51 protein-coding genes, 1 tRNA gene and 1 other RNA gene (1 of these 53 only partly in view) are annotated in these 56712 nt (G+C 59.3%); 32 read left to right on the forward strand and 21 right to left on the reverse strand.

What is annotated here, in order from left to right; translation table 11 throughout:
- The first annotated feature begins 237 nt into the window (after positions 1-237).
- The 15 genes from AC07RZ_RS21745 to AC07RZ_RS21815 all read left to right on the forward strand — a co-directional run bounded on the left by AC07RZ_RS21745 (position 238) and on the right by AC07RZ_RS21815 (position 16542).
- On the forward strand, positions 238-1956 hold the full coding sequence (locus AC07RZ_RS21745; protein WP_494669550.1) for a ShlB/FhaC/HecB family hemolysin secretion/activation protein: 1719 nt from the start codon (positions 238-240) through the stop codon (positions 1954-1956).
- A gap of 553 nt (positions 1957-2509) precedes the next feature.
- On the forward strand, positions 2510-2683 hold the full coding sequence (locus AC07RZ_RS21750) for a Flp family type IVb pilin (protein WP_342831428.1): 174 nt from the start codon (positions 2510-2512) through the stop codon (positions 2681-2683).
- Between the two features lie 67 nt (positions 2684-2750).
- Positions 2751-3287 (forward strand): A24 family peptidase, encoded by a 537-nt coding sequence (locus AC07RZ_RS21755; RefSeq protein ID WP_494669551.1) that lies wholly within the window; start codon positions 2751-2753, stop codon positions 3285-3287.
- A gap of 82 nt (positions 3288-3369) precedes the next feature.
- Complete coding sequence (locus tag AC07RZ_RS21760) at positions 3370-3855, forward strand: TadE/TadG family type IV pilus assembly protein (protein WP_494669552.1); 486 nt, start codon at positions 3370-3372, stop codon at positions 3853-3855.
- 155 nt (positions 3856-4010) lie between these two features.
- Positions 4011-4997, forward strand: a complete 987-nt coding sequence (gene cpaB, locus AC07RZ_RS21765; protein ID WP_494669553.1) for a Flp pilus assembly protein CpaB — start codon at positions 4011-4013, stop codon at positions 4995-4997.
- A gap of 55 nt (positions 4998-5052) precedes the next feature.
- Positions 5053-6360, forward strand: coding sequence for a type II and III secretion system protein family protein (locus tag AC07RZ_RS21770; RefSeq protein ID WP_494669554.1), 1308 nt, complete (start codon positions 5053-5055; stop codon positions 6358-6360).
- Positions 6361-6381: 21 nt separating this feature from the next.
- On the forward strand, positions 6382-7686 hold the full coding sequence (locus AC07RZ_RS21775) for a CpaE/TadZ family protein (protein WP_494669555.1): 1305 nt from the start codon (positions 6382-6384) through the stop codon (positions 7684-7686).
- Positions 7687-7783: 97 nt separating this feature from the next.
- Positions 7784-9142, forward strand: a complete 1359-nt coding sequence (locus tag AC07RZ_RS21780; protein ID WP_144742391.1) for a TadA family conjugal transfer-associated ATPase — start codon at positions 7784-7786, stop codon at positions 9140-9142.
- 2 nt (positions 9143-9144) lie between these two features.
- Positions 9145-10074, forward strand: a complete 930-nt coding sequence (locus tag AC07RZ_RS21785; protein ID WP_494669556.1) for a type II secretion system F family protein — start codon at positions 9145-9147, stop codon at positions 10072-10074.
- Between the two features lie 39 nt (positions 10075-10113).
- Positions 10114-11070: a type II secretion system F family protein gene (locus tag AC07RZ_RS21790; protein ID WP_494669557.1), complete on the forward strand. Its 957-nt coding sequence runs from the start codon at positions 10114-10116 to the stop codon at positions 11068-11070.
- Positions 11067-11972 carry a tetratricopeptide repeat protein gene (locus AC07RZ_RS21795; RefSeq protein WP_494669558.1) on the forward strand — a complete coding sequence of 302 codons (906 nt, stop codon included), beginning with the start codon at positions 11067-11069 and terminating at the stop codon, positions 11970-11972. The genes AC07RZ_RS21790 and AC07RZ_RS21795 overlap by 4 nt, the downstream gene beginning before the upstream one ends.
- 38 nt (positions 11973-12010) lie before the next feature.
- Positions 12011-12457 carry a DUF3613 domain-containing protein gene (locus AC07RZ_RS21800; protein ID WP_494669559.1) on the forward strand — a complete coding sequence of 149 codons (447 nt, stop codon included), beginning with the start codon at positions 12011-12013 and terminating at the stop codon, positions 12455-12457.
- A gap of 43 nt (positions 12458-12500) precedes the next feature.
- Complete coding sequence (locus AC07RZ_RS21805) at positions 12501-14198, forward strand: TadG family pilus assembly protein (RefSeq protein ID WP_494669560.1); 1698 nt, start codon at positions 12501-12503, stop codon at positions 14196-14198.
- Between the two features lie 141 nt (positions 14199-14339).
- Positions 14340-15707 carry a sigma 54-interacting transcriptional regulator gene (locus AC07RZ_RS21810; RefSeq protein WP_494669561.1) on the forward strand — a complete coding sequence of 456 codons (1368 nt, stop codon included), beginning with the start codon at positions 14340-14342 and terminating at the stop codon, positions 15705-15707.
- A 184-nt stretch (positions 15708-15891) separates the two neighbouring features.
- Positions 15892-16542 (forward strand): DUF2968 domain-containing protein, encoded by a 651-nt coding sequence (locus AC07RZ_RS21815; protein ID WP_494669562.1) that lies wholly within the window; start codon positions 15892-15894, stop codon positions 16540-16542.
- 216 nt (positions 16543-16758) lie between these two features.
- Here AC07RZ_RS21815 and AC07RZ_RS21820 read toward each other — a convergent pair.
- The 6 genes from AC07RZ_RS21820 to trxA all read right to left on the reverse strand — a co-directional run bounded on the left by AC07RZ_RS21820 (position 16759) and on the right by trxA (position 22552).
- A tRNA-Leu gene (locus AC07RZ_RS21820) sits at positions 16759-16845 on the reverse strand.
- An 84-nt stretch (positions 16846-16929) separates the two neighbouring features.
- Positions 16930-18648, reverse strand: coding sequence for an ArnT family glycosyltransferase (locus tag AC07RZ_RS21825; protein ID WP_494669563.1), 1719 nt, complete (start codon positions 18646-18648; stop codon positions 16930-16932).
- 210 nt (positions 18649-18858) lie between these two features.
- The gene (locus tag AC07RZ_RS21830; protein ID WP_144742400.1) at positions 18859-19128 is read right to left on the reverse strand and encodes a type B 50S ribosomal protein L31; all 270 of its coding nucleotides are present in this window, start codon (positions 19126-19128) and stop codon (positions 18859-18861) included.
- Between the two features lie 232 nt (positions 19129-19360).
- Positions 19361-20653 (reverse strand): MFS transporter, encoded by a 1293-nt coding sequence (locus AC07RZ_RS21835; RefSeq protein WP_494669564.1) that lies wholly within the window; start codon positions 20651-20653, stop codon positions 19361-19363.
- A gap of 205 nt (positions 20654-20858) precedes the next feature.
- A complete protein-coding gene (gene rho / locus AC07RZ_RS21840; protein WP_014004861.1) occupies positions 20859-22121 on the reverse strand; it encodes a transcription termination factor Rho in 1263 nt (420 codons plus the stop codon).
- A 104-nt stretch (positions 22122-22225) separates the two neighbouring features.
- Positions 22226-22552: a thioredoxin TrxA gene (gene trxA, locus AC07RZ_RS21845; protein ID WP_061532392.1), complete on the reverse strand. Its 327-nt coding sequence runs from the start codon at positions 22550-22552 to the stop codon at positions 22226-22228.
- Between the two features lie 313 nt (positions 22553-22865).
- Here trxA and AC07RZ_RS21850 point away from each other — a divergent pair, with 313 nt between their 5' ends.
- Positions 22866-25604 (forward strand): PD-(D/E)XK nuclease family protein, encoded by a 2739-nt coding sequence (locus AC07RZ_RS21850; RefSeq protein ID WP_494669565.1) that lies wholly within the window; start codon positions 22866-22868, stop codon positions 25602-25604.
- Positions 25601-28909, forward strand: coding sequence for a UvrD-helicase domain-containing protein (locus AC07RZ_RS21855; protein WP_494669566.1), 3309 nt, complete (start codon positions 25601-25603; stop codon positions 28907-28909). Before AC07RZ_RS21850 ends, AC07RZ_RS21855 begins: the two co-directional genes overlap by 4 nt.
- Positions 28910-28977: 68 nt before the next feature.
- Here AC07RZ_RS21855 and AC07RZ_RS21860 read toward each other — a convergent pair whose 3' ends face one another.
- The 4 genes from AC07RZ_RS21860 to AC07RZ_RS21875 form a co-directional block, all read right to left on the reverse strand.
- Complete coding sequence (locus tag AC07RZ_RS21860; RefSeq protein ID WP_092401992.1) at positions 28978-29721, reverse strand: amino acid ABC transporter permease; 744 nt, start codon at positions 29719-29721, stop codon at positions 28978-28980.
- 158 nt (positions 29722-29879) lie between these two features.
- Positions 29880-30677, reverse strand: coding sequence for a basic amino acid ABC transporter substrate-binding protein (locus AC07RZ_RS21865; RefSeq protein WP_494669567.1), 798 nt, complete (start codon positions 30675-30677; stop codon positions 29880-29882).
- Between the two features lie 26 nt (positions 30678-30703).
- On the reverse strand, positions 30704-31501 hold the full coding sequence (locus AC07RZ_RS21870) for a basic amino acid ABC transporter substrate-binding protein (RefSeq protein WP_144742404.1): 798 nt from the start codon (positions 31499-31501) through the stop codon (positions 30704-30706).
- Positions 31502-31516: 15 nt separating this feature from the next.
- Positions 31517-32296, reverse strand: a complete 780-nt coding sequence (locus tag AC07RZ_RS21875) for a basic amino acid ABC transporter substrate-binding protein (protein ID WP_186450656.1) — start codon at positions 32294-32296, stop codon at positions 31517-31519.
- 315 nt (positions 32297-32611) lie between these two features.
- On the opposite strand from AC07RZ_RS21875, the gene AC07RZ_RS21880 reads away from it, so the two are divergent.
- The gene (locus AC07RZ_RS21880; protein WP_494669568.1) at positions 32612-33640 is read left to right on the forward strand and encodes a MerR family transcriptional regulator; all 1029 of its coding nucleotides are present in this window, start codon (positions 32612-32614) and stop codon (positions 33638-33640) included.
- A gap of 48 nt (positions 33641-33688) precedes the next feature.
- Here the strand turns inward: AC07RZ_RS21880 and AC07RZ_RS21885 are convergent, their stop codons facing one another.
- Positions 33689-34765, reverse strand: a complete 1077-nt coding sequence (locus AC07RZ_RS21885; RefSeq protein WP_494669569.1) for a substrate-binding domain-containing protein — start codon at positions 34763-34765, stop codon at positions 33689-33691.
- 263 nt (positions 34766-35028) lie between these two features.
- On the opposite strand from AC07RZ_RS21885, the gene AC07RZ_RS21890 reads away from it, so the two are divergent.
- From AC07RZ_RS21890 to AC07RZ_RS21915, 6 genes are all read left to right on the forward strand, one after another.
- Complete coding sequence (locus AC07RZ_RS21890) at positions 35029-36570, forward strand: OFA family MFS transporter (protein WP_494669570.1); 1542 nt, start codon at positions 35029-35031, stop codon at positions 36568-36570.
- Between the two features lie 185 nt (positions 36571-36755).
- A complete protein-coding gene (locus AC07RZ_RS21895) occupies positions 36756-37262 on the forward strand; it encodes a formate dehydrogenase subunit gamma (RefSeq protein ID WP_092402016.1) in 507 nt (168 codons plus the stop codon).
- Entirely contained in the window at positions 37259-38821 is a 1563-nt protein-coding gene (locus tag AC07RZ_RS21900; protein WP_494669571.1) for a formate dehydrogenase beta subunit, read from the forward strand. The genes AC07RZ_RS21895 and AC07RZ_RS21900 overlap by 4 nt, the downstream gene beginning before the upstream one ends.
- A 51-nt stretch (positions 38822-38872) precedes the next feature.
- On the forward strand, positions 38873-41731 hold the full coding sequence (gene fdhF / locus AC07RZ_RS21905; RefSeq protein WP_494669572.1) for a formate dehydrogenase subunit alpha: 2859 nt from the start codon (positions 38873-38875) through the stop codon (positions 41729-41731).
- A 17-nt stretch (positions 41732-41748) separates the two neighbouring features.
- The gene (fdhD, locus tag AC07RZ_RS21910) at positions 41749-42564 is read left to right on the forward strand and encodes a formate dehydrogenase accessory sulfurtransferase FdhD (RefSeq protein WP_494669573.1); all 816 of its coding nucleotides are present in this window, start codon (positions 41749-41751) and stop codon (positions 42562-42564) included.
- Between the two features lie 52 nt (positions 42565-42616).
- A complete protein-coding gene (locus AC07RZ_RS21915) occupies positions 42617-42841 on the forward strand; it encodes a formate dehydrogenase subunit delta (RefSeq protein ID WP_092399014.1) in 225 nt (74 codons plus the stop codon).
- A gap of 26 nt (positions 42842-42867) precedes the next feature.
- Here AC07RZ_RS21915 and AC07RZ_RS21920 read toward each other — a convergent pair whose 3' ends face one another.
- A complete protein-coding gene (locus AC07RZ_RS21920) occupies positions 42868-44073 on the reverse strand; it encodes a lactonase family protein (RefSeq protein ID WP_494669574.1) in 1206 nt (401 codons plus the stop codon).
- A gap of 70 nt (positions 44074-44143) precedes the next feature.
- Positions 44144-44743, reverse strand: coding sequence for a glutathione S-transferase (locus AC07RZ_RS21925; RefSeq protein ID WP_494669575.1), 600 nt, complete (start codon positions 44741-44743; stop codon positions 44144-44146).
- A gap of 216 nt (positions 44744-44959) precedes the next feature.
- Here AC07RZ_RS21925 and AC07RZ_RS21930 point away from each other — a divergent pair, with 216 nt between their 5' ends.
- The 5 genes from AC07RZ_RS21930 to AC07RZ_RS21950 all read left to right on the forward strand — a co-directional run bounded on the left by AC07RZ_RS21930 (position 44960) and on the right by AC07RZ_RS21950 (position 46924).
- Positions 44960-45469, forward strand: a complete 510-nt coding sequence (locus AC07RZ_RS21930; RefSeq protein WP_342831004.1) for an FUSC family protein — start codon at positions 44960-44962, stop codon at positions 45467-45469.
- A gap of 68 nt (positions 45470-45537) precedes the next feature.
- Positions 45538-45774 (forward strand): DUF904 domain-containing protein, encoded by a 237-nt coding sequence (locus AC07RZ_RS21935; protein ID WP_144742332.1) that lies wholly within the window; start codon positions 45538-45540, stop codon positions 45772-45774.
- Entirely contained in the window at positions 45771-46082 is a 312-nt protein-coding gene (locus AC07RZ_RS21940; RefSeq protein ID WP_144742331.1) for a cell division protein ZapA, read from the forward strand. Before AC07RZ_RS21935 ends, AC07RZ_RS21940 begins: the two co-directional genes overlap by 4 nt.
- Positions 46083-46182: 100 nt before the next feature.
- Positions 46183-46363: non-coding RNA, 6S RNA (gene ssrS, locus AC07RZ_RS21945), on the forward strand.
- A 99-nt stretch (positions 46364-46462) separates the two neighbouring features.
- The gene (locus AC07RZ_RS21950) at positions 46463-46924 is read left to right on the forward strand and encodes an EVE domain-containing protein (RefSeq protein WP_144742330.1); all 462 of its coding nucleotides are present in this window, start codon (positions 46463-46465) and stop codon (positions 46922-46924) included.
- Here the strand turns inward: AC07RZ_RS21950 and AC07RZ_RS21955 are convergent.
- The 4 genes from AC07RZ_RS21955 to AC07RZ_RS21970 form a co-directional block, all read right to left on the reverse strand.
- Entirely contained in the window at positions 46911-48470 is a 1560-nt protein-coding gene (locus tag AC07RZ_RS21955; protein WP_494669576.1) for a malonate--CoA ligase, read from the reverse strand. The two genes, AC07RZ_RS21950 and AC07RZ_RS21955, sit on opposite strands and share 14 nt — an antisense overlap.
- Before the next feature lie 62 nt (positions 48471-48532).
- Positions 48533-49387, reverse strand: coding sequence for a prolipoprotein diacylglyceryl transferase (gene lgt / locus AC07RZ_RS21960; protein ID WP_144742328.1), 855 nt, complete (start codon positions 49385-49387; stop codon positions 48533-48535).
- A gap of 5 nt (positions 49388-49392) precedes the next feature.
- A complete protein-coding gene (locus tag AC07RZ_RS21965) occupies positions 49393-50286 on the reverse strand; it encodes a LysR family transcriptional regulator (RefSeq protein WP_144742327.1) in 894 nt (297 codons plus the stop codon).
- Positions 50287-50358: 72 nt separating this feature from the next.
- A complete protein-coding gene (locus AC07RZ_RS21970) occupies positions 50359-50589 on the reverse strand; it encodes a TIGR04438 family Trp-rich protein (protein ID WP_092398994.1) in 231 nt (76 codons plus the stop codon).
- Positions 50590-50752: 163 nt separating this feature from the next.
- Between AC07RZ_RS21970 and AC07RZ_RS21975 the strand changes: the two genes are divergently transcribed.
- A complete protein-coding gene (locus AC07RZ_RS21975) occupies positions 50753-51067 on the forward strand; it encodes a c-type cytochrome (protein ID WP_494669577.1) in 315 nt (104 codons plus the stop codon).
- A 67-nt stretch (positions 51068-51134) separates the two neighbouring features.
- Here AC07RZ_RS21975 and AC07RZ_RS21980 read toward each other — a convergent pair whose 3' ends face one another.
- Positions 51135-52262, reverse strand: coding sequence for a branched-chain amino acid ABC transporter substrate-binding protein (locus AC07RZ_RS21980; RefSeq protein ID WP_144742346.1), 1128 nt, complete (start codon positions 52260-52262; stop codon positions 51135-51137).
- Between the two features lie 39 nt (positions 52263-52301).
- Here AC07RZ_RS21980 and AC07RZ_RS21985 point away from each other — a divergent pair, with 39 nt between their 5' ends.
- Entirely contained in the window at positions 52302-52568 is a 267-nt protein-coding gene (locus tag AC07RZ_RS21985; protein ID WP_144742324.1) for a hypothetical protein, read from the forward strand.
- Here AC07RZ_RS21985 and AC07RZ_RS21990 read toward each other — a convergent pair.
- Together AC07RZ_RS21990 and AC07RZ_RS21995 are read right to left on the reverse strand one after the other, a co-directional pair.
- A complete protein-coding gene (locus AC07RZ_RS21990) occupies positions 52526-53671 on the reverse strand; it encodes a branched-chain amino acid ABC transporter substrate-binding protein (protein ID WP_494669578.1) in 1146 nt (381 codons plus the stop codon). The two genes, AC07RZ_RS21985 and AC07RZ_RS21990, sit on opposite strands and share 43 nt — an antisense overlap.
- A 245-nt stretch (positions 53672-53916) precedes the next feature.
- On the reverse strand, positions 53917-55065 hold the full coding sequence (locus AC07RZ_RS21995) for a branched-chain amino acid ABC transporter substrate-binding protein (RefSeq protein WP_144742322.1): 1149 nt from the start codon (positions 55063-55065) through the stop codon (positions 53917-53919).
- A gap of 176 nt (positions 55066-55241) precedes the next feature.
- Between AC07RZ_RS21995 and AC07RZ_RS22000 the strand changes: the two genes are divergently transcribed.
- Positions 55242-55751 (forward strand): Lrp/AsnC family transcriptional regulator, encoded by a 510-nt coding sequence (locus AC07RZ_RS22000; protein WP_144742321.1) that lies wholly within the window; start codon positions 55242-55244, stop codon positions 55749-55751.
- Between the two features lie 163 nt (positions 55752-55914).
- Here the strand turns inward: AC07RZ_RS22000 and AC07RZ_RS22005 are convergent, their stop codons facing one another.
- On the reverse strand, positions 55915-56712 hold the 3' portion of the coding sequence (locus AC07RZ_RS22005) for a D-amino acid dehydrogenase (protein WP_494669579.1). 519 nt of this gene lie beyond the right edge of the window; 798 of the gene's 1317 nt are visible here — the last part of the coding sequence; the start codon falls outside the window, past its right edge; it ends in the stop codon at positions 55915-55917.

The raw sequence follows: 56712 nt of genomic DNA on the forward strand, positions 1-56712 counted from the left end.
AAATACAAAACGCCCGATGCGGTGCATCGGGCGTCTCTGTTGCAATAAAACCTGTCAACCTATTTTAGGACTGGACATCATGCGGCAAAACAGCAAGGCTGTACAGAGGCGAAATGGCAACGTACGCAACAACAAAATAGTTGCACAGGATGAATTATTGCCGTAATTTAACAGTGACTTCAGGTCCCGATGAATAGACAGGTTTTGCCGTCGATAACGAACGAGAGCCGTAGCCGCATGCAATTATCCAAATCGAAGTGCTACCGCCGCGCCGCGGTAATCATGGCCAGCGGCGCTTGTTGGCTCACCACGTCGTATCCATTGCCGGCACACGCCGATGCGCGCAGCCCGGTGCAAGGCAACCCGATCGATACCTTGCCCAAGGCAGAGGCGCCGCCAACCGCGCCTGTGACCATCAATATCCAGACCCAGGCAGTCGATCCTGCGTTGCAAAATCTGCTGGCCAGCCATCTGACGCCGTCGCGTTTCCAGATTGCCGGCGTCAAGACGCTGCCGTTTGAACAGGTAGCCGCGCTGTTCGCGCCGCTGGCCAACCGTGACACCACCGTCGCCGAATTGCTGGCAGCCGCCAACAAAGTCACGCAGATGTACCAGGACCAGGGTTATCCGCTTTCCTTCGCCTTCATCCCGGCCCAGAGTTTCGAGGGCAACGTGGTGGTGGTCACGGTGGTCGAGGGCTACGTCAAGAATGTCAAGGTCGAAGGCAATCCCGGCGGCAGCGAAGAGCGCCTGAAGCGGGTTGCCGAACAGCTGCAGCAGGAACGGCCGCTGCGGCGCGCCACTTTTGAACGGGTGGCCGGCATTCTCAGTTTGCAGCCGGGCGTCAAGATTGTCGCCAGCGTGGCGCCGCCCACCACGACCGATGGCGCCGCCGATATGGTGCTGACGGTGACGCGGCGACCTGTTACCGTCGGCGTTGGGGCCGATTACCGGCAGCCTGGCATCCGCGGTTTGCTGACAGCCAGCGCCAACGGCTTGACGCCGCTGGGCGAGCAGGTGACCGTCAGTACATTGCAGCCGAGCGGGCCGCAGGATGAAAAATATTATGCGATCAATTATGTCCAGCCGATCGGCACCGATGGCTTGCTGGCCAGGCTGAACTGGTCCGACTATCGCGCCAAGCCGGAAAATTCGGCGCTGGAAAGCATCCAGTTCCAGGCCCGCTACCAAACCAAAACCGTACGCACCGGCGGCTCGCTCAGTTATCCGGTAATCCTCGATAACACGCATAACCTGACTGTCACCGGCGGTGCTTATGCCGCTGAAAATACCCAGGTGTATACCCGTTCGGTGCCGGTCACGCCGATGTCGATTCAGCTTAGTTCGCAGGTGCGGGTATTGAGCGCCGAGGTCGCCTGGACCGATGTCAAGACCAGTCCGGAAAAACTGCAGCAGACGCGCCAGTTGAATGTCGGCGTATATAAAGGCGTGGACGCGCTCGGCGCCAAGCGCGAGAACAGCAATGTCGACCTGGGCTTCACCAGGGTCACGGTGCAGGCAGCGCAATCGAACCAGCTGCCAGGGGGCTTCGGCGTCGCAGTGGCGGTCGGCACGCAATACAGCAGCAATATCCTGCCGACCTCCGAGCAGATCGGCTTCGGCGGCAAGCTGTTCGGCCTCGCGTATCCGGCCGGCGAACTGGCAGGCGACAAGGGCTGGGGCATATCAGCTGAAATCAATCGCCGGTTCCCCATGAGCTACACCTATCTGAAGTCGGTGCAGCCATATTTTCTGGTGGATCATTCCCGAATTTATTCGAATGCGGGTCCTTTGATCCACGACACGTTGGGTTCTGTTGCGCTGGGGGTACGCTTTTCGGACGGCCGTTATTACACCCTTGACCTGTCGCTGGCAAAGCCGGTGGCGGACGTTCCTGTCAATTCCAGCTCGAGATCGCCACGTGTGAATGCGAGCTATTCGTATCAGCTGGATTAAATTTCGCGACGCCTCGGCTGGATTGAATCTCGGGTCGCATACCACCGCCGCTTTTTTTTTCGGCTTGGACCGATTTACTGTCCATGTTCATAACGACTCCAACATCAAGGAAGTACCGCGCATCTGTCGCTAAAAGCCGTGGTTCTATGCACTGATCCATGGTGTGCGGTTGTGTGCAAAAGTGGTAAGACCAATCTGTATTTTTATGATGAACAAGATTGTAAAAAGTGCATGCTGACAATCGGAATTTTAGCTTGCTCAAAAGTAATTATTGGTTGCCTTGGTGTAACTATTATTTTCATAATGCAAAATGCTATTTCAAGCCAAAACCTTGTTTTCCCTATGAAGAACCGACTAGAGGAATTGCTCTAAGAATATGTTTCTTAAAGGAAAAATTTATCTTGAGGTAATTTTTAATCGGGGCTATGCTGATACCGCGTAGTCTGAATTCAGAGGGTTTGATTTGCGGCTGAATGTGGAGTCGTTCGACCGCGGATTGTTGCGCAAAAAGGCCGCAGATTTAATGAGGTATGTGCTTTTTCAGGAGATCACAATGAACGCCAAATTAATGAAATTTCTTCGGGATGAAGATGGGGTTACTGCAATCGAATATGGTCTGATTGCAGGGTTGGTCGCAGTAGCGATCATTGTCGCGGTTACTCTCCTGGGCACCGATTTATCGCGGTTGTTCAACAACATAGCCGGTAGATTACCAATTGGCACTTAATTCCAGCCTGACAGAACACCATGAGCTGTCCAATTAGCCGCCGCTGCTAATTGGACAAAGAAAACAAATGCCGGATTTAAGTTTGTTGCCACTATTTTTGCTGTTTTGCGCTGCAATTTTTTCATACGATTGTTTATTTCGCCGCGTTCCTAACAAATTCTTGTTGATCGCGATTGCGGTACAGCTAGGATTTTTTTTGTGGCTGGGTAAAGGCTTGAACGGTATCGGCTGGTTGAATGCTTTATCTGGTTTCGCGGTCGGATTGGCGTTTTTCTTGCCGTTGTATGCATTGCGGGCGATGGCGGCGGGTGATGTCAAATTTTTTGCCGTGCTTGGTTTCCTGCTTGGACCAGGAGCATTGTTGCCAGCCTTCCTGATTGCTTCTTTGATTGCAGGAGCCCACGCAGCGGTGATGTATGCCTCGCGTTCGGGAATGGTGCCTCGCATGCAGTTGATTGCGATGCGCGTGACGCGCTGGCCATTGTGCCAGCGACTACTGGAAAAACGCGGCAAACGTGTGGGAATTCCTTATGCAGCGTACTTGGCATTAGCCGGGGCTTGGATAGGGGTGCATGGCGCTGGGATAGTGCCAGGGTTTACCTGAGTTCTTGTTTGCATCATGCATGCCGGCATGACAGGTGTTGGCGATGCACTGATCGTATCAGCAGTAAAGATCGGGAGCAGGGATGTATTACAAATATAAAGATACGGCCCGTCCCGGGAGGGCATCGGGAGTAGGACACACCGATCAGTGCGGTGTTGCAGCCATAGAATTTGCTTTGGTTTTTCCAGTGCTTTTTGTGCTGCTGTACGGAATCATTACCTATGTACTGATTTTCCTGGCCCAGCAATCTTTGGCGCTGGCAGCGGAAGAAGGCGCGCGCGCTGCGCTGCGCTACACCACTGCGGATCGCGGCGCGATTGCCTGCAACACCGCGACTCAGCTTGTCAAATGGCTAGGTAGCAATGGCAATGGCGATCCGATTGCCACTTGCGTTCCGACCGGCCCCGTCGTGTGTGCATTCCCTGCGGGCACCAGCGCGCAATGCATCACGGTCAAAGTCTCATACCCATATAGCACTCAGCCCTTGGTGCCGCTGCTGCTAGGACCGCTCATGAATGTTGCGATACCCGCCACGTTAGCGAGTTCTGCCACGGTGCAAATTAATTGAGAAAGCCGTTGACGACGATTATTTATTTACTGTCCACAACATTACCGGTATCGCGTCAGTGAGTGGATAGCTTAGTGCTCTCGTTGACGAAAATGTGATGTGGCATGGAAGCATTTTGAACTTCTCTCTGTTCGAATAGGCATCGACGACACCCTATGAATAACCTTACAAAAATTGTTGCAGCAATATTGGTAGTGGCTGCTCTCGGTTTGGCGTTTGTAGCTTGGTGGCTAGGCAGCCGCCCGCCGCCGACGATTTCCGCGGCGCCTGCATCAATCGCCAAGAATGCCAGCCAGTATGAGGTTGTAGTGGCAGCACGGGCGTTGGTTGCGGGCAAAGCAATCGGTACCGACGATATCAGCCTGGTGGCCCTTCCGATCAATCCGGCCGGCGCGTACAGCCAGGCCAGTTCGGTGGTCGGCAAGGTTCCTTTGATTGACATCGGCGCCGGTACGCCGATTACCGAAAGCGGCCTGGCCAGCGGCCTGGCAGTGAAGCTGGCTGATGGCGAGCGGGCTGTGGCAATTCCAGTCGATGAGATTGTCGGCGCCGGCAACCGTGTTCAGGCGGGTGATTATGTCGATGTATTTTTCACGCTCAAGCAAGGCCAGGATAGCGAAAAGACGCAATCGCGCTTATTGATGTCGCGCCTGCATGTGCTGTCATACGGGGCTGCGGTGATCGGTACCGCTGGCGGCAGCGGCGGAGCGACGCCGCCTCAGCAGGCGCCGCAGACAAGCCAGCCGGCACAGGCGCAGGCTCAGCCAGTTGCCCGGACCGCAGTGTTGGCGACGCCGGTAGCGGATGTCAATCGCCTGCTGCTGGCAACCCAGAATGGCAAACTGATGCTGGCGCTGCGTAATCCTAGCGACGAAGCAATTCCGGATCTGGCGCTGTTTCCATCCCCAGCCACCGTGCTGGCAGGCAAACGAGAGCTCACACGCGATCAGCAAGACGCGTTGAAGCTACCGGACAACCAGGCATTTGCCGGTATCGAAATGAACGGACTGGCTGGCGATTCCAGATCGCCGGCGAGCTATAAGGCGGCCGTCGCGCCACGAACCGGGGGAACACGCGGCGCCAATATTCCCGGCACAGTTGAGGTCATCCGTGGCACCCAGCGGGAGTCGGTAGCTTTCTGACGCGAGAAGTTTTTCAATGACGGGCTTATATCAATAACAGGATTGACCGCAACTCATGAAAATTCACGAACTAGCCCTGCCATTGCTGTTAAGCGCGAGTGCAATCCCAGTCCTTTCCATGGCCGCTACTGCGGATATCACGCTCGCCATGCACGAACAGCAAAACCTGCCGGTTGCAGGTACGCTGGAACGCATTGCGATAGCTGATCCGGAAGTGGCGGATGTATTGATGGTGCGTGGTTCCGGCGGCAAAAATGGCAGCGTGATCCTGGTCGGGAAAAAAGCCGGCGTCACCACCGTGACGGCATGGGCCAAGGGCATGCCGGCCAATACATGGAGGGTGACGGTACAAGGCGACCTGCAGGCGGCTGTGGCCGGGCAAGGCGGAGCCGACGTGAAGGTGCGTGGCGCTGCCAGCGTGATCAGCGGACAGGCGCCGTCGCTTCTGGACCATATAAAAAGCAGCGCTGCCGCTGCGGACGCGGCAGGCAAGGGTAAGGTGCTGGATATCTCGACCATCGATAGCGGCAACGTGGTGCAGATCGATGTCAAGATCGTCGAATTCAGCAAATCGGTATTGAAGGAAGTCGGTTTCGATTTCGGGCTGCTGGTGAACCGCGGCAATTTCAGTTTTAACCTGGGCAGCAATCTCGCTTCCAACGGCGGGCTAACCTCGGCATCGTCAGCATTCGGTTTGTTGACCAAATTCAGCCGAGGCAGTTACAGCTTGAGCAGCAACTTGCGCCTGATTGAAGGCAACGGCATGGCGCGCGTGCTGGCGGAGCCATCGCTGACAGCGCTTTCCGGCCAAAGTGCGAGTTTCCTGGCCGGCGGCGAACTGCCTATTCCGCAGTCCGGCGGCCTTGGCACCACCACGATCGTCTACAAACCTTTCGGGATCGGCCTGACTGTTTCGCCGACCATATTGGCGAAAGGCCGGATCGCTCTCAAGGTCGCACCGGAAGCAAGCGATGTCGACTATACCAAGGTCGTCATCACAGACACCGTATCCGTGCCGTCGATTAATACCCGGCGTGCAGATACGACGGTCGAGTTGGGCGACGGCGAAAGCTTCATCATCGGCGGCCTGGTTTCACGCACTACGCTATCCAATGTCAAAAAAATTCCACTGCTGGGTGATTTACCTATCATCGGCAGTTTCTTCCGTAACCTGAGTTATACCCAGGACGAAAAGGAACTGGTGATCATCGTCACTCCACACATAGTCCAGCCAATAGCAAAAAATGTGCCGCTGCCATTGCCTGGCGAAGCCGAGGAACGCCGCAATACCGCTGGCACTGCGTGGGGAAGTTATCTGCTAGGAGGAGCGAGCCGCGACGAATTGCCGGGATTTTCAAAGTAAGCGCCCAATTTCTTGGATCACATGATGAATGCTCGTAACAAGGCTTTGAATGAACTGACGGCGCTTAGCCGTTTCGTCTTCTGTTCGCGCAACAGCACGCAAGCAGAATGGCTGGGTGCGGCCCTTGGCAAATGGGGCACGCTATTGCAGGAAAAAGCCGATGTAGCAGAATTGCTGTCGCGCATAGTGGAGCTCAATCCTTTGCTGGTGCTGCTGGATTTCTCGGGTATCGAGCAAGTAAGCGACCACGCCGGTGTCCTGTCGCTTGACTCTCTGGGCACAACCGCGCATGCAACCGAATTGGCGCGCGCCCTGAGTAAAACCCTCCCGACTTTGCCTTTGGTGGCGGTCGGTTCCATGGCGTTTCCCGAAGGGACGATTGCAGCCTTGCGTGCAGGCGTCAGCGATTTCATCGACGTCAGCGCTTCCGAGGATGAAGCGCGCGATGTGGTGCAGCGGGTGCTGGCCAAGGCTGCTGCGCGCGCCCCGGCGCCGGTCAAGCGCGGCCAGCTGGTGACCTTGCTCGGCGTACGTTCGGGTATCGGCACCAGCACATTGGCAGCGCACCTGGCGGACATGATCCAGCTGCGCAACACCAGCCACGGCGGCAAGCGGAATTCGACCGACAGCCGGGTCGCATTGCTGGACCTGGGCTTGCCGGCCGGGGACGGCAAGCTGTACCTGAGCGCTAACGGCAATTTCGATTTCGCCGAAGCGGTGCGCAACCTGCGCCGTCTTGACGAGACCCTGGTGCATACCGCGCTGCCGCGCAGCCCTGGCGGCGTTACCGTGATTTCCCTGCCGCACAGCCTGAGCGAAATGCGCACGGTGTCGCACCACGATGCACTGGCCTTGCTGGATCGGCTGCGCCTGTACTTTGACGTACTGATCGCCGACCTCGGCGGCTTCACCAATCATGAATTCATCGCCAACCTGACCGGCGCCGCCGACCAGGTATGGCTGGTGACCGACCAAAGCGTCGGCGCCCTGGTATCGCTGGCGGGCACTTTGCAGGAACTGAACGGCCGCCATCCCGACGACGGCAAGCGCCACCTGGTGGTGAACCGTTACGACGACCGTTTCGGCATGGCGGCGAGCCAGATTGCCGAGCGTTTCAAATTGCCCTTGCTGGCGACTTTGCCGGAACGTACGCTGAAGCTGACCTCCAGCGCCAACCGCGGCAAGCTGCTGCATGAAGTCGCTCCGCACGATACTTACGTCAAAGCTGTGGACGGCTTGATCGATGGCTTGCTCAGCCATGACGAGACGGCAGCGCACAAACATGGAGTGGGACGCTGGCTACCGAAAATTTTATTGCGAAAATAAACAAGCCGATTTAGCTACGATGCACGCCGCTGTCTGAGAGCCTGGCCAGGAAAAGACAGGAAAAGGCGGCCCCTGATGAAAGACGGGAGAAACGAACGTGAGTAACCAGATTGAATTTGCCGACGACGATCAAGCGTTTACAAACACCCAGGAATTCCAGGATATCAAGACGGCGGCCTACGATCATCTGCTGACGCGGATTGAAGAGCTGGGGGCGGAATTCGGCCGCTGGTCGCGCAGCGCGATCCAGCAATTCGTCAATCTGGACGTCGACGGTTTTGTCCGCCTGCAGCGCATTCCCTTGAATGAAGCCGAAGTACGGCAGATCGCCGACGCCCTGACCAAGGAACTGGCGGGCCTGGGGCCGCTGGAAGACCTGCTGGCCGACATGACAGTCGAAGATATCCTGATCAACGGTTACAACGACGTGTTTGTTTCGCGCCACGGCGTATTGCAGCGTGAGACGCTGCGCTTTACCGACAACGCCCATCTGCTGCGCATCGTCAGGCGCATCCTGGCGCCGCTGGGACGCCGGCTGGATGAGTCGAATCCGATGGTCGACGCCCGCTTGCCCGACGGCGGCCGGCTCAACGTGGTGATCGAACCGTTGTCGGTGGATGGGCCAATGGTGTCGATCCGGAAATTCCGCAAGGAGCCGCTGAAACCTACCGACCTGCTCAATCTCGGCACCATGAATGAGGAAATATATTCGCTGCTGGATAATGCGGTCAAAGCCCGTTGCAATATCCTGGTCTCGGGCGGCACCAGCTCCGGTAAAACTTCGTTGTTGAATGCGCTGGCATTTTTCATTCCGGAGAATGAACGCGTGGTGACGGTGGAAGACACTGCCGAACTGTCGCTCAACCATCCGCACGTGGTGCGCCTGGAATCGCGCCTGGGCGGCTTCGAAGGCAGCGGCGCTGTCAGTATCCGCGACCTGATCCGCAATAGCCTGCGGATGCGGCCGGACCGGATTATTGTCGGCGAGGTGCGCGGCGCCGAAGTATTGGAAATGCTGCAAGCCATGAATACCGGCCATGACGGCTCGATGGGAACAATCCACGCCAATACGCCGCGCGAATGCTTGTACCGGATCGAAATGCTGGCAGGGTTTGCCGGCTTCCAGGGAAGTGAAAGCAGCCTCAGGCGGCAAATTGCCGGCGCCCTTGATTTCATTGTGCAGATCGGCCGGCTCTCCAATGGCCGCCGCCGCATCGTCTCGATTACCGAAGTCACCGGCATGGGCGACAACATTATCACCCTGCAGGAACTGTATCGGCATGAAAGCTATATCGGACCGGATGGTGAAGAAGCGGATCGCTGGATATCGCTTGGTATTTTCCCGCACGCGCCAAAACTGCAGCGCCAACGCCAGCTTGGCCAGCAAAGCACCGGCAGTCCGAATACAGGTGGTCTCGGCCATGGTTCGACAGGTGGCCAGCCGGGGAGGCGCTAGTCATGCATATCGCTCTTTGGCTGCTTGCTGCTGCGCTGCTATTGACCGGTACCGGTCTTTGGCTGTGGCAGCGCGCGCAGCAACGCTCTCAGCAGGACGTCAGCGCTGCATTCGTGAACCGGCAGCTGCAAGGAATGCAGCTGGTCCAGAAGGAACCGCAGGATGCGAACCAGATCGCGCCGCAACTGCAAGTGTCGATAGAAGCCTTGCGCCATTTCTTCTTGCGCGCAGGGATCCAGCATCCAAGCGGCAAACTGTACGTCCAGCTGCTGGTCCCGGGAATCTGCCTGACGCTGCTGGCATTGATATTGGGCGGCGCATTGTCGGCAATCGGAACGCTGCTGTTATATACGATACTGGTCTATTTTTATTTCTGGCTGCGGACAGCCAAATTGCAGCGGACCATGGTGCGGCAATTGCCGGGGTTCCTCGATACCCTGGTGCGCCTGGTCACAATAGGCAACAGTATCGGCTCGGCCTTTCAGACCGGTATCTTGAGCACTGAGGGGGCGTTGCGGGTGATACTGGACCGTGCAAACCGACAGGTGCAGGCCGGCGTTGAGCTGGAACATGCGTTGCGTTTGCAAGCTGCGATTTACCGATTCAAGGAACTGGATCTGGTCGCTGCCGTGATTGGTGTGTCGACTCGCTTCGGCGGACGCTCGGACCTGGTCCTGGAACGCATGGCAGCTTTCATGCGCGACCTGGAGCATGCACAGAATGAATTGATTTCGCTTTCTGCCGAAATTCGTTTGTCGGCTTGGATCATGGGCATCTTGCCGATCGCTATCGGTATTTTCCTGATCATTTTTAACAATAATATGTTTGCAAGCATGTGGCAGGACCCGATCGGGAAAAAAATGCTGATTGGCGCCGTCGTGCTCGAGGTGGTCGGCGGCTACGGCCTGTATCGACTGGCAAAAACGGTGTAGCAGGTAATGCTGCTAAGCGTTACATGAAGCGGGGATAAAGTGAATTCGACACAATATACGTTGATCATCCTGGCGGTCCTGCTGCTGGCCGCAGCCTTGTTGTTGATGGGAGGAGCGCTGTTGGCGAGAGCGTGGCGGCTCAAACGCAATCTGGCCACAATTGATGAAAAGATCGCATCCCATGACCGTCCGGCTGCCAGCGCCAATATCGGTGCCAAGCCGGCATCCTGGCGCGACCGGCTGGTGGCGGTCAGCGCCGGCTGGCTTGATACGCCGGTAGGACGTCAGCTGGTGGCGGAAGAAGACCGCCATCTGTTGGATCAATGCAATGTCAATGACGTGCGTGGTAAATCCTTGTTTTTTCTGGCGCGAGCAGTGCTTGCAGTCAGCTTGCCTCTGCTTGGGTTTTTTCTGATTCCTCGCGGCGGATGGCTTTCGGTGCTGCTGATTCTTTTTTTTGGCGTTGCCCTGGGCCATATGCTGCCGAAATGGATCATGCGGAGCGTCGCGCTCAAGCGCCAGCGGCTGGCGGCCGAGGAATTGCCTTTGCTGATTGACTTGCTGCGCTTATTGCAAGGCGTGGGTTTGTCGGTCGACCAGAGCCTGCATGTGATTGAAAACGAATTCGGAAATGTGCTCACGGTGTTAGGTGAAGAATTGGCGATCGCCAGCCGCCAATACAGCACGGGACGGAGCAGGGAGCAATCGATGCGGCGCTTTTCGACGGTGTTCGACAATGAGGATTTGCACGCGGTTTCGCGCCTGCTGGTGCAGGTGGAACATCACGGCGGCGCGGTGCAGGAACCGCTCAAGCAGTTTAGCGAACGGATCCGCGAGCAGCGCAAGCTGGACATGAGAGAAAAGATCGGAAAGCTGACAGTGAAGATGACAGGAGTCATGGTGATGACCTTGCTGCCGGGATTGCTGGTGATTACCGGCGGCGTTGGGTTCCTGGCGGTGATCAGGGCTCTGTCGAGAATGGGAGCAAATACATGACGATTTTCGATATGCGCCCGGACACCGGTAGCCGCGGGGCACGGCGGCCGGCTTGCCCGGCCTGGTTTTCACCGTTCGCCATTGCATTGGTCGCGGTGTTGGCTGGCGGTTGCGCAAGCAATTCTGCCAAGTTGTATGCGCAACAGAATGAAGCGGCGCAGTTGCGGCAGCAGGCGGAAGAGAAGGCGCCCACACCCGATAACAAGGGCATGTACCTGGGTTTGATACGGCAGATGCAGGAGCAGGGCATGTATTTTGCCTCGCTGGCGCACATCGATGCCTACGAGCAGCAAAACGGCAGTACGCCGGAAGTCCAGCGCTTGCGTGCCGACGCATTGCGCGAAACCAGCCAGGCAGCTGCAGCGGAAGTGGCATATCGCAAGTTGCTGAATACGCCGGAGGCGGGGGCGGCCTGGCACGGATTGGGCCTGCTGGCGGCACAGAACAGCGATTACGGGAATGCGATCACATCGCTGCGGGAAGCGGTAAAGCGTGAGCCGACCAATCCCGTGATGCTGAGCGATCTTGGTTACGCAATGCTGCGCAGCGGAGATTTCGCCGCCGCCCGCGTGCCGTTGGCGCAAGCTGCAGAACTGGCGCCTGACAATCGCAAGATGATAGGTAATTTGGCGCTGTTGCTGCTGGTTTCAGGCGATGCAGAAAGAGCGCGTGCCGTAATGGACAAGGCCAACCTGTCCATGGATAGCCGCGCGGCCATATATCGCCTGGCCGCGGAAATCGGACAGCGGCAGCCGGCAGTCGTGGCGGTGCAGGATGCTGCCGGGGGCGCGAAAATCGTCGGGAGCGGTTCTGCAGCAACGGCCGGGAAAAAAACAAATCCGGTGCAGCTGCCGGCGACGCCGTTCCAATCGATGCTGGACCGGTTTGGCAACGGCGGCTGAAAGTCATGCAATTTAATTTTTGCTCAAGAGGTCGGCAAATGAAAGCACAGGGAACTATCGGTCAATACATGCTGTTTGTCGGTTCTGCACTGCTGCTAAGCGCGGGAGTGTCGAGTACATGGGCACAGAATATGTCGCCGCTTACAGGCAAATTGCTGCAAGATCCTGCCGCCAGGCCAGCCCCAGGAGTCTCTGCAGCCGCCAGCGCGCCTACAGCGATTCAGCCAGCGGCGGCTGCAACGCAGGCTGCTGCTCCTGTCCGGCAGCCAGAGACACCGGCATCGACAGAGCCGGAAGCCAGGATACGCGTCGGCGACGTCACGCATGCCCTGTTGCAGGCGCAAGCCGATGGACGCGTGGCAGGTCCGCGTTTACCTATGCTGGGCGCGACAGCCGATGCTAGTTGGGCGCGTTATATGGATAGTTTTAAACATCCACTGCCGGAGTTTTTTGAAAACAAAGTATCGAAGAACACGTCGAATTAATCATTCCAATACGGATAACCAACCCAAATCAACAGCGACCTGCATGAATGCATTTCTCGGCACCATGGTTGGCCATTCCGTTGGCGCGAACGCGCGGCAGCGTGGGAAACATCACCATAGCGGTTCCATCATAGTGATGGTGGCGATTTTTTTATCAATTGTATTTATTCTAGCGTCGTCGATTGACATCGGATATGTGTTTTATATGAAACGCGACTTGCAAAAAACCGCTGACCTGGCGGCATTGGCCGGCGCATTGCAACTGAGCACTACGCCTCCAGCCGGCAATCCCACGACATGCGCGGCAACCGACACGGCTGTGCTGGCTGCCATAGGGAATGCTCAGGCCAACGGTTTTGCGACTGCGGCCCCTAACGTGATGTCAGATTCCATTACCGTCACCTGTGGCCGCTGGGATCCGGTTGTCAATGTGGCGCAGGCGCCAAATTATTTTGCGGCCCCTATTGCAGGAGCCAAGCTGAATGCAGTGAAGGTGGTTGTGGTGCAGACCGTGCCAGCGTTTTTTGGTTTGGGCTCGCGCACTATCAGCGGGCAGGCGATTGCTTCGGGCGGTAGTCCCTATGCGACCTTCTCTCTTGGCACGGGGCTGCTTTCCGTGTGCAGCGGCGCCAGCCCGTTGCTCAATCCCTTGGTCAACGGTCTTTTGGGCAGTAACGTGTGTTTAAGTGCGGCGACTTACAACGGGCTGGTTGGATCGCAGGTTTCGTTGCTGCAAATCATAAACAATCTGGGTTTGAATGTAGGTACTCTCGATCAGGTATTGAATACCCAGGTAACCTTGGCGCAGCTGATAAATGCGACCGTCCAGGCTCTGTCGCCGGCGCAGATGGCGAACATAAATATTGCCGAGCTGGCAAATTTGACCACTGGGGCATTAGGCGGGACTCTGCTGAAACTCGGAGACATTCTGAACGTCAACGCTACAGACGGGATTGCGGCCTTAAGTGCGCAAATCAATGTGCTGGATCTGATAAATGTTGGGACCTTGCAAGTCGCTAACAAGAATAACCTGATAAATCTGGGCGCGAATATCGATCTCGGTGCGTTAGGACAAGTCGGGTTGCAATTAAAGCTGATCGAGCCGCCGCAGATGGGAGTCGGCGGGGTCGGCGCGACGGCTACGTCGGCGCAAGTGCGGCTGGCGCTCAATGTGAATGCTTTGTTAGGCCTGGTTAATCTTCCTCTTTTCATCGATGTCGCTCCGGGGCAGGCCCAACTCCAAAGCCTGCAATGTACTGCACCGAAAAACGCGACATTCAAGATAACGACAGGTGTGGCAGAAGTTTGCCTGGCAAATGGACAGACTGGCATGGGCGCGCCATTTTCATGTCCCGACGTGTCCAAGCCCGCGAACCAGGTCGCGGTTTTACCCTTGGTCAGTCTCGGCATCAATGCGTCGCTGACCAGCCCAGATACAAACGCAACCTTATATCCGCCGCCTCCTGCTGGTGTGCCTCCTGATGGCCCTAGCAGTAAGCTTGTCGGTTCTTCTTTGGGCGCGATCCTGGGAGGAATTCTCCAGCCGGGAACTTTTGTTTTCGGTGGGCTCCTGAGCCTGCTGAATCCGCTGCTTATTACCTTAGGTGCAGTGCTGAATCCGGTATTGGGAGCTGTCGGTGCTTTGCTCGATACGACTTTCTCGTTGCTGGGCCTGGGTGTTGGGCAGAGTACGCTCAACTTATCGTCAATCAGCTGCGGTGATGTGAAACTGGTTTATTAAAAACAAAATATCAATTGATGGAAACGATGTGATTAATACCCACGAACGACTGGTTGAAATCCGCGATTTATTAGCACGTCACGGCGCATCGACAGTAACGATCCAACCAGCCTTGCGCGAAGGTGACTGAAAGAGTTGACCATGCAAAACAAACCTTTGCAAGAAAGTCTCGACATCTACGTATGGGAAGGCAGTTCGGATATTGCCGACCGGATTTCGCAATGCCTGGCGAGTTTCGATATCGAGGTGATCCGGGCCGACGGCATGGCGGTGACGCGCGACCAGGTAGCGTCGCGGCCGTCGCTCGCGGTGATTTCGGTAACGGTGATCGAGCACGCCGAGTTTTCCGCCGACGCCTGGCAAAAATCGCATGGCATGCCGGTGATCTGGGTGGCCGAAGTAGGGCGCGCCGCCAATCCGCGTGTGTATCCGGTCGAGTACTCGCATATCCTGATGCTTGACTTCACCTGCGCCGAGCTGCGCAAGCTGGTGTTCCGCCTGGCGTCCGAGCTGCACGCCAGCGCCAACGCCGATCGCGCGCCGCAGCCGCTGATTGCGCAATCTGAAAGCATGCAGGCGCTGGTGGCGGAGGCGGAAGCTTTTGCCGATTGCGAATCCAGCGTGCTGATCGTCGGCGAGACCGGCGTCGGCAAGGAGCGCATCGCACAGCTTTTGCACCAGCGCCATGGGCGTTACCGCCACGGGCCGTTTGTCGCCGTCAATTGCGGCGCCATTCCGGACGGCTTGTTCGAGTCGCTGTTTTTCGGCCATGCCAAAGGCGCGTTCACCGGCGCGCTGCTGGCGCACAAAGGTTATTTTGAACAGGCCGACGGCGGCACCTTGTTCCTCGACGAGATCGGCGACTTGCCCTTGTACCAGCAGGTCAAGCTGCTGCGCGTGCTGGAACAGAGCACCGTCACCAGGCTCGGCTCGCAAACCGAGGTCAAGCTGGATTTCCGGCTGGTGGCGGCGACCAATCGCAACTTGCGCGAACAGGTGCAGCAAGACATGTTTCGCGCCGACCTGTATTACCGGCTGGCGGTGATCGAGCTGCGCGTGCCTAACCTGGAAGAGCGCGGCAGGATCGACAAGATTGCGATTTTCAATACCTTGCTGGCGCAGACCTACGAGCAAATCCCGCCGCCGCCGGACTGGCTGCTGGAGCTGGTGGCGGCGGCAAAATTTGCCGGCAACGTGCGCGAGCTGCGCAATGTGGCGGAGCGGGTCGGCATCATCTATCGCCAGCTGGGCGTCTGGGACCGGGTCCGCATCGACCGGGTGTTCGACAAGCTCGGCACCATGGAGCGGGTCAATGAAGGCAATGACCTGACCGCGGTGCGCAAGAAATGGGACCTGGCCGAGCGCAGCCGGATTCTTTCGGTGCTGGACGCCAACGGCTGGCGGCGCCAGGATACCGCGCATGCGCTTGGCATCAGCCGTAAAGTACTGTGGGAAAAAATGCGCAAATTCCAGATCGCCGATACGGAAGCGGTCGGCGAGGCCGAATAGTTTGTCAAGGACGAGTATTAAAACAACAACAATAATGCTTCGGGTAAAAACAATGCCCAGCAACAACAGGATTGCAGATAAAATTGCCCGCATGCTGTCTAATATCGACTAAATTAATGTTAGCGAAGGGAATCAGGGGATGAATGTAAATGTACGCAATGCAGTCCGCGGTTTAGGATTGGGGATGCTCATTGCCGGCTTGTCGGCCAACGTCTTGGCGCAACCGTCATCCGCCAGCCCCGCAGCCGCCACAGCTTCGCCAACTCCGGCCGCAGCCCCCCAGCCCGCAGCCGTCAGCGCTAACAGCACCATCAGCGAACTGCAGCAGTTGATGCAGAGCCAGGGCGTGAGCGAAATGCGTACTACCTATAACGGTAACTATGGCTCCAGCCTGCTGTTCAAGCCGGAGAGCCGCACTTATTATGTCGCCTTGTTCCAGCAAAAGAATTTCTGGCGCGTCGTGAAAACCACGTCCGACGTGCAAGCCGAACAAATCTACAAGAGTTTTGTCGGCCAGACCGAAAAGCTGGCCGAGGTAGATATCCGCCGCATTAAGCTGGAAGCGGACAAGTCCTACACCGAGCAGCTGATTGCAGCCCAGGAAACCCGCCTCAACGCCTTGCAGAACGATCTGGTAGTGCAGCAGCAGCAAGAGCAGAACGTCAGCGTCCAGCAGGATCAGGCGCGTCAGCAGGCACAGCTGCTGAGCAACAAGCAGCAAGCTGCACGCAACGAATTGCGCGGCTTGCAAACCCGCATCCGTACGCTGGAAGCCCAGCAGACCATGCTGGATAACAGTAATTTCGGCGACGCCAAGGCCACCAGCAAGAAGTAACTCCGCCGCGGTGCGGATCTATCTAGCGCCAGGGGGCTGACCTCGGCGCGTGGCGGGAAACATGTCGGGATGCGTATATTGCGTGTCCCGATTTTTTTTGCCTGGCGCCACGCGACTGACTTTATCAAGCTGCGCGGCAGCATGATGGCGGACTTGGCCGCCGATTCTGATGAGGCAAAACAAAAAGGCCTCCATTTCTGGAAGCCTTATGTCTGTTGGTGCCGAGAGCCGGAATCGAACCGGCACGCTGTTTCCAGCGCGGGATTTTGAGTCCCGTGCGTCTACCTATTCCGCCATCTCGGCAACGCGTCCGCTATTATGACTGGTTTCTGCTGCCCGATCAATAGCTGGGCCAATCAATTTTCCCGCAACCGGCCCGCTGCGGGGCTAGTTGCCGACCCGCTGGTACAGGCGGAAGCGTTCATCGCGGTCCGACGGCCGGCGGCCGGTCCACAGCAGTTTCCAGTTGCCTTTGAATTCACGCCAGATCGCGTCATCCGACTTGACCGAAATATTGTCCTGGTACAGCAGGAAATCGCAATGCGGCTGGCCGTATTCGCCGAATGGAATCTGGCCGAAATAAGCGAACGATGCGCGCTGCGCCGGACCGACATTGGTGTCCACGCACTGCTTGACGGCCGGCAGGTGCTCGTCGATCTGGGCGGCTACGCCAGCATAGCTCTTGCTGTAATTGATCCATGGCAGCCACAAGGTGGTGAGCAGCAGCCAGCACAGGATCACGCCGCCAGAGGACAGCACTACCGCGCGCCACAGGACCGCCGGCCGGCGCGACAGGCGCCAGTTCACCAGCAGGATCCAGAACACCGAGCCAAGCAGCGCGATCGCCAGCGCGATCAGGTTGAATTCCGGTTTGAAGCCGGGCGCCAGCTTGTAGACATTCCTGGCGATCTGCGCCGGCCAGCCGCTTTCCTTGGCGATCCAGGCCAGCCAGATGAATGCTGCGCAGGCGGTCAGGGTCATCACCGAGAACCAGTCCACGGCATTGATGGCGCCGCGTTTCATGGTCGGCAAACCGAATGCCGCCAGGATCACCAGCGGCGGCAGCAGCGGCAGCAGAATGCCTTCTTCCGGATGCGGGTTGAGCAGCAGCATGATCGTCAGGCTGATGAAAAACGCCAATGGCAATGCGATATGCAAGGTCGAGCGCTGCTGGCGCCAGGCGTACACCGCCCAGCCGGCAAACGGCCATGCCGGCCACGCGAACCAGATGCCGTATTTAAAGTAATACGATAAGGCAGTCCAGGTCGGCCAGCTCAGCTGGCGCAGGTTGATGGCCTCCCAAATGGCGAAGCGGGCCGGCGCGCCGGGCAGCAGGGCCCAGCTGACGATGAACCAGAGCGCGGCAACCAGCAGCGTGACCGGCACGGTCGCCAGCAGCATGTCGCGGGCGATGGCTTTTTCTCGCATCAGCGCCAGCGTCAGCAAACCGCACAGCATGGCTAGCGGCAGCAGCCAGCCGCGCGTCAGGACCAGCAGGCCGAAGTTGAGGCCGAGCAGGGCGGCGCTGCGCAGGCTGCGTGCCTCGAACAGGCGCACTGCGACGTAGATGGAAAAGGCGACCAGCGAGACTTGCAGGCTTTTGGCGGTAGGTTCGTGGCTCTGCAGCAGCAAGCCCAGGCTGCCGAGATAAATCAGGAAGGCGCCGTCGGCCAGGGTGCGGCCGAAATCGCGCGGTTCAGGCTGGCCGCCGAAGGCTAGCCGGAGCGGCTGTGCTTCGGCGCGGCGTCCCAGCAGGTAGGTGGCGTACCACACCGACAGCGAGCCGACCAGGAAGAATCCCACGGCCGGCAGGCGGCCTGCCAGCGGATCGCCCAGCAGCCAGCCGAACAGCTTGATGAAGATGGCGCCGATCCAGTAAGGCAGCGGACTTTCGCCGGGCATCGGCAAGCCGACGATATTCGGCATCAGCCAGTCGGAGAGGCCGCCGTGGGCCATGGTCCAGGCGATGCCGAAGCTGGAAGCGTCTTCATTTTTCCAAGGATCGCGCCCGATCAGGCCCGGCAGTATGTATAGCAATCCCAGCGCCCACAGGCCCCAGCGCGGCAGTGCGCTAGTGGCGGAGGCGGGAAGACGGACGGGCTTCATCACAATGGCGTTTGATCAATGTTGAATTGCTGGGTATTGTGCCGGATAGCGGGTTACTGCGCTATTACTGAGCGTAGTTTTTGTTCCTGGCGTTCTCAAGAAAACATACACTTCTTTACGATTTATCAAAGAGCCGCCTGCGATGCCGCCGGCGAGCCTGATAAACAAAAAAAGGCAGCCGCAGCTGCCTTTTTAAAACGAGCGATCGAATTAAGTATTTGCGATCGAAGTCTTGGAACCGACAGCGCCGAATTTCTTGCGGAACTTGTCAACGCGGCCAGCGGTGTCGACGATTTTGTGTTGACCGGTGTAGAACGGATGCGATTCCGACGAAACTTCAATCTTCACCAAAGGATATTCTTTACCTTCGTGAGTGATGTTTTCGCGAGTCTGGATTGTCGAACGGGTGATGAACTTGAAGTCGTTCGAAACGTCGTGGAACAGGACTTCGCGGTAATTTGGGTGAATGCCGTCTTTCATAATTGCCTCAATTGAGTGGTAGCCAATCAATCACTTCGTCGGTCGTCTTGCTTCTTGACCCGATTGTCGATCACTTGCCGGGGGTGGAAAACCGCAAATTATACAATAAATCAGGTCGTGAATTGGAAAAAATGAATGAAATCAGTGCCTTGGGGTTAATTCGGGACGGATTTTCAGTATTATTTTTTTATTATTTCGTATTGGGCGGACATCGAGTCCGCCCAATACGACCCTAGCTTTTGACAGCTGCCAGGGTTTGATTGCCGCTTTTGCGATACAAATACAATGTTGCAAACAAACCACATATCGCTGCAGCAGTCATCCACATGCCGGGCGCGCCTTTATCGCCGGTGTATTCAATCAGCCCGGTCGCGATGGCTGGCGTGAAGCCGCCGAAAATCGCTGTCGCCAGGCTGTAAGCCAGGGAAAAGCCGGCGGTGCGCACTTCAACCGGCATGACTTCAGTCAGGGCCACTACCATTGCACCGTTATAGCTGGCGTACAGGAACGACAGCCACAGCTCGACCATCAGCATTTTCTGGAAAGTGGGGTCAGCCACCAGCCACGACAGAGCCGGGTAGGCGGTGAGGATGGTGAGGATGGTGAACACCAGCAGCAGCGGCTTGCGGCCGATGCGGTCGGACAGGGCGCCCATCACCGGCAGCCAGATGAAATTCGAAATGCCGACGCAGAAGGTCACCACCAGTGCATCGATGGTAGAGAGCTTGAGCACGCTTTTGCCGAAAGTCGGCGTGTAGACGGTGATCAGGTAGAACGAAACGGTAGTCATCGACACCAGCATCATGCCGGCGATCACCAGGCCCCAGTTATCGACCATGGAACGCAGGATCTCGCGCACGGCAGGCTTGTGCTTGCGCGCCATGAACTCTTCGGTTTCCTGCAGCGAGCGGCGGATCATGAACAGCACAGGCACGATCATGCAGCCGATAAAGAACGGCACGCGCCAGCCCCAGTCAGCGATTTGCGCCGGTTGCAGCCATACCTGCAAGCCGAAGCCGAGGGCCGCGGCGACGATGATCGCTACCTGCTGGCTGGCCGATTGCCAGCTGACGTAAAAGCCCTTGTTGCCCGGGGTCGCCATTTCAGACAGGTAGACCGACACGCCGCCGAGTTCGACGCCAGCCGAGAATCCCTGCAGCAGGCGGCCGACCAGCACCAGCAATGGCGCCGCATAGCCGATGCTGGCGTAGCCTGGCACAAAGGCGATCAGCATGGTGCCGAGCGCCATCAGCGCCAGGGTGGTGATCAGGCCCTTGCGGCGGCCGACCCGGTCGACATAGGCGCCGAGGATGATGGCGCCCAGGGGACGCATCAGGAAGCCGGCGCCGAAAGTCATGAAGGTCAGCATCAGCGACGCAAATTCGTCGCCGGCCGGGAAAAAGGTTTTGGAGATATAGGTAGCGTAGAAGCCGAACAGGAAAAAATCGAACATCTCCATGAAGTTACCGCTGGTAACCCGCAGGACTGTGCCGAATTTCGATTGGCTGGATTGAGTTGTCGCCATGATGTGCCGTTGCGAAAATGGAGGTTCGCAAGCATAGCATTTCGCGTGTTTTGACGCTCCCTTTGCCGGTAAATTTTAGTTTTCACATGGCAATATGCCATGATGCCAGTATTTGCGGCTCGGTTGCCATGGCGCTGTCAGCTGCACATAAAAAAAGAGCCCGGCCGATTTGCATGGGCCAGGCTCTCTTGATGGCTGATGCTGATCAGCCGCCGCGTCGCATCATGTCGAAGAACTCGGCGTTGTTCTTGGTCGACTTCATCTTGTCGAGGATGAACTCCATCGCTTCGATTTCATCCATGCTGTACAGCAGCTTGCGCAGCACCCAGATCTTCTGCAGCTGGTCAGGCTTGATCAGCAGTTCTTCGCGGCGGGTGCCGGACTTGTTCAGGTTGATGGACGGGTACACGCGCTTCTCGGCGAGGCGGCGTTCCAGGTGGACTTCCATGTTGCCGGTACCCTTGAATTCTTCGTAGATCACGTCATCCATGCGGCTGCCGGTTTCGATCAGGGCGGTAGCGATGATGGTCAGCGAACCGCCTTCCTCGATGTTGCGGGCGGCGCCGAAGAAACGCTTCGGACGCTGCAGCGCGTTGGCGTCGACACCGCCGGTCAGCACCTTGCCGGAAGCAGGGATCACGGTGTTGTAGGCGCGCGCCAGGCGGGTGATCGAGTCCAGCAGGATCACCACGTCTTTTTTCATTTCGACCAGGCGCTTGGCTTTTTCCAGCACCATCTCAGCGACCTGCACGTGGCGCGTGGCCGGTTCATCGAAAGTCGATGCCACCACTTCGCCGCGCACCGAGCGCTGCATTTCGGTCACTTCTTCAGGACGTTCGTCGATCAGCAGGACGATCATCACGGTGTCGGGATGGTTGGTGGTGATCGCATGCGCAATATGCTGCAGCATGACCGATTTACCCGACTTCGGCGACGCCACCAGCAGGCCGCGCTGGCCCTTGCCGATTGGCGCGATCATGTCGATGATGCGGCCGGTGATGTTTTCTTCGCCGCGCATGTCGCGTTCCAGCGGCAATGGCTTGTTCGGATGCAGCGGCGTCAGGTTTTCAAACAGGATGCGGTGTTTCGAGGCTTCCGGCGATTCGCCGTTGACCTTGTCGACCTTGACCAGGGCGAAATAGCGCTCGCCGTCTTTCGGCGTACGCACTTCACCTTCGATCGAATCGCCGGTGTGCAGGTTGAAGCGGCGGATCTGCGAAGGCGAGATATAAATGTCGTCGGTGGACGCCATGTAGCTGGCGTCGGGCGAGCGCAGGAAGCCAAAGCCGTCAGGCAGGACTTCGAGGGCGCCGTCGCCAAAAATCTGTTCTCCTGATTTCGCGCGCTTTTTCAGGATCGCGAACATCAGTTCTTGTTTGCGCAAACGCGCTGCGTTATCGATGTCCAGGCCGATTGCCATTTCTAGCAGGGCGGAGACGTGTAACGCCTTTAATTCAGATAAATGCATAGGTATGAGTGTCCCGGGATGGGAAATATTGGGTGGGGGAGGGAACTGCGTGGTGTATTAGTAAAACACAGGCGGCGATGCGGGCGCATCGCCGCGGTTCTTTATTATATATTCGAATCGATGAATGCGGTCAACTGGCCTTTTGCCAGCGCGCCGACTTTCTGTGCCGCAGGGACGCCGTTCTTGAACAGGATCAAGGTCGGGATGCCGCGGATGCCGTGCTTGGCAGGCACTGCCTGGTTGGAATCGACGTCCAGCTTGACGATTTGCAGCTTGTCGCCGTATTCCTTGGCTACTTCTTCCAGGATCGGGGCGATCATCTTGCATGGACCGCACCACTCGGCCCAGAAATCAACCAGGACTGGTTTGTCGGATTTGAGTACATCTGCTTCAAAAGCTGCGTCGGAAGTGTGTTTAATATGTTCGCTCATGGTTTCCTCAGTGTGAGGGAAAAAGAATCAATGTGTGCCAAGACGACTTACCATTCCTGCTTGGTGGCTGCCATCGGCGTTCCCTATTCTATTGAATAAGTGGGGATGCCGTGCGCGAATTCAAGTTTTTTGTGGGTGCGGTAAGAGGTATTGCGGCGGGATATTCGCTAAATCATAACCGATTTTATGAAAAAGTGTGGGCCATGTAATTATTTGAGGCTTGTTTTTCCAGGGGCTCGCATAAAATGCTAGTTAATTGTTGCAAAAATGCGAGAGCTGCAAAACGGCCGTTCTCGCGCTTCCAGTGAGTTACATGCCATCAGAATCCATCCAAATCGTGCCATCTGCCAACTTCTGGCCGGATGCTGCACGTGCCTTGCTGGCAGCCTGCCGCCAGGCCAGCGGCGACCACGGACAGCGCGATTTCGCCCAATGGCGTGTGGTGTTGCCTACCTTTGCCCACGCCCAGCCGCTGAAAGCGGCCATGAACGCGGAGCTGGGCGGGACTTTCGTGCCGCCGCAATTCTTTACCTTGTCCGGCTGGCTGGCGACTTTGCCGCCGCTGCCCAACGTGCTGCCCGCCAGCGAGCGGCTGATGCGCCTGTATGCCGAATTGCGCCAGCACGGCTGGCTGAAAAAATTATTCACCGCGCGCCGCAACACAGACCTGTTGCCGCTGGCGCAGACGCTGTTAGCGTTATCAGACGAATTGACGCAAGCCTTGCTGCCTGCCTTGCACGCAGGTGCGGCAGCAGGCGATCCGGAGCAGCGCTGGCAAAGCGCGCTGGAGCAGCTGTCGCCGGACGCGCGCAAGCTGCTGTCGGATGAAACGCAGCTGGTATGGTCGATCTGGAAAAGCCAGCTGGACGCCGACGACGCCATCGCGGCGCGCTTTGCGCAAATGCTGCAGGTCGCGGAAAACGCCAGCCAGCCGCTGGCCTGGATCAGCTCGGTGGCGCCGGAACCGCTGGAGCAGGCTTTTCTCGATGCTTATGCCAAGCGCCAGCAAGTGCTGACGATTACCCTTGACTGGCGTGCCCACGCAATCTTGCCGATGCATGCGCTGGCCTGGCCGGAAATGGTGGCAGCCGCGGCGGATGGAGAAACCGCGGATATCGCGGCCGGCAATCATGCGCCGCCGCCTGAGCTGGCATTGTGCGCGGCGCGCAGCGTCGAAGACGAAGCAGTGCAAGGCGCGCAGACGGTGATCGACTGGCTGCAGGAGGGCAAGGCCAGCCTGGCGATCGTAGCGCAGGACCGTGTCGTGGCGCGGCGCATCCGCGCCTTGCTGGAGCGGGCGCAAGTCCACGTGGCCGATGAAACCGGCTGGAAGTTGTCTACCACGCGTGCTGCATCCGCCATTGCAGCCTGGTTCGACGTCGTCGCCGCGCGCGGTGAAACCACGGCCTTGCTGGACCTGCTGAAATCGCCGTTTGTGCTGAATGAGGCGCCTAGCGACCTGCTGCACGATGCGCAGGACAGCGTTGCCAACAAATCTGCGCTGGTGATGAAAATAGAGTTGCTGCTGCGGCGCGCCAATGTGCTCGGCGAGTGGCGCGCGGTAATCAATGCCTTGACCGCGGCGCCGGCGGAACAAAAAGCGGTAGCTTTGCTGGCGCAGCAGGCGGCATTGTTCAGCGGCCGCAAGAATCTGCGCGACTGGATCGCCACCACCGCCGCGGCGCTTGATGCGCTGGGCGTGTCGTCGGCGCTCGGCGCGGATTCTGCCGGCCAGCAGATCTTGCAGCTGTTGCAGAATATCGCGCCGCCCGGCAATGATTTTGCAGCGCTGTTTTCATTTCCGGAGTGGCGCGCGCTGGTCAGCCTGCAGCTCGACGACACCAGCTTCATCAGCGCCGCCAATGACCGCAGGGTCGTGATGCTGCCGCTGAACGGCGCCCGCTTGCGTACCTTCGACGCCGTGCTGATGGTGGGCGCCGATGCCGATCACTTGCCTTCGCAGCCGCAGGAGACGCTGTTCTTTGCCAATACCGTGCGGCGCGAGCTGGGCCTGGCGACGCGCGAGAGCCGCCAGCGCCAGCAATTGCGCGACGTGGCCGAGCTGCTGGCGATGAATCCGCAGGTAGTGCTGTCGTGGCAGGCGCACAAGGATGGCGAACCGAATCCGGTCAGCCCCTGGATCCAGCGCCTGCAGCTGACTTTGGCGCGCAGCGCCGCGCCGGCTCTGCCTGAGCGGCGGGCGGCGATTGCATCGCAGAACCTGCAAGCCAGGCCGTCCGCCATGCCGGCGCCGGCGGCGCCGCAGCTGACGCCGAGCCGCCTGACGGCCAGCGCTTACAACAGCTTTATCGCCTGTCCGTATCAATTCTTCGCCAGGCGCATGCTGGGCCTGGCGTCGCTGGACGAACTAACCGACTTGCCGGAAAAGCGCGACTATGGCGGCTGGCTGCATGAAATCCTGGAGACTTACCACGAAACCCTGCGCGACCAGCCGTGCCCGCCGGACCAGCGCGAATCCTTGCTGGCCGATATTTCAAAGAAATTGTTCGACAGCGTCATTGCAAAAAATGCAGCTGCCTTGGGCTATTACTCGCGCTGGCAAAAAGTCATTGCGGCTTATGTCGCCTGGGCCAATGAACACGAAGCGCAAGGCTGGCGCTTCGTGTTCGGCGAACAGGCTTATGAAAAAACGATGGCGCTACCCGACCGAGAGTTGACGCTGCACGGCCGGATCGACCGGGTCGACGAGAACGGCGCCGGCGAGCGCGCGGTGCTCGATTACAAGACCAACAACCTGGTCGTGCTGAATAAAAAACTGAAAGACCATGAAGATCACCAGCTGGCGTTCTACGGCCTGCTGTCGGACCGGCCGGTCGCGGCGGCGCACTATGTCGCGCTGGAGACCACGAAAGACAAGGTCGGCGACGTGAGTGCTCCCGATTACGACGAAGCGCAGCGCGCTTTGGCCGCGCAGATTTCGGTCAATGTGCAAGCGATTGCGCGCGGCGTCGGCCTGCCTGCCAACGGCGTGGCGTCGGTTTGCCAGTATTGCGATGTACGCGGTTTGTGCCGCAAGGGAGCATGGGAATGAGCGAATCGATGCAAGCCGGACTGCCGAGCGCTTATCGCTTGAACGGCGCGGTCGTCGAAGCCCAGGATTTCACCAACGCCGCCTGCGATCCGCAGCATTCGGTGGTGGTGGAAGCTTGCGCCGGCAGCGGCAAGACCTGGCTGCTGGTGGCGCGCATGCTGCGGCTGTTGCTGGCCGGCGCCGCGCCGTCGGAACTGCTGGCGATCACCTTTACCCGCAAGGCCGCACAGGAAATGCGCGAGCGTCTGCTGGAGCTGCTGCACGACCTGGCCCTGCAGCCGGAAGACAAGGTGCGCAACCTGCTGCTGGAACGCGGCATCGCCCGGCAAGACCTGGCGCACACACTGCCAGCGGCGCGCGGCCTGTATGAGCGCGTGCTGGCCAGTCCGCAAAGCCTGTCGATCGACACCTTCCATAGCTGGTTCGCGCGGCTGCTGCAAATTGCGCCGCTGGCTTCCGGCGTGCCGCACGGCTATGCCTTGACCGAGAAAACCGGCGAATTGCTGGCGGATGCTTACCTGCGTTTCATGCAGTCGTTGAACGACGAAGAGCATGGCCAGACCAGGCAGGACCTGCTGGCGCTGTACCAGCTGGTCGGCGATTTCAGCACCCGGAAACTGCTGAATGCTTTCATCGACAAACGCGCCGAATGGTGGGCCGTGATCCAGCAGGGAGCGGATGCGCCGCTCGAATGGCTGCGCGAAATGTGCGGCGCAGATGCCGAAATCGATGCACGGCTGTCGTTGTGGGACGACCAGAAGCTCCTGTCGCAGGTCAAGCAGATCGCCTGGCTGCTGGGGCAGGGTTCGGCGACCAACCAGAAACGCGCTACCGCGATTGAAATGGCGCTGACGGCTGGCGCCGCGGCGGTCAATTTCGACGCCTTGTGCCATCAGTTCTTTGACGATGCCGGCAAGCCGCGCAGCAACGGCAAGGCCAAGGATTTGCTGAAGGCGCTGGAAAACAGCCTGGGCGGCAATGCCCTCGATGCCTTCGACGCGCAATTCGATGCGACCGGGGAAGCCCTCAAGCAGTTGCGCAAGCGCAGTCACGAGCGCACCGTGCTCAGCCTGAACCAGCACCTGTTCAGTGTCGGCAACGCTTACCTGGAATGCTACCAGGCGCTCAAGGCGGAACAGCGGCTGTTCGATTTCGCCGACCTGGAGTGGCAAGCCTATCGTTTGCTGACCAACCCGGAAAGCGCGGCCTACCTGCAAAGCCGGCTCGACACGCGCTACAAACATATCCTGCTGGACGAGTTCCAGGACACCAACCCGCTGCAATGGAGCATCGTGCGCGCCTGGCTAAGCGCCTATGGCGCGGATGCCGGCCAGCCCAGCGTGTTTGTGGTGGGCGATCCCAAGCAGTCGATTTACCGTTTCCGGCGCGCCGAGCCGCGGGTGTTCGAAGCCGCGCGCAAGCTGCTGCAGGAGCAGGGCGCCACGGTATTGCAAGCCAACCAGACCAGGCGCAACGCCACTGCGATTGTCGAGGTGCTGAACGCCAGCTTCTACGCCAACCCGCTGTTTTCCGCGCAAACCACGCTGGGCGAGGCCGGCGGCGCGGTGTGGCGCCTGCCTTTGGTCCGGCAAGCGGACGATGAGGCGGAACAGCCGCCGCAAGGCTTGCGCAATCCGCTGACCACCGCGCGCGAAGAATCGGAAGACGCCCGCCGCCGCGACGAAGGCAGGCAGCTGGCGCAGGCTTTATGGCGCGCCAGGCAAGAACTGACGGTGCGCCAGGAACACGGCGGCCGCACGCTGCGCTGGTCGGATGTGATGCTGCTGGTGAAAAAACGCAGTCATTTGGGCGCTTATGAAAGTGCGCTGCGCGAAGCCGGCATACCGTTCATGTCGGACAAGCGCGGCGGTTTGCTGGAGTCATTGGAAATTTCCGACCTGGTTGCCTTGCTGACTTTCCTGATCACGCCGGATGATGCGCGCGCACTCGGCCATGTATTGAAATCGCCGATCTTCGGCGCCAGCGACGACGACCTGATCGCCCTGGCGCAACGCGCCGAGCGCGGCTGGTGGGCGCGCCTGCGGGCGGCCTCGGCAAGCCCGGACGCTGCTCCTGCGCTGCAGCGCGCCGCCGCCTTGCTGGAACAATGGCTGCAGGCGGCGCCGCGCTTGCCGGTGCATGACCTGCTCGACGTGATTTTGCACCAGGGACAATTGCTGGCGCGCTATGCCCAGGCGGCTTCGCCTTTGACGCGCAGCCAGGCGATAGGCAACATCGAAACCTTCGTCGAGCTGGCGCTGAACATGGACGCCGGCCGTTATCCCAGCCTGCCGAAATTCATTGATGCCTTGCGTGGCCTGCAAAACGCCGCCGGCGGCGATGCGCCCGATGAAGCCAGCATCGACGCCGCCACCGATGCGGTGCGCATCCTGACGGTGCATAGCGCCAAGGGGCTGGAAGCGCCGGTGGTGGTGCTGCTGGACGCCAATCACAGCAAACCGGCGCGCGACGACTACGGCATCTTGTGCGACTGGCCGCAGGATGCGGAGGCGCCATTGCATTTTTCCGCGTTCGGCAGCAGTGCCGAACGCGGCGCCGCGCGCGATCTGCTGTTCGCGGCGGAAGAAGGTTTCAAGACGCAGGAAGACTGGAACCTGCTGTACGTTGCCACCACCCGCGCCAAGCAGCTGCTGATCGTCAGCGGCGTCGCCGGCAGGAGCGGCGGCGTGACCGAAGACAGCTGGTATGCACGGCTGGAGCAGGTCCCTGAAATCAGCCTGGATGCCGTCGCCGAACACGCCGCGGCTGCCGGCGGCGTACAGGAATTTGAGCAGGAAATATTTGATCCGCCGCAATTGCCGCCGGCCGAGACCGCCGTCGAGGCGACTTTCGACAACGAGGCAATCGCTGAAGGCATTGCTTTGCACGGCTTGCTGGAAAGAGTGACCCAGCATGGGTTGTGGCCGGTAGCGTTGCCGGACGCGGCAACGATTGCGCGCTGGCTGCCGTGCCCGCCGGCGCTGGCAAAGCAAGTGCGGCAGCAGGCACAGACCATCCTGGGACAAGCCGGCCTGGAACAGTTTTTCAATCCGGCCATGCACCTGCATGCGCGCAACGAGATGGAAATCATCGCCGACAATGCGGTGCTGCGCTTCGACCGCGTGGTGATCTTCGAGGACGAAGTGTGGATCCTGGATTACAAGCGCAAGCTGCTCGACAGCGAGCGGGCGGCTTATACCGCACAGCTGCGCAGCTACCGGCAGGCGGCGCAAGGAGTGTTTGCCGGCAAGCGTTTGCGTACCGCCTTGCTGACCGTGGATGGGCGCTTGTCGGAAGTCGACTAGTTATTAAAAAACCCTTGTTTTCGTTGAGAAAAATAAGGGTTTTTTCGGAAGGGGCTACTCGGTTGCCATCAACGATGGTGGGGCGCCGCGTACTTCCGTTCCAGCCGGCCGACCAGCGTCGCCAGTATCATGGTCATGGCGAAATAGACCACGGAAATCGTGATGTACGGCTCCCAGTAGCGCGAATAGGCGCCGGCCACGGTCCGGGCGGCATACGCCAGCTCGGCCAGGCCGATCGCCGACACCAGCGACGAATCCTTGAGCAGGGTGATCGCTTCATTGCCGAGCGGCGGCAGCATGCGGCGGAACGCCTGCGGCAGCACCACGTAGCGCATGGTGAGTTTGTAGCCCATGCCGAGGCTGGAGGCGGCGTAAGACTGGCCGCGGTCGATGGACTGGATGCCGGCCCGGAAAATCTCTGAAATGTAAGCGCCGGCGTTCAGCGACAAGGCCACGATGCCGGAGATGAATGCGCCGTAATCCTGCTTGATGGTGCGCGCCAGCTCGCCGGAGATCAGCAGGCCGTTGTCCTGGTGGATCAGCACCGGCATCACTGCAAAGTGGATCAGCAGGATCTGCACGAACAGCGGCGTGCCGCGGAAAAAGGCGACATAGAAGCTGGCCAGCGATTTCAACAGGCGGAACGGCCATTTCCATGGACCGTGCTTGACTTCCGCCAGACGCAGCATGCCAAGCAACAGGCCGAGGATGGTGCCGATGATGATACTGATCACGGCGACCTGGACCGTCATGAAGAAGCCCTTGACGAATAGCGGCGCGTAGCCTTGTATGATGCTCCAGCGAAAATCCATAAGTGTTATTGAGAAGAAACGGTGCGACGGGCTGAGAGGACGCGTAACCCGGCGTGCTGCTGGTCCGGGTTAAACATAAGATAATAAAAATTAGCGCAAAATTATACCGTAGTTGCCGCAGACCGCCAAAAATAGCCGGTCTGCGGGCAGGTCACAGATTATTGCTTACCGTTGCCGAAGTACTTTTCATTGATTTTCGCGAAGCTGCCGTCAGCCTTGACATCAGCCAGGCCCTGGTTGATTTTGGCCAGCAGTTCGGTATTGCCCTTGCGTACCGCAATGCCATAGTACTCTTTCGGAAAACCGGCATCGGGCACCACGCGGAAGCTGGCGGACGGATTGTTGGTAATGTAGTTCCTGACCACCGGATCGTCCGCCACCACGGCGTCGACGCCGCCGCTCTCCAGTTCCTTCAGGGCCAGCGTGGTCGAGTCGAAGCGCTTGATGCTGGGGTTGTTCTTGCCCACCAGGTTTTGCACCACTTCGTCGCCGGTGGTGGCGCTTTGCACGCCGATCTTCATGGTCTTCAGGTCAGTGAACTGCTTGACCGAGGTATTGCCTTGCGGGACCGCGATCAGCTGGCTGGCTTCGAAGTAAGGTTCGGAGAAATCCACGGTCTGCTTGCGCTCATCGGTGATCGTGATGGCGGAAATCAGCAGGTCGCGGTCGCCTTGCGCCAGGAAGTTGAAGATGCCTTCGAACGGCGTCGGTATGAATTTCACCTCGATGCCGATCTTGGCGGCGATCGCTTTCATCAGGTCGATATCGAAGCCGACCACTTCCTTCTTTTCGTTTTCGGCGGAAAACGGCGCGTAGGCCGATTCAACGCCGACCACGTACAGGGTTTGCTTGGTGGCCGCCGCCGGCGTTTCTTCCTTTTTGCCGCAGGCGCCGACGGCCAGCAAGCCCAGGCTGAGAGCGCACAGCGGCAGATAGCGGCTTAACATTTTTTTCATGGGGTTCTCGTAAAAATCAGTCGAATTTACAACTTCTCGTCGGCGAAATATTTCTTGTAGATCCGGTCCTGCGTGCCGTCAGCCTTGATCTGTTCCAGGCCGTGGTTGAGCTTGGCTAGCAGTTCGGCGTTGCCCTTCTTGACCGCGATTCCGTAGTATTCCTTGGGGAAAGCCGGGTCGTTGACGATGCGGAAGCTCTTGCCCGGATTGTTCTTCACGAAATTGGTGACCACGCCGTTGTCGCCGATCACGGCGTCGACGCCGCCGCCTTCCAGTTCCTGGAACGCCAGCGGCATGGATTCAAAGCGCTTGACGCTGGGGCTGTTCTTGCCGACCAGGTTCTGTGCCGCCTCATCCGCGGTGGTGGCGCTCTGGACGCCGATCTTCAGGGTTTTCAGGTCTTCGAACTTGGCCACCTTCGAACTCGACGGCAGCACGATCAGCTGTTTTGCCACGAAATAGGGTTCGGAGAAATCCATGGTCTGGCGGCGCTGGTCGTTGATCGTGATGGTGGAAATCAGGATGTCGCGGTCGCCCTGGGACAGCGCATTGAACAGGCCGTCGAACGGCGTATTGACGATCCTGATCTTGAGGCCGGCCTTGTCGGCCACGGCTTTCATGATGTCGATGTCGAACCCGACCAGTTCCTTTTGTTCATTCTCGGAAGCGAAGGGAGCGTATGCGCCGTCCGCGCCCACCACGTATTCAGTGGCTGCATTGCCGGCGCTCGCCGCGGCATTGCTGTCCTTCTTGCCGCATCCCGCCAGCACAGCCAGCGAACACAGCAAAGCCAGGGTCAGCGCCGGCAGGTATCGTTGTTTCATGTTTTTCCCCGGCGGTTATTTAGCGGTGTCGGCAAAATACTTGGCGTAGATCTTGTCGTAGGTGCCGTCAGCCTTGATTGCCGCCAGCCCTTTGTTGACCTTGGCCAGCAGCTCGGCGTTGCCCTTCTTGACCGCAATGCCGTAATACTCTTTGGAGAAGGCTGGGTCGGAGATCAAGCGGAAGCCTTCGGACGGATTGTTCTTGATGTAGTTCTTCACCACGCCGTTGTCGGACACCACGGCTTCAACGCCGCCGCCTTCCAGTTCTTTCATGACCAGCGTCGCCGATTCCAGGCGCTTGATGTTGGGATTGTTCTTGCCCAGTTCCTTTTGTACGATTTCGTCGCCGGTGGTAGCGCTTTGCACGCCCACTTTCATGCTCTTGAGGTCTGCGAATTTGGTGACCTTCGAGTTTTTCGGCACCACGATCAGCTGGTTGGCTTCAAAGTAGGGCTCGGAGAAATCGACGGTCTGCTTGCGCTCGTCGGTAATCGTGATGGCCGACGCCAGCAGGTCGCGGTCGCCTTGCGCCAGGAAATTGAAGATGCCTTCAAACGGCGTATTGACGAACTTGATCTTGAAACCGCCCTTGTCGGCGATGGCGTTCATGACGTCGACATCGAAGCCGACGATTTCCTTTTGTTCATTCTGGTACTCGAACGGCGCAAAAGTCGCTTCGGCGCCGACCAGGTACTCGGTCGGTGCAGGCGTCGCCGCGGTTTTCGGTTCCTGCTTGCCGCAAGCTGCCAGCGACAGGGCGAGCACGCACAGGCCCAGATTGAAAATGCGATTCATTGAGTAGCTCCTGTAAGGTCGGTAGAGTGTTCCAGCCATGAGGTTGGTATATTAACAATATTGCCTGGAATAAGCCGCTATTTTAGATTCATCCATGCAAATAACAATGATTTATATAGATAGATTGCAGATAAGTGCGGCCGGCTAGGTGCGGCTGGCGAGGTGCGGCCGGCCAGGTGCGGCCGGCGAGGCGTGCCTCGCCGAATGCCATGGCGGAAATGACAGGTGTGGTTTTTTTTTGCGATAAGCTGCTTGACCCTGACGTGGCGTGAGGTTCCAGAATCAATGGGCGCTGAAGAAAAAAGGAGCAAGACCATGTTGCTGAGAGTAGGTGAACTAGCCAAACGCTGCGGCCTGACGGTCAGGACCCTGCATTACTACGACGAAATCGGCTTGCTCGCTCCTTCGGCGCGTTCCGATGCCGGCTACCGGCTGTACAACCGTGGCGATATCGCCCGCCTGCACCAGGTGCAGGCGCTGCGGCGCCTGGGGGTATCGCTGGGCGAGATCGGAGCCCTATTGACCCGGCCGGAGCTGTCCCTGGCTTCTGTCATCGAACAGCAGCTTCGCATGCTGGATGAGCAAATCGCGCAGTCTGTCCGGCTGCGCGACCGTTTGTCCGCCCTGCGCACGCAGTTCATGGCGGGAGAAGAGCCGGAACTGGCCGAATGGCTGACAACGATGGAGCTGATGAACATGTACGATAAATATTTCACCCAGGAAGAACTCAAGCAACTGCCGTTCTACCAGGCCGATACGGCCCGGCGGCGGCAATGGTCGGCGCTGGTGGAGCAGGTGGCGGCCCTGATGGCCGGCGCAACGCCGGCCGGCAGCGACCAGGCGCAAGCGCTGGCGGTGCGCTGGATGGACATGGTGGAGCGGGATACGCTGGTCGATCCGGCCCTGTTCGCCAAGCTCAGGGCCATGCACGAGAACGAACCCGGCATGCAGGAACAGACCGGGATCTCGCCAGACATGATCGGTTACGTGATGCGGGCCTTCGCCGAGAGCAAGCTGCAGGTGTACCAGAAGTACCTGTCGCCCGCCGAGTTCGCCTTCATGCGCGCCAACTACGGCAAGCGCATGAAAGAGTGGCCGCCGCTGATCGCCGCCTTGCGCAAGCAGATGGATGGCGGCGCCGCGCCCGGCGATGCGGAACCGCAGCGGCTGGCGCAAGTGTGGATGGAGCTGTTCCGCTCCTATGCAGGCGACAATCCTGGGACCCAGCAGAAAATCCGCAACGCCATGGCGCAGGAACCGAGCCTGTCCAGGGGCACCTGGCTCAATGACGAGCTGCTGGCTTACCTGCGCCAGGCGCTTGCGATCCTCCAGCCCGCATCCTGAGGCGGGACCGCGCCGGCGCATCCAGGCTGCGAAGCGGCCGGCGCGATTCTATTGCAGGCTCCCGAATGCCTCCGACAGCGACAGGATCTCGCCGGTGGCGCTGCCGTCGTAGCCGTTGAGCTGGTTGACTATTTCGCGAAACGAGGCCGATTGCAGGATGGCGATGACCTGCCGCATCAACGGATCTTTCATGGCAGCGCTGGAGATAGCGAAGAAATAGCGTTCGCGGACCAGCGGGATGAAATCCAGGCCGAAGCGGTGGGCGGCGGTCTGTACGCCGAAGCCGACGTCGGCCATGCCGCTGGCGATAAAGGCGGCAATCGCCGAATGCGTGAATTCGGCGCTCTCGAAACCTTCGATGGCGTTCGGCGACAGCGCTTGCCGGGACAGCATCAGCTCCAGCAGCATGCGGGTGCCGGAACCCGGCTGGCGGTTGACGAACAGCACGCCAGCGCGGCTCAGGTCGGGCAAGCCGGCGATATTCTTCGGATTGCCTGGCGCCACCATCAAGCCCTGGTTGCGCACCGCCAGGTGGATCAGGCAGTGCTTGTTTTTATCCAGCCAGCGGCTGTAGCTGGCCACCGAAGCATCCTCGAATTCTCCCAAGGGCACATGAAAGCCGGCCAGGTCGCATTCTTGCCGCGCCAGCGCGGCTACTGCATCGGCGCTGTTGCGGTAGCGCAGGTCTACCGGCAGGTGGCGTTCATTCAGCTGGTTGAGCAGCGCGGCGACGGCAAAACCGTGGCTGGCGTTGAGGCGGATCACTTGCGGCTGGCCGCTGACCGTCTTGCTCAGTTCGCCTGCCAGCTCGGACGCCAGGGTTTCCAGGGTCGGCGACAGGCGTGCCGCGATGCGGCGGTCAGCCCAGATCAGTTTTTCCGCCAGCGGCAGCAGGCGGCTGCCGCGGCCGCGGCCGGTCTCTATCAGGGGGTGGCCGAACATCCGTTCGGCGTCGCGCAGCAAGCCCCAGGCATGGCGGTACGAACTGCCGGTCTGCTTGGCGGCGTTGGCGATGGAGCCGGTTTCCTGGACGGCGGTGAGCAGCGTCAGCAGCACAGCGGTATCCAGCGGCTGCTCCGTGTCGCGCGAGATTTCCCAGTGCGGCTTGATTTTCACTTTATACATTATGCAAAATATAGCCTATTGAGCAGCCTGGTTGCCAGTGATATTTTTCATATATACAAAGGTTAATATAGGTAAAATTGTAGTTAGAGAAAATATTTTTCGTATAAAACTATATGTAAGTAATTACCTATGGTACATATAAGCTTTTTTAATTTCCGGGGGGAAAAGTGGGATTTTTAGATAAAGAGCGGACCATTGCAGGTCCCGGTTTCAACCGTTGGCTGGTACCGCCTGCGGCGTTGGCAATTCATCTGTGTATCGGCATGGCTTACGGCTTTTCGGTGTTCTGGCTGCCGCTGTCCAAGGCGATCGGGATCAAGGAGTCGCTGGCCTGCTCCAAGGATATGAGTTTCTTTGCTGAAATATTCGCCAGTACTTGCGACTGGAAGATTTCGATGCTGGGCTGGATCTACACCATGTTCTTCGTGCTGCTGGGAACATCGGCAGCGATCTGGGGCGGCTGGCTGGAACACGTCGGTCCGCGCAAAGCGGGTTTTGTGGCAGCCTTGTGCTGGTGCGGCGGTTTGCTGATTTCGGCACTCGGCGTCTACCATCACCAGATCTGGCTGATGTGGATAGGCTCCGGCCTGATCGGCGGCGTCGGCCTTGGGCTGGGTTACATCTCGCCGGTGTCGACCCTGATCAAATGGTTCCCGGACCGGCGCGGCATGGCTACCGGCATGGCGATCATGGGTTTCGGCGGCGGTGCGCTGATCGGCAGCCCGCTGGCCGACAAACTGATGAAGCATTTTGCTTCCGACGTCTCGGTCGGCGTCTGGCAGACCTTCGTCGTCATGGCCCTGGTCTACTTCGTGTTCATGATGGCTGGCGCTTTCGGCTACCGGATCCCGCCTAGCGGCTGGAAGCCGGCCGGCTGGACGCCGCCTGCCACCAACGGCAATGCGATGATCACCCAGCATCACGTGCATGTCAGCAAGGTGTGGGGCATCCCGCAATTCTGGCTGGTATGGCTGGTGCTGTGCCTGAACGTCTCGGCCGGCATCGGCGTGATCGGCATGGCCTCGCCTATGCTGCAGGAAGTGTTCGGCGGCCATCTGCTCGGCGTCGGCACCAAGTTCACTGAATTGTCGCTGGAGCAAAAGGGCGCGATTGCAGCGATTGCCGCCGGCTTTACCGGCCTGATCAGCCTGTTCAACATCGGCGGCCGTTTCGTCTGGGCTTCCTGCTCGGACTATATCGGGCGCAAGATGACTTACGTGGTGTTCTTTGTCCTCGGCTTCGTGCTGTATGTGAGTTTGCCTTGGTCAGGCGCGGCCGGCAGCGTGGCCTTGTTCGTGATCGCGGTGTGCCTGATCCTGTCGATGTATGGCGGCGGTTTTGCCACGGTGCCGGCCTACCTGGCTGACCTGTTCGGCACCCAGATGGTGGGCGCGATCCATGGCCGCTTGCTGACTGCATGGGCGACCGCGGGCATCCTTGGACCTGTGGTGGTGAACTACATGCGCGAATACCAGCTCTCGCTGGGCATGCCGCGCGAGTCGGTCTACAACACTACGATGTACATCCTGGCCGGCTTCCTGGTAGTGGGCCTGCTGTGCAACCTGATGATCAAGCCGATTGCTGAAAAGCATTTCATGACGCCGGAAGAATTGGCCCGTGAAAAGAAACTGGCGCACGAGCAGGCTTCCGCCAACCCGGACGTGACGGTTTCAGCCGAAGACATGGCGCGTATTGGCAGCGGCGGCAGCCCGCTGGTGTTATGGTTGTCGTGGGCGGCGGTGATTATTCCGCTGGTTTGGGGGATATCGATCACCTTGCAGAAATCCGCAGTGTTGTTTAAGTAATTGAGTTAGGCCGGATGGGCAGCAATGTCCGTCCGGCGGTTGGGCAGGCAAGAAGCCAAGAGCAGTTGCAGTACGGATTCAGGACGCACCGCGGTGCGCCGATCAAGGTGCACCGAGTCATAACAAGAACATCCATTCTGCGCACCTTTTGTAACATCGAACACCGGTAGGAGACTGTCGTGAAGATGCAAATCGAGCCAAGTTCTCAAGTAGTTCCGTCGGACCCGTCTGTCGACCTGGACCAGGTCAAATCCATTATCCAGAAATACCAGGCCTTGCCCGGCGCCATGCTGCCGGTCCTGCATGCCATCCAGGATGCGCTTGGCTACGTACCGTCGTCGACGGTGCCGTTGATCGCCGAGCAGCTCAATCTTTCGCGCGCCGAGGTGCATGGCGTGATCAGTTTTTATCACCATTTCCGCCAGCAGCCGGCCGGCCGCCACTTGGTGCAGATCTGCCGCGCCGAGGCTTGCCAGGCGCGCGGCTCGGCAGCGCTCGAAGCGCACGCCAAGGCGGCGCTGGGCTGCGATTTCCACGGCACCAGCAGCGACGGCCAGTTCACGCTGGAGCCGGTGTATTGCCTGGGCCAGTGCGCTTGCGGCCCGAGCATGCTGATCGACGACGACCTGCATGCGCGCGTCAGCAACGATAAATTCAACAAGCTGGTGCGCGCCAAGCGAGGTGTGGCATGAGCATCACTATCTACGTGCCGCGCGATTCGACCGCGCTGGCCTTGGGCGCAAATGAAGTTGCCGAAGCGATCGTGGCCGAAGCGGCCAGGCGCGGCCAGGAAATCACGCTGGTGCGCAACGGTTCGCGCGGCATGTTCTGGCTGGAGCCGCTGGTCGAGGTGGCAACCGCTGCCGGCCGCACCGGCTACGGGCCGGTCGAGCCGGATGATGTCGCCGGCCTGTTCGATGCGGATTTCCTGGCCGGCGGCCAGCATCGCCTGGCTCTGGGGCTGGTTGATGACATTCCCTATTTGAAGAAGCAGGAGCGCCTGACTTTCGCCCGGGTCGGCATCACCGATCCGCTGTCGCTCGATGACTACCTGGCGCACGAAGGCTACCTGGGCTTGCAAAACGCCCTGGCCATGCAAAGCGCTGACATCGTGCAGGAAGTGCTGGACTCGGGCTTGCGCGGCCGCGGCGGCGCGGCTTTCCCGACCGGCATCAAATGGAAGACGGTGCTCGGCGCGCAGGCTGCGCAGAAATACATCGTCTGCAACGCCGACGAAGGCGACTCCGGCACCTTTTCCGACCGCATGGTGATGGAAGACGATCCCTTCGTGCTGATCGAAGGCATGACGATCGCTGCGCTGGCGGTTGGCGCGACCTGCGGTTATATCTATGTCCGCTCGGAATATCCGCATGCGATCGCTGCATTGGAGCAGGCAATCGGCACGGCTGGCGAGCGCAATTACCTGGGCGAGGATATTCTCGGCTCGGGCCGCGCCTTCCATCTGGAAGTACGCAAAGGCGCCGGCGCCTATATCTGCGGCGAGGAAACCGCCTTGCTGGAAAGCCTGGAAGGCAAGCGCGGCGTGGTGCGCGCCAAACCGCCGCTGCCGGCGATCGAAGGCTTGTTCGGCAAGCCGACCGTCATCAACAACGTGATCTCGCTGGCCTCGGTGCCTATCATCCTGGCGCGCGGCGCTGCTTTTTACAAGAATTACGGCATGGGGCGTTCGCTCGGCACCTTGCCGATGCAGCTGGCGGGCAACATCAAATACGGCGGCCTGGTGGAGAAAGCATTTGGCGTGACCTTGCGCGAACTGCTGTTCGACTTCGGCGGCGGCACCGAAAGCGGCAAGCCGATACGCGCGGTGCAGGTCGGCGGCCCGCTCGGACCGTATCTGCCGGAATCGCTGTTTGACACCAAGCTCGATTACGAAGCTTTCGCCGCCGTCGGCGGCATGCTGGGGCATGGCGGCATCGTGGTGTTCGACGACAGCGTCGACATGGCCAGGCAGGCGCGCTACGCGATGGAGTTCTGCGCGGTGGAATCCTGCGGCAAATGCACGCCTTGCCGCATCGGTTCGACCCGCGGGGTGGAAGTGATCGACAAGATCGTTGCGGGGCAGACTCAACAGATTCATCTCCAGCAGATCCATCTGCTGCGCGACCTGTGCGACACCATGGTCAACGGCTCCCTGTGCGCGATGGGCAGCATGACGCCGTTGCCGGTGCTGTCCGCGCTTGATCATTTTCCCGAAGATTTCGCTGGCGGCACGCTGGACAAGGCCGCCTGACCGCCATTCAGATAAACACCACCCACGTTCCACCGGAACCAGGAGCATGTGATGAATCAGCTTAACGAACTTGACTACGGCACACCCGCCAAGCAGTCCGAAAAATCGGTAACCCTGGAAATCGACGGCGTCAGCGTCGAAGTGGCCGCCGGCACCTCTGTCATGCGCGCCGCCGTGGAAGCCGGCATCAACGTCCCCAAATTATGTGCGACCGACAGCCTGGAACCGTTCGGTTCCTGCCGGCTGTGCCTGGTCGAAATCGACGGCAAGAAGGGTTATCCGGCGTCTTGCACCACGCCGTGCGAGCCAGGAATGAAGGTCAGGACCCAGACACCCAAGCTGGCCGATATCCGGCGCGGCGTGATGGAACTGTACATCTCCGACCATCCGCTCGATTGCCTGACTTGCCCCACCAACGGCAATTGCGAGCTGCAAGACATGGCTGGCGTGACCGGCTTGCGCGAAGTCCGCTACGGTTATGAAGGCGACAATCACCTGAAAATGAAGAAGGATGAATCGAATCCTTACTTCACCTACGATCCATCCAAATGCATCGTCTGCAACCGCTGCGTGCGCGCCTGCGAAGAAACCCAGGGTACGTTTGCGCTGACGATCGACGGCCGCGGTTTCGAATCGCGCGTCTCGGCCGGCCAGATGCAAGATTTCATGGATTCGGAATGCGTGTCCTGCGGCGCCTGCGTGCAGGCTTGCCCGACCGCGACCCTGACCGAAAAGACCGTGATCATGATGGGCCAGGCCGAGCACAGCAAGATCACCACTTGCGCCTATTGCGGCGTCGGCTGCTCGTTCAAGGCCGAGATGAAGGGCAACGAAGTGGTGCGCATGGTGCCGCACAAGGACGGCCAGGCCAACCACGGCCATTCTTGCGTCAAGGGGCGTTTTGCCTGGGGTTACGCGACCCACAAGGACCGCATCACCAAGCCGATGATACGCAGCAAGATCACCGATCCGTGGCGCGAAGTGTCGTGGGACGAAGCGCTGGCGTATGCCGCCAGCGAATTCCGCCGGATCCAGGCCAAACATGGCAAGGATGCGATAGGCGGCATCACTTCCTCGCGTTGCACCAATGAAGAAACCTACCTGGTGCAAAAGCTGGTGCGCGCTGCTTTCGGCAACAACAACGTCGATACCTGCGCCCGCGTCTGCCATTCGCCGACCGGCTACGGCTTGAAGCAAACGCTGGGCGAATCGGCCGGCACCCAGACTTTCGATTCGGTCATGAAGTCCGACGTGATCATGGTCATCGGCGCCAACCCGGTCGCTGCGCATCCGGTGTTTGCTTCGCAGATGAAACGCCGCCTGCGCCAGGGCGCCAAGCTGATCGTGGTCGATCCGCGCACCACTGAAATGGTGAAGTCGCCGCACGTACAGGCCGACTACCACCTGAAGCTGCGGCCCGGCACCAACGTCGCTCTGATTACTGCGCTAGCGCACGTGATCTTGTCCGAAGGCATGCAGAAAGAAGACTTCGTGGCCGAGCGCTGCGACCGGAAGTCGTATGCAGACTGGAAGGAATTCGTGCTGAGGCCGGAGAATTCTCCCGAAATGACGGCGGATATCACCGGCGTGCCTGCCGACCAGCTGCGCGGCGCCGCGCGCCTGTTTGCCACTGCCGGCAACGGCGCGATCTACTATGGCCTGGGCGTGACTGAACATGCGCAGGGGTCGACCATGGTGATCGGCATCGCCAACCTGGCGATGGCGACCGGCAACGTCGGCCGCGAAGGCGTCGGCGTCAATCCGCTGCGCGGCCAGAACAATGTGCAAGGTTCCTGCGACATGGGTTCCTTCCCGCATGAATTGCCCGGTTACCGCCACGTATCGGACAGCACTGTGCGCGGCGAATTCGAGCAAGCCTGGGGCGTCACCTTGAGCCCTGAGCCGGGTTTGCGCATCCCGAACATGTTCGATGCCGCGCTCGACGGCAGTTTCATGGGCCTGTACTGCGAAGGCGAGGATATCGTGCAGTCGGATCCGAACACCCAGCACGTGACGGCGGCGCTGTCGAACATGGAATGTATCGTGGTGCAGGACCTGTTCCTCAACGAGACAGCCAAGTATGCGCATGTCTTCCTGCCGGGATCGTCGTTCCTGGAAAAGGACGGCACGTTCACCAACGCTGAACGACGCATTTCGCGCGTGCGCAAGGTGATGCCGGCCAAGGGCGGCTTGTCGGACTGGGAGGTCACTGTGGCCTTGGCCAAAGCCATGGGTTATGACATGCCGTATGCGCATCCGTCGGAAATCATGGATGAAATCGCCGCGCTGACGCCGACTTTCCATGGCGTCAGCTACGCCAAGCTGGAGCAGGCCGGCAGCCTGCAATGGCCATGCAACGACGCGGCGCCGGACGGCACGCCGATCATGCATATCAAGGAATTCGTGCGCGGCAAGGGCAAGTTCATCAATACCCAGTACTTTGCCACCGATGAAAAGGTGACGCTGAAATTCCCGCTGATCCTGACTACCGGCCGCATCTTGTCGCAATATAATGTCGGCGCCCAGACCCGGCGCACCGAGAATGTCGAATGGCACAGCGAGGACCGGCTGGAGATCCATCCGCACGACGCCGAGGACCGCGGCATCAAGGATGACGATTGGGTCGGCATCGAGTCGCGCGCCGGGCAGACGGTATTGCGCGCTACGGTGACGGAGCGGGTGCAGCCTGGCGTGGTGTACACCACCTTCCATTTCCCGGAATCGGGTGCGAATGTCATCACCACCGATAATTCCGACTGGGCCACCAACTGTCCGGAGTACAAAGTGACTGCGGTGCAGGTGATGCCGGTCAGCCAGCCGTCCACATGGCAGAAGCAGTTCAGCCGTTTCACCGAGCAGCAGCTGAAGCTGCTGCAGGGGCAGGCGGCCGAGGCGGCGGTCAGCAAATAACGGTACAAAGGAAAAACATGGTTTCACCCGAATACGCCAGCAGCACTGAAGTCGAGGTCGAGCAGTGGCGTTACGGCGCCGTCGGCAAGAGCCGCGACGTGGTTGCGGAAGAGGTGCCGGTGGCGCTGGAATACAACGGCATTTCGCACGCCGTGATGATGGCGTCGCCGGCCGACCTGGAAGATTTTGCCCTGGGGTTCTCCTTGACCGAGGGCATCTTGCAGGATCGCAGCGAGCTGTTCGACTGCGAGATCGTCGCAGCGGCCGATGGCATCCAGGTGCAGATGCAGATCGCCACCGAGCGTTTTGTCGCGCTCAAGGAAAAACGGCGCAACCTGACCGGCCGTACCGGCTGCGGCTTGTGCGGCGCGGAAACCTTGCAGCAGGCAGTGCGCAAGCCGGCGCCGGTGGTTTCCGCCGCGCGGTTTTCAGCCGCGGGCATTTACGCGGCGATGGCGCAGATGCAGCAGCAACAGCATTTGCAGAAGGTGACCGGGGCTACCCATGCTGCCGCATGGCTGCAGGCTGACGGCAAGATCGTGCTGGTGCGGGAAGATGTCGGCCGCCACAACGCCCTGGACAAATTGATCGGGGCCCTGGCGCAAGAAAATCCGCGCCGGGATTTTTCCAGCGGCGCGGTGCTGATTACCAGCCGCGCCAGTTATGAAATGGTGCAGAAGGCGGCCAGCATGGGGTGCGGTTTTATAGTCGCGGTGTCGGCGCCGACCGCGCTGGCGATCCGCCTGGCGGAACAGGCTAACGTCACTCTGCTGGGTTTCGTGCGGGAGCCTGGCCACGTGGTGTACGCCAATCCGCAGCGGCTGCTGCCATGAATCTTGCCAGCCCGGGCGCCAACCGCAGAATCGCAGCAGAAAGGGTAGTCGTATGAATCTGGAACACCTGGTAAAGATGGCAAATCAGATCGGCGCATTCTTCGAGACCATGCCCGACCGCCAGCAGGCGATGGCGGATTTCGCCAGCCACCTGAAGCGCAGCTGGGAGCCGCGCATGCGGCGCGAACTGCTGGCGTATATCGATACGCAAGGCGGGCCGGAGCTCAATCCGATGGTGCTGGAGGCGGTGCGCCTGCACGCCGCCACCTTGCAGTAACTTCCGGTGCTGCACGCAGCAATGCGCTAGCGCACAAACACCATCTGCGAAGGACTGCCCAGCCCGGTATACCTGTCGATGAATTCCAGCTTGCCGCTGTGCCTGTCGATGGCGAACTGGGTGATGTTGTCGCTGCGCTGGTTCAGCGCATAGATATAGCGACCCTGCGGTTCGATCACGATGCCGCGCGGATAATCGCCGCGGGTCCAGGTTTCTCCTATCCAGCTGAGCTTGCCTTGGGCGCCGACGGCGAACTGGGCGATGCTGTTATGCAGGCGGTTCGCCACATACAGGAAGCGGCCGTCATGTCCCAGGGTCAGCCCGGAGGCAAAACTGGTGCCCTGGTAGTTTTGCGGCAGGCTGGAGATGGTTTGCTGTTGCTGCAGCGTTCCGCTGGCCTGGTCGAAATGGTAGAGCGTCAGGGTCGAAGCTTCCTCGTTGACCAGGTAGACATATTTGCCATTGGGGTGGAACACGAAATGGCGCGGGCCGGCGCCCGCCGATGACGCCTCGATGAAGGCCGGCGTGTTGGGCGTCAGGCTGCCGCTGTCCTGGTCAAAGCGCCATTGGTAGATACGGTCCAGTCCAAGGTCGGTTGAAAAGACAAACTTGCCGCTGGGGTCGCTGGCGATCATGTGCGCGTGCGGGCCATTGTGGTCGCTGGCGGCAAAGCTGCCGCCGGCCGCGGCTTCCGGCCGCGCCGCTCCCGCCGGGCCGGCGCTTTGCTGGACCGACACGGCCGGCAGCAGGCTGCCGTCTTGCGCCACCGGGAATGAAGCCACCGAACCGCTGCCGTAGTTGGCGGCCAGCAGGTAGTCCTGCTTTGGCGTCAGCGACACATAGACCGGATTCTTGCCTTGCGCATCCTGCTGGTTCAACAGCGTCAGCGAACCATCGGCCCTGTTCACCGCATATGCAGCCAGCACGCCGTGCTGGCTGCCGTTATAGCTGGCCACCTCGCTTGCCACATACAGGGTCTTGCCGGCCGCATCGAGATTGAGCTGGGCTGCGTTGGGCAGCGTGCTGACGACTTTCACCCGGCTCAGCGCGCCGGACTGGCTATCCACTTTGAACAGGTAGACGCCTTCGCCGTTGGGGTTATACGTCCCGACATAGGCGAACAGGGCGGGGGGCGGGGTTTCGGCTTTTAGCGGCATGCTGGTCATGGCAAGCAGTGCGATGGAAAGCGCCATTCTCTTGGCGCCGCGAATGAAAGGTCTCTGGTGTTGCATCGTTTCTCCTGTGCCGTTTGTTTCGAAAGAACCGAAGCTGCCCGGATTGCGCCAGGGTGGCGGGTTGGCGTCATTTTTGCATCACCGAATCGAATAACGATGACGCCAGCAGCTGGTCCAGCCAAGCTGCCAGGCTCTTGTATTCGCTGGCATAAAACCATGCTTCGTCAACGTGTGCGAATTGCCGTATGAACGGAAAGATGGCCATGTCGGCCAGGCCCGGCCTTTCACCGCACAGGAATCCGTGGCGTGCGATGCGCGCATCCAGCTGCGCCAGGATGGCTTCGCCCTGGGCACGGTAATGGGCCGCGGGATACTCCGGAAAACGCACGGCATATTTGTAGCGGTCCAGCCAGCCCTTGAACGGGCCGTCGTTCTGCAGGATAAGTTCTTGCGCCTGCTGCCGCACTGCGGGGTCCGGGCTGAGCCACTGTGCTGGATCGTGCTGCTCGAGCGCCCAGTGCATGATGTCCAGGCTTTGTTCAAGGGGCGGGCCATCCGCCAGTTTCAGGACCGGGACCGTACCCTTGGGCGAGCAGTCCAGCATGGCTTGCGGTTTGTTCCTCAAACTGACTTCATGCATTTCCACCTCGACGCCGCTGATCTTGATCGCAAGACGGGCGCGGATGGCATAGGGACAGCGGCGGAAGGTGAATAAAATCGGTTTCAAGTAAGCGTATCCATGGCAGGCGGGCGTTAACAAAATAGCAGAAATTTCCATTCGCCGGCAGCCGAGGCGCTTGAATTGAACGGCAATGCGTACATTCACCGCCGCAATGGACGAACCTTGGGCGGCGCCTGCTGTCAGAACGCCAGGCGCTGAAATCTCGGGATGCGCCGTGTTCTCGGCTAAAATGGCGCTCGCATCGTGATTTTAAAGGCCGGGATGGACTTCCAATTCATTAGCCCCAGAAAAAATGCCCTGGTTTACCTGGTCAAGATCCTGACCGGCGCGCTGATCACCTGGTACGGATTGCGCGCCCTGGGTTTGCAAGAGCCGTATTGGGCCATGATTTCCCTGATTATCGTGACCGAGCCGGATGTCAACCTGGCCAAGGCGAATTTCCGGGCCCGCTTGATCAATACCTTGAACGGTTGCGTGGTTGCCTGCCTGGCGCTGGTGCTGTTCGGCCCGGGATTCCTGTCCTTGCTGGTCGCTTTGGCAACATCGGTGCTGGTAGCCATGCTGTTGCAGAACTATCCGGCCAACTGGCGCCTGGGCCCGGCGACCGTGGTGATCCTGATGTCCGCTGCGATCGGCGGCAAAGGGCTGCACCAGGAGCTGGAGTATGCTTTGTTGCGGGTCGGCGAGGTGATCGCCGGCAGTACCGTGGCATTATTGCAGTCGCTGGCGTATTCCTATGCGCTCAAGCGATTGGCGCCCAGCACGAATTGATGGCCGGCCGCCAGATTCATTGGTCTAATCTATTGACGTAATTTCCTTAGCAACACTATAGTGACAAAATGATTTCAGAATTCCATCAATTATCAGAAAAAATCGGCCAGCTGGCTGAGTTGACGCACACCCTGCGCCGGGAAAACGCCCAGCTGCGCCTGCGTGCAACCGGCTTGCAGAGTGAAAACGAAGAGTTGAAGCAACGCATCAGCGAAGCGCACCAGCGGGTTGCCGCACTGCTTGAGAAATTTCCTGCGTTGCCGCAAGAGTTATCGCAAGAGTCGCAAGATCAGGAGCTTACATGAGCCAGTTAAGCGTAAACATCATGGGCCAGGCCTATACCTTGGCTTGCAAGGAAGGCGAGGAAAAGGCGCTGCAGGAAGCCGTGGCTTACCTGGACGGCAAAATGAGCGCCATCCGCGACGCTGGAAAAATCCGCGGCAATGACCGCATCGCCGTCATCGCCGCGCTTGGCATCGCTGCCGAATTATTGGGCAGCAAAGCGCCTGCCGGTCCGTTGTCCGACCTCACCATGTCGGAAGTGAAGCAGAATATAACTGCAATGCATACGGTCCTGGATGAAGCCCTGGCAGCGCAGGAAGACTTGTTCTGACCCTGCGGCCAGCCATGCTGCAGGCCGTGTTGCTGGCCGTGTTGCAGGAAAAACTTTCGGCAAAAGGGGTTTGACTTGGGATGCGTTTGGAGTAGACTAACGTCTCCTGCCGTGTTCGCGATTGTCATAAAATCCTTGAACCATTTATACGCAACGGCTGCGGAATTTTGTTCGATAGGTGTGAGCGTCGCTAGTCCGATGAACCCGAAATTGAACTAACTGCGGCCAACTTGAACTGCTTTGGTTCAGGATGCCGACAAAGCGGCACAGGCGGGACTTGATTCTGAAGCGGTTGCATGCATGTGCAGCCGCTTTTTTTATTTCCGGCTTGTTTCTAACTTGTTTCTCACTATTTTTCTGATATCCAGACTAGGGGCGAAATGAATTATTGGCTAATGAAATCCGAGCCGGACGACGCCAGCATCGACGATGTCCTGGCCATGGCCGGACAAACCATCGCCTGGTACGGCGTGCGTAATTACCAGGCGCGCAATTTCATGCGCGATGCCATGCAGGTCGGCGACGGCGTGCTGTTTTACCATTCCGGCTGCGCCGTGCCGGGCATCGCCGGCCTGGCCGAGGTGGCGAGCACGCCTTATCCCGACGACACGCAGTTTGATCCGAAGAGCAAATATTTCGATCCCAAGGCAGATCGCGAAAATCCGCGCTGGATGCTGGTCGATGTGCGGGCCTTGCGCAAGACACGGCTGATTCCCCTGCCCGAATTGCGGCAGCAGGAGGCGCTGGCCGACATGCAGATCCTGCGCCGCGGCAACCGCCTTTCCATCACCCCGGTCAGCGCCGCCGAATGGCGCCACATCGGCAAGCTCATGAAGGCGTGACGCTGCCTGCAGCCGGTAACGCGTAACGCTCGCGCAATACATTCTTTTGCACTTTGCCCATGGTGTTGCGCGGCAGCTCTTCTGCGAAGAACACCTGTTTGGGCACCTTGAAATTGGCGATCGAGGTTTTCATCATGGCGATCACCTCCGCCGTGGTCAGGCTGACTTCGGGCCGCTTGACGATCACTGCGGTCACCGCCTCGCCGAAATCGGCGTGGGGAATGCCGATCACCGCCGATTCCAGCACGCCGTCGATTTCATCTATCACGCTTTCAATTTCCTTCGGATAGACGTTATAGCCGCCTGAAATGATCAGGTCCTTGCTGCGGCCGACGATCGCCAGGTAACCCTCGTCATCGAATTTTCCGACGTCGCCGGTCTTGAAATAACCGTCGGCGGTGAACTCCTCCGCAGTCTTTTCCGGCATGCGCCAGTAGCCATGGAACACATTCGGTCCCTTGACCTGGATATCGCCGATTTCACCTGCGCCGCACAGCGCGCCATGGCCGGCGTGGCCGCTCTTCATCAAGCGCAGCGAGACACCCGGCAGCGGCAGGCCGACGGTGCCGCCGCGCCGTTCCTGCGCATACGGGTTGGAGGTCAGCATGGCGGTTTCGCTCATGCCGTAGCGCTCCAGTATGGTGTGGCCGGTGCGCTCGGCGAATTCGGCAAAGGTGTCGGCCAGCAAGGGCGCCGAGCCGGACACGAACAGGCGGATATTGCGGCAGGCATGGCGCTCGAAGCCGGCATGCGCCAGCAGCCGCACGTAATAGGTCGGCACGCCCATGAAAACGGTGCTGCGCGGCAGCTGGCGGCAGACTTCGGCGGCCTCGAACTTCGGCAGGAAAATCATCTTGCTGCCGTTCAGCAGGGCGCCGTTGGCCGCCACCAGCAAGCCGTGGATGTGGAACAGCGGCAACGCATGCAGCAGCACGTCGCCGGCTTGCCAGTGCCAGTATTGCTGCAGCACCTGGGCATTCGAACCGATATTGCCGTGCGAGAGCATGGCGCCCTTGCTGCGGCCGGTGGTGCCTGAGGTATACAAGATGACGGCAAGGTCGTCGGCCTGTTTTTCAACCGTGTCGAACGAATCCGGATAATGCATGGCGCGCGCCAGCAGCGAGCCGGAATTCCTGCGGCCGTTGCCGCCCTCATCCAGGGTGAACAGGTGGCGGGTGCCGGCCTTGAATGCAATCTGCGCTACCCAGCCGAAATTTTGCGGTGTGCAGACAAACACCGCCGGTTCCGCATCGCCGATGAAATATGCGATTTCGGCAGCGCGGTATGCGGTGTTCAGCGGCAGGTAGACAAACCCGGCGCGCAGGGTCGCCAGGTAGAGTATCAGCGCCTCGGGCGATTTTTCCACCTGCGCGGCGATGCGCGCGCCGCTCGGCAAATCCAGGCTGGCGAGCAGGTTGGCGATGCGGGCGGAGGCGCGTTCGATGTCGCCCCAGCTGTAGTACTGGCCGTCATGGGTTTCGATGCAGCAAGCGGTGTCGTCGGCCGGGAAGCGCGACGCAAAAAGGGCGTAAAGATTGGCGGTCATGTTCAGGGCGGGGAAGGCGTGCGGGAAACATGCGCCTGGCTGGCTGCCAGGCGCACGCTGGTTCAGGTAGCAGAGCGTGTTGCGGCCTTGGCCGGCGGCGCATCGGCGGGGCCGGCATACTGGCGCGGATTGCGGTAAGCGATCACCAGCAGCACGATGCCCAGCACGATCATCGGCACCGACAGCATCTGGCCGGCGGAAATGGTGATGCCGCCGAACGTCACGTTATAGTCCGGCACGCGGAAATATTCGGTGAAGAAACGGGCGCAGCCGTACAGCAGCGAGAACATGCCCGCCACCGCCATGCGCGGCCGCGGCTTGCGCGAGAATATCCAGAGGATGATGAACAGCAGTATGCCGTCGACCAGCATCTGGTAGATCGGCGACGGATGGCGCGGCAGGCTGTCGACATTCGGCCAGATCATGGCCCATGGCAGCGACGGATCGGAAACCACCCGGCCCGGCAGTTCGCCGTTGATGAAATTGCCGAGGCGGCCGGCGGCGTAGCCGAGCGGCACCAGCGGCGCGATGAAATCCATGATGTCCATCAGCTTGCGGCCCGCCTTGCGGCCCCACCATGCCATGGCGATCATGACGCCGAGAAAGCCGCCGTGGAACGACATGCCGCCCTTCCAGACCGCGATGATTTCGGCTGGATGCGAGAAATAAAAGGAAGGATCGTAAAACAGCACCTGCCCCAGGCGGCCGCCGATCACCACTCCCAGCACGCCGTAAAACAGCATGTCGTCGATATCTTCTTTTTTCCAGCCGGCGGCGGCGACATGCGGCTGCTTGATCCTGATCCTGCCGATCCAGATAAACAGGATGAACGCCAGCAGGTACATCAAGCCGTACCAGCGTACATGGAGCGGGCCGAGGGAAAAGGCGATCGGATCGGGCAGGGGATGAATCAGCATATTCTTTATTTCTTTCGTAACAATTCCAAAAAGGCTTGCAGTACCGGTGAAACATTATCGCGGCGCCAGGCCAGGCCGGTTTCGACCAACGGCATCTGGTCCTGCAATTCACGATAGTCGACCCCCGGGCGTTGCAGGTTCGACACCGATTGTGGCACAAGCGCGATCCCCATGCCAGCCGACACCAGGCCGACGATGGTTTGCATCTGGATCGCCTCCTGGCCGATATGCGGGGTGACGCCGGCGGCGCGGAAGCAGCCGAGGATGGTGTCGTGGAAGCCGGGCGAGATGCGGCGCGGGAAAATGATCAGGGGCATGTCGGCCACGGAGCTCAGCGCAATCCTGCCTTTCGCCCGCAACGCCTTGAGGCCGCTGGGCGCGGCCAGGATCAGCGGTTCCGCCAGCACCGGCTGATAATCCAGCGCCAGCTTGGCCTTGTCCGGCAGCGGCGGGATCAGCAGGCCGGCGTCGATCCGGCCCTCCATCAGTTGCGCCAGCTGCAGGTCGCTGGTGGCTTCCTGCAGGTCGATCTGCACCTGCGGATAAGCTTCGCGAAAAGCGCGCAGCAGCGGTGGCAGGATGCTGTAGTCGGCGGTCGAGACAAACGATAGCGTGAGCAGGCCGGATTCGCCCGAAGCCGCGCGCCGCACCAGGTCGGGCAGGGTAGCGGCCTGCTGCAGCAGGCGCTGCGCTTCCGGCAGCAAGGCCAGTCCGGCCGGCGTCAGCGCTACGCTGCGCTTGGTGCGGGCAAAGAGCGGCGTGCCAAGGTTGGCTTCCAGCGCCTGGATCGCTTGCGACAGCGGCGGCTGCGTCATGTGCAGGCGCAGCGCGGCGCGGCCGAAATGTCTTTCTTCAGCAACCGCGACGAAATAGCGTAATTGCCGCAGCTCTATGTTCATGGATCCCGAGCCCATGGGGCTAATAAAAAAGCCGGGAAGAAACCGGCTTTATGTTGTGCAGTCTCGCGCGTTTCAGCGCCGTTTATGGGGATCGAAAGTCTTCTTGACCCGGTCTTTCCTGGTCTTTTCGATTTCCTCGTGGGCCTTGCGCTTATCCAGGCCCAGCAGCCGCTCCAGGAATTCGAACCAGATAAAGGCCACCGCCATCAAAGCGGCGATCCACCACCACGAAATGCCGGCAAACGGGCCGACTTCGAAGTATTTTAACGCTATTAACGAAACGATAATGATAATCAGTGGCATGGCATTCCCTTTTCTTTGCGGAAAGGATAGGGCGAAAGATGCTTGTGGTCAACGGATGTCGGTCTGATATGTCGGATTCCAGATGTATGTAGGTGTTTCAGGGATATGAGACAATGCACGCGGGCAGGTAAAATGGTGTCACATTTTTTTGACGGAGATAAGAATGAAACGTTTGTTGATCTGTGCACTGCTGGGCGCAATGGCCTCGGGATCCGCTCTGGCGGCGGACGCCGGCCTGGACCTGGCGAAGAGCAAGAACTGTATGGCATGCCACTCGGTAACCAACAAGGTGGTCGGCCCGGCATACAAGGACGTTGCGGCGAAATACGCGGGTCAAAAAGATGCGGAAGACAAGCTGGTGGCGAAAGTCATGAAGGGCGGATCAGGCACCTGGGGCGCGATCCCGATGCCGGCCAATCCGCAAGTCACAGAGGCTGAAGCGCATACCCTGGTGAAATGGGTTTTGTCGCAGAAATAATTCCGCCGGCAAGGCGGCAAAAAGGGCGCTCGGTTGAGCGCCCTTTTTTATTGCAAGGCCAGGATACTTATTTGGTTACCGTCAGCTGGGAGCGCTGCGCGCCCCGGTAAGTGTACAAGGTGACGGTGCCGTCCCTGATGTCGCCTTTGGCGTCAAACGAGATCATGCCGGTCACGCCCTGGTGGCGGATCTTGGCCAGTTCCGGCAGGTATTTTTTCGGATCGGCCGACTTCGCTTTTTGCATGGCGTCGACCATGGTCATCAGGGCATCGTAGGTGTACGGCGCATAGATCACGATATCCTTGCCGTACTTGATCTTGTAGGCAGTCTTGTAGGCATCCAGCCCTTTCCTGGCGGACTCTTCCACGCCGCCGGCTTCCGCGCAGACCACCTGGTCGTTGCTGATGCCGTCGCCGGCCAGCTTGGGCAGGTCGGAAGTGCAGATGGCGTCGCCGCCCATGAACTTGGCCTGGATCCCCAGCTGTTTCATCTGGCGCAGCATGGGGCCGGCGCCGGCGTCCAGTCCGCCGAAGAATACGACGTCAGGTTTCTTGGCCTTGAACGAGGTCAGGATGGCGTTGAAGTCGGTCGCCTTGTCGTTGGTGTACTGGGTCGCCACGATGGTCATGCCGGCAGCCTTGGCCGCCTTGGCGAATTCCTCCGCCAGGCCCTGGCCGTAGGCGGTACGGTCATCGATCACGGCGGCTGTCTTGGCATGCAGCGTGTTGGCTGCGTAGCGGCCCAGGGCGCCGCCCAGCTGGCTGTCGTTGGCCACCACGCGGAAGGTCGTGTTAAACCCCTGCTGGGTGTATTTGGCGCTGGTGGTCGACGGCGAGATTTGCGGAATGCCGGCGTCGTAGTAAATCTTCGATGCGGGAATCGAAGTGCCGGAATTGACGTGGCCGATGACGCCGGCAACTTTGGCGTCGACCAGCTTTTGCGCAACCGCGGTCGCCTGCTTGGGATCGGATGCGTCGTCTTCCGCCATCAGTACGAACCGGGTTTTCTTGCCGTCGAGCGTGATGCCTTGCTTGTTCAATTCTTCGATCGCCATCCTGGCGCCGTTTTCGTTGTCTTTGCCGATATGGGCGATGGGGCCGGTGATCGGGCCGACATGGGCGATCTTGACCACCTGTTCCTGCGCGTATGCGCCGGCGGACAGGGACAAGGCGATGGCTGCGGCCAGCGGAATCATTCTGATGGTATGCACTGGATTATCTCCTGATGATTTGCAATGTTATTGATGGTAAAAATTTTTGGAGCCTCTGACTTCGGCTTCCGTCTGGTCAGGGTCTTAAACGTTACAACAATACAAAAGCTGCGCAAAGCGCTTTTATATGTTTTTTTATCAATTCGACAGAACGATCTGCGTAAAGCGCAAGGCAACGGCGATTGCAATGAAAAAAGCGTCCCGGCGCTGAGGCCGGGACGCTTTCATGAACTGCCGGTGAATGTTATTTACTTGGTGACGGTCAGCAAAGTGCGCTTGCCATCCTTGTAGGTGTACAGGGTCAGCGTGCCGTCCTTGATGTCGCCCTTGGCGTCGAAGGCGATCATGCCGGTTACGCCCTTGTGATGGATCTTGGCCAGTTCCGGCAGGTATTTCTTGGGATCGGCGGAGTTGGCTTTCTGCATGGCTTCCACCATGGTCATCACGGAATCGTACGAGTAGGGCGCGTACAGTTTGACTTCGGCATTGAATTTTTTCTGGAATGCCGCCTTGAAATCTTCCAGGCCCTTCTTGCCCGATTCCTCGACGCCGCCGGCTTCCGCGCAAACCACCTGGTCGTTAGCCAGTCCATCGCCTGCCAGCTTGCCCAGCTCGGCAGTGCACATGCCGTCGCCGCCCATGAATTTGGCCTTGATGCCGAGCGCCTTCATCTGGCGCAGCATCGGACCGGCCACCGCATCCATGCCGCCGAAGAAGATCACGTCGGGATTCTTGGCCTTGATCGAGGTCAGGATGGCGTTGAAGTCGGTTGCCTTGTCGTTGGTGAACTGGGTGGCGACAATATTGACGCCCGCGCTTTTTGCGCCCTTGGCGAATTCCTGCGCAACGCCCTGGCCGTAGGCGGTGCGGTCGTCGATCACGGCGATATTCTTGGCTTTCAGCGTGGTGGCTGCGTAGCGTCCCAGGGTGCCGCCCAGCTGGCCGTCGTTGGCGACCACGCGGAACACGCTGTTAAATCCTTGCTGCGTATACTTCGGGCTGGTGGCGGCGGGCGAGATTTGCGGGATGCCGGCATCGTAGTAAATTTTCGATGCGGGAATCGTGGTGCCGGAGTTCAGGTGGCCGATGACGCCGTCGATCTTGGCGTCCACCAGTTTTTGCGCCGCCGCGGTGCCTTGCTTGGGATCGGATGCATCGTCCTCCGCCAGCAGCACGAACTTGATTTTCTTGCCGCCCAGGATGACGCCCTTGGCGTTCAATTCTTCGACTGCCATCTTGGCGCCGTTTTCCATGTCCTTGCCAAGGTGGGCGGAAGGGCCGGTAACCGGGCCGACATGGCCGATCTTGACGATTTGTTCTTCAGCGTGCGCCGAGCCTGCAGCGACCAGCGCCAATGCGATTGCCGCAGCCAGCGGCAACATTTTGTTCTTCATCTGCACGTGTTTCCTCCTGATGGTTTGTACAAGGTAAGTGAAAGCAATTTCCGCTGCCCAACGAGCGGAACATGCAAACCTTACAACATAACAAAACCTTCGTATAGGTCTTTTCCTGCATTTTAAGCAATATCCTTGTGATCCATACGGAGATTAGGGCAGGTAGCGGAATGGCATGCGTGTTTTCGGCAGGCGAAAAAAAACGCCCCGGTTACCGGGGCGTTTTTATCAGGGACGCGCGACGATTATTTTGTCACGGTCAGCAGGGTGCGCTTGCCATCCTTGTAGGTGTACAAGGTCAGCGAACCGTCCTTGATGTCGCCCTTTGGATCAAAAGCGATATCGCCGGTCACGCCTTTGTAGTGGATCTTGGCCAGCTCAGGCAGATATTTTTTCGGATCGGACGAGCCGGCTTTTTGCATTGCCGCCACCATCGCCATCAGCGCGTCGTACTCGTACGGTGCGTAGATCACGACTTCCTGGTTGAATTTCTTCTGGTAAGCCACCTTGAAGGCTTCCAGCGCAGCCTTGCCTGCATCCGGCACGCCGCCGGCTTCAGCGCAAACTACCTGGTCGTCTTTCAAGCCTGCGCCAGCCAGCTTGGCCAGCTCAGTGGTGCACAAGCCATCGCCGCCCATGAACTTGGCCTTGATGCCCAGCTGGTCCATCTGGCGCAGCATCGGACCGCCGACAGCGTCCATGCCGCCGAAGAAGATCACGTCCGGGTTCTTGGCCTTGATCGAAGTCAGGATGGCGTTGAAGTCAGTCGCTTTATCGTTGGTGAACTGCGTCGCCACGATGGTAGCGCCGGCCTTCTTCGCGCTCTTGGTGAACTCTTCCGCAACACCTTGGCCGTAGGCGGTACGGTCATCGATCACGGCAATATTCTTGCCCTTCAGGGTATTGACCGCATAGCGACCCAGGGTGCCGCCCAGCTGGCCATCGTTGGCGACTACGCGGAATGCCGTGTTGAAGCCTTGCTGGGTGTATTTCGGATTGGTGGCGGAAGGCGAGATTTGCGGAATGCCGGCGTCGAAATAGATCTTCGATGCAGGAATGGTGGTGCCGGAATTCATGTGGCCGATAACACCCTTGACCTTGGCGTCCACCAGTTTCTGCGCAGCTGCGGTTCCTTGTTTCGGATCGGAGGCGTCATCCTCTGAAGCCAATACGAAAGTCACTTTTTTGCCGCCGATCATGGTGCCTTTGGCATTGAGTTCATCGATTGCCATCTTGGCGCCGTTTTCATTGTCCTTGCCGATGTGCGCGTTAGGACCTGTGAGCGGGCTGACCTGGCCGATGGTGACTGTTTCTTGCGCCGAAGCCGAGCCTGCGAAAGCGAAAGCCATGGCAATTGCACCTGCCAATGGAATCAATTTGATCTTGTTCTGCATGAATATCCTCCTGAGGATTTAAAATAAAACAATCTAATTACAGTTTCACCGTCCGCTGCTTATTTGTTATTTATTCGAACTTGTCCGAATAGAGCAACGTTACAACATAAAAAACGCTTCGCATAGCGGTTTTTGCGAATTCTTGACACAGCTGCAGCAGCCCCTAATCCCCTGGCATGAGCAAACATCACACCCTAGACAAAGTCGACCGCAAGCTGCTTAACTTGCTGCAGCGCGACAATCAAATGCCGACCCGCACGCTGGCCGACAAAGCCCACATTTCCCAGCCTACCTGCCTGCGCCGCCTGCGCGACTTGCGCGAAGCCGGCATCATCAGCGCCGACGTCTCGCTGGTCGATCCTTTTGCGCTCGGCTACGGCATGCTGGCCTTCCTCGAAATCTCGCTGAACCACCAGTCAGACGAGCACATGCAGGAGTTCGAGCTGCGCATGAACAAGGAAGCCGAAGTCATGCAATGCTATTTCGTGTCCGGCGATTACGATTATTTTCTGGTCGTGCATGTGATCGATATGGATGCCTATTATCAGTTCGTGCGCCGGGTCATTTCCGGTTCCGGCAATGTCCGTCATTTCCAGTCCCGTTTTCCGATGAAGCGCGCCAAGTTCGTGACCCGCGTCGCCTTCGACGAAAAACCGGCCACGGTCGAGGTGCGCGTCGCCAAATGATGCACTCCAACAGTGCGCCCGGACAATAAAAACCGCGGCGCTGCCGACTTCCGCAGAGACATACGCAAAAACCGCGCCATGTCGCTCCAGGCATAAAAAAAGACCGATGCTGTCGCCAGCACCGGTCTTTTTTATCGCCTCCCTGCAACGGGCGCGGCGGTCATCATGCTTGCACAGGGCGCGGCAGGATCAGCGGCTGCGGAGCTTGCCGCGGCATGCCGGTGAACGCGAAGTCGACTTCCGGCCGGCGGCCCGAGACGATCTCGGCGATGGCGCGGCCGGAGCCGCAACCCATGGTCCAGCCCAGCGTTCCGTGGCCTGTATTGAGGAACAGGTTGCTGATCCTGGTCTTGCCGATATAGGGCACGTTGGATGGCGTCATCGGCCGCAAGCCGGTCCAGTAAACCGGATTGTCGTAATCGCAACCGTCGGGGAACAGTTCGCGGGTGCGGCGCGTGATCGCTTCGCAGCGGGTGGTGTTGAGCTCGCGCGTGTAGCCGTTCAGTTCGCAGGTGCCGGCCACCCGCAGGCGGTCGCCCAGGCGCGACACCACCAGTTTGTAGCCGTCGTCGGTCAGCGAAACGCTAGGCGCAGCTTCCGGGTTGGTGATGCGGTAGGTGGCGGAATAACCCTTGCCCGGATAGATCATCAGTTCGATGCCGAGCGGTTTCAGCAGCGGCGTCGAGAAGCTGCCCATGGCGACCACGAAAGCGTCGGCGTGCAGCACTTCGTGGCGGCCGTCGGCGTTGATGACTTCGACGCCGGTGATCTTGGCGCCGGCGCCGCTGCCTTCGGTGATCAGGCGGGTGACGCTGGTGTTGTACTGGAAATCCACGCCGGCTTCGGCGGCCTTGGCGGCCAGGCCTGAGGTGAATTTGTAGACGTCGCCCGATTCATCGGTGGCGGTAAAATCGCCGCCGACGATCTTGTCGCGGATGCGCGCCAGCGCCGGTTCGATCCT

This window comes from Collimonas sp. GW821-FHT07E08 (assembly GCF_059418905.1).

What these genes read in the sequence shown, in the direction of transcription:
- AC07RZ_RS21745 (WP_494669550.1), top strand. Translation starts at nt 238, where the DNA reads ATGCAATTATCCAAATCGAAGTGCTACCGCCGCGCCGCGGTAATCATG.
- AC07RZ_RS21750 (WP_342831428.1), top strand. Translation starts at nt 2,510, where the DNA reads ATGAACGCCAAATTAATGAAATTTCTTCGGGATGAAGATGGGGTTACT.
- AC07RZ_RS21755 (WP_494669551.1), top strand. Translation starts at nt 2,751, where the DNA reads ATGCCGGATTTAAGTTTGTTGCCACTATTTTTGCTGTTTTGCGCTGCA.
- AC07RZ_RS21760 (WP_494669552.1), top strand. Translation starts at nt 3,370, where the DNA reads ATGTATTACAAATATAAAGATACGGCCCGTCCCGGGAGGGCATCGGGA.
- cpaB (WP_494669553.1), top strand. Translation starts at nt 4,011, where the DNA reads ATGAATAACCTTACAAAAATTGTTGCAGCAATATTGGTAGTGGCTGCT.
- AC07RZ_RS21770 (WP_494669554.1), top strand. Translation starts at nt 5,053, where the DNA reads ATGAAAATTCACGAACTAGCCCTGCCATTGCTGTTAAGCGCGAGTGCA.
- AC07RZ_RS21775 (WP_494669555.1), top strand. Translation starts at nt 6,382, where the DNA reads ATGATGAATGCTCGTAACAAGGCTTTGAATGAACTGACGGCGCTTAGC.
- AC07RZ_RS21785 (WP_494669556.1), top strand. Translation starts at nt 9,145, where the DNA reads ATGCATATCGCTCTTTGGCTGCTTGCTGCTGCGCTGCTATTGACCGGT.
- AC07RZ_RS21795 (WP_494669558.1), top strand. Translation starts at nt 11,067, where the DNA reads ATGACGATTTTCGATATGCGCCCGGACACCGGTAGCCGCGGGGCACGG.
- AC07RZ_RS21800 (WP_494669559.1), top strand. Translation starts at nt 12,011, where the DNA reads ATGAAAGCACAGGGAACTATCGGTCAATACATGCTGTTTGTCGGTTCT.
- AC07RZ_RS21805 (WP_494669560.1), top strand. Translation starts at nt 12,501, where the DNA reads ATGAATGCATTTCTCGGCACCATGGTTGGCCATTCCGTTGGCGCGAAC.
- AC07RZ_RS21810 (WP_494669561.1), top strand. Translation starts at nt 14,340, where the DNA reads ATGCAAAACAAACCTTTGCAAGAAAGTCTCGACATCTACGTATGGGAA.
- AC07RZ_RS21815 (WP_494669562.1), top strand. Translation starts at nt 15,892, where the DNA reads ATGCTCATTGCCGGCTTGTCGGCCAACGTCTTGGCGCAACCGTCATCC.
- AC07RZ_RS21825 (WP_494669563.1), bottom strand. Translation starts at nt 18,648, where the DNA reads ATGAAGCCCGTCCGTCTTCCCGCCTCCGCCACTAGCGCACTGCCGCGC.
- AC07RZ_RS21830 (WP_144742400.1), bottom strand. Translation starts at nt 19,128, where the DNA reads ATGAAAGACGGCATTCACCCAAATTACCGCGAAGTCCTGTTCCACGAC.
- AC07RZ_RS21835 (WP_494669564.1), bottom strand. Translation starts at nt 20,653, where the DNA reads ATGGCGACAACTCAATCCAGCCAATCGAAATTCGGCACAGTCCTGCGG.
- rho (WP_014004861.1), bottom strand. Translation starts at nt 22,121, where the DNA reads ATGCATTTATCTGAATTAAAGGCGTTACACGTCTCCGCCCTGCTAGAA.
- trxA (WP_061532392.1), bottom strand. Translation starts at nt 22,552, where the DNA reads ATGAGCGAACATATTAAACACACTTCCGACGCAGCTTTTGAAGCAGAT.
- AC07RZ_RS21850 (WP_494669565.1), top strand. Translation starts at nt 22,866, where the DNA reads ATGCCATCAGAATCCATCCAAATCGTGCCATCTGCCAACTTCTGGCCG.
- AC07RZ_RS21855 (WP_494669566.1), top strand. Translation starts at nt 25,601, where the DNA reads ATGAGCGAATCGATGCAAGCCGGACTGCCGAGCGCTTATCGCTTGAAC.
- AC07RZ_RS21860 (WP_092401992.1), bottom strand. Translation starts at nt 29,721, where the DNA reads ATGGATTTTCGCTGGAGCATCATACAAGGCTACGCGCCGCTATTCGTC.
- AC07RZ_RS21865 (WP_494669567.1), bottom strand. Translation starts at nt 30,677, where the DNA reads ATGAAAAAAATGTTAAGCCGCTATCTGCCGCTGTGCGCTCTCAGCCTG.
- AC07RZ_RS21870 (WP_144742404.1), bottom strand. Translation starts at nt 31,501, where the DNA reads ATGAAACAACGATACCTGCCGGCGCTGACCCTGGCTTTGCTGTGTTCG.
- AC07RZ_RS21875 (WP_186450656.1), bottom strand. Translation starts at nt 32,296, where the DNA reads ATGAATCGCATTTTCAATCTGGGCCTGTGCGTGCTCGCCCTGTCGCTG.
- AC07RZ_RS21880 (WP_494669568.1), top strand. Translation starts at nt 32,612, where the DNA reads ATGTTGCTGAGAGTAGGTGAACTAGCCAAACGCTGCGGCCTGACGGTC.
- AC07RZ_RS21885 (WP_494669569.1), bottom strand. Translation starts at nt 34,765, where the DNA reads ATGTATAAAGTGAAAATCAAGCCGCACTGGGAAATCTCGCGCGACACG.
- AC07RZ_RS21890 (WP_494669570.1), top strand. Translation starts at nt 35,029, where the DNA reads ATGGCTTACGGCTTTTCGGTGTTCTGGCTGCCGCTGTCCAAGGCGATC.
- AC07RZ_RS21895 (WP_092402016.1), top strand. Translation starts at nt 36,756, where the DNA reads ATGCAAATCGAGCCAAGTTCTCAAGTAGTTCCGTCGGACCCGTCTGTC.
- AC07RZ_RS21900 (WP_494669571.1), top strand. Translation starts at nt 37,259, where the DNA reads ATGAGCATCACTATCTACGTGCCGCGCGATTCGACCGCGCTGGCCTTG.
- fdhF (WP_494669572.1), top strand. Translation starts at nt 38,873, where the DNA reads ATGAATCAGCTTAACGAACTTGACTACGGCACACCCGCCAAGCAGTCC.
- fdhD (WP_494669573.1), top strand. Translation starts at nt 41,749, where the DNA reads ATGGTTTCACCCGAATACGCCAGCAGCACTGAAGTCGAGGTCGAGCAG.
- AC07RZ_RS21915 (WP_092399014.1), top strand. Translation starts at nt 42,617, where the DNA reads ATGAATCTGGAACACCTGGTAAAGATGGCAAATCAGATCGGCGCATTC.
- AC07RZ_RS21920 (WP_494669574.1), bottom strand. Translation starts at nt 44,073, where the DNA reads ATGCAACACCAGAGACCTTTCATTCGCGGCGCCAAGAGAATGGCGCTT.
- AC07RZ_RS21930 (WP_342831004.1), top strand. Translation starts at nt 44,960, where the DNA reads ATGGACTTCCAATTCATTAGCCCCAGAAAAAATGCCCTGGTTTACCTG.
- AC07RZ_RS21935 (WP_144742332.1), top strand. Translation starts at nt 45,538, where the DNA reads ATGATTTCAGAATTCCATCAATTATCAGAAAAAATCGGCCAGCTGGCT.
- AC07RZ_RS21940 (WP_144742331.1), top strand. Translation starts at nt 45,771, where the DNA reads ATGAGCCAGTTAAGCGTAAACATCATGGGCCAGGCCTATACCTTGGCT.
- AC07RZ_RS21950 (WP_144742330.1), top strand. Translation starts at nt 46,463, where the DNA reads ATGAATTATTGGCTAATGAAATCCGAGCCGGACGACGCCAGCATCGAC.
- AC07RZ_RS21955 (WP_494669576.1), bottom strand. Translation starts at nt 48,470, where the DNA reads ATGACCGCCAATCTTTACGCCCTTTTTGCGTCGCGCTTCCCGGCCGAC.
- lgt (WP_144742328.1), bottom strand. Translation starts at nt 49,387, where the DNA reads ATGCTGATTCATCCCCTGCCCGATCCGATCGCCTTTTCCCTCGGCCCG.
- AC07RZ_RS21965 (WP_144742327.1), bottom strand. Translation starts at nt 50,286, where the DNA reads ATGAACATAGAGCTGCGGCAATTACGCTATTTCGTCGCGGTTGCTGAA.
- AC07RZ_RS21970 (WP_092398994.1), bottom strand. Translation starts at nt 50,589, where the DNA reads ATGCCACTGATTATCATTATCGTTTCGTTAATAGCGTTAAAATACTTC.
- AC07RZ_RS21975 (WP_494669577.1), top strand. Translation starts at nt 50,753, where the DNA reads ATGAAACGTTTGTTGATCTGTGCACTGCTGGGCGCAATGGCCTCGGGA.
- AC07RZ_RS21980 (WP_144742346.1), bottom strand. Translation starts at nt 52,262, where the DNA reads ATGATTCCGCTGGCCGCAGCCATCGCCTTGTCCCTGTCCGCCGGCGCA.
- AC07RZ_RS21985 (WP_144742324.1), top strand. Translation starts at nt 52,302, where the DNA reads ATGTTATTGATGGTAAAAATTTTTGGAGCCTCTGACTTCGGCTTCCGT.
- AC07RZ_RS21990 (WP_494669578.1), bottom strand. Translation starts at nt 53,671, where the DNA reads ATGAAGAACAAAATGTTGCCGCTGGCTGCGGCAATCGCATTGGCGCTG.
- AC07RZ_RS21995 (WP_144742322.1), bottom strand. Translation starts at nt 55,065, where the DNA reads ATGCAGAACAAGATCAAATTGATTCCATTGGCAGGTGCAATTGCCATG.
- AC07RZ_RS22000 (WP_144742321.1), top strand. Translation starts at nt 55,242, where the DNA reads ATGAGCAAACATCACACCCTAGACAAAGTCGACCGCAAGCTGCTTAAC.